The organism is Paenibacillus sp. OAE614, from assembly GCF_040546645.1.
Taxonomy (GTDB): domain Bacteria; phylum Bacillota; class Bacilli; order Paenibacillales; family Paenibacillaceae; genus Paenibacillus_AQ; species Paenibacillus_AQ favisporus.
The window spans coordinates 5,922,375-5,977,500 of the sequence record NZ_JBEPOD010000001.1 but is presented as its reverse complement, the minus strand read 5'-3'; the positions used below and the strand labels follow the sequence as shown (position 1 = coordinate 5,977,500).

Sequence of the window (55,126 nt, the reverse complement as noted above, 5' to 3'; positions counted from 1 at the left end):
GGGCTTAGTGATCCGGTGGTACCGCATGGAAGGGCCATCGCTCAACGGATAAAAGCTACCCTGGGGATAACAGGCTTATCTCCCCCAAGAGTCCACATCGACGGGGAGGTTTGGCACCTCGATGTCGGCTCATCGCATCCTGGGGCTGAAGTAGGTCCCAAGGGTTGGGCTGTTCGCCCATTAAAGCGGTACGCGAGCTGGGTTCAGAACGTCGTGAGACAGTTCGGTCCCTATCTGTCGTGGGCGTAGGAAATTTGAGAGGAGCTGTCCTTAGTACGAGAGGACCGGGATGGACGTACCGCTGGTGCACCAGTTGTTCCGCCAGGAGCATGGCTGGGTAGCTACGTACGGACGGGATAAGCGCTGAAAGCATCTAAGCGTGAAGCCCCCCTCAAGATGAGATTTCCCAATTCGTAAGACCCCTTGTAGACGACGAGGTAGATAGGTTGGAGGTGGAAGTGCAGCAATGCATGGAGCTGACCAATACTAATCGGTCGAGGGCTTATCCAATAAAATAATTCGCAGATTCGTTTCGTATCTAGTTTTCAAGTGATCAAACACTTGAACGTTTGGTGGCGATAGCGGAGGGGTTCCACGCGTACCCATCCCGAACACGACCGTTAAGCCCTCCAGCGCCGATGGTACTTGGACCGAAGGGTCCTGGGAGAGTAGGACGTTGCCAAGCGAAGGACCACTGTTGATGAATATCAACGGTGGTTTTTTATTTCTTATCCCCAATGTGGACAACACATCCGTTTTGTCCGTTCATCCACAAATACATATTCCCTGGTCGATTTTCCAAAGGTTATGCACAAAAAAGAGAACCATCCCCGCCCAATTTGGATTATAATCATAAATTATATTCCCATAATTCACAGTTTCATCCCCAGTACTCACAATTGAAGTGTGCTTTATGGCATAAATGATTCATGTGGTGATGTTAAGTTGACTTTTGTCTAAATGTTATTCACATGTACATAAGTTTGTAAGTTCATGCCAAGGGCTCTTCGTATGATTGCCCCGGGATCGATAAAGGAGGAGTAAGTTTGACCGAAGCACAAGCTCGAGCTGTACAGTATGTACGTACGGATGCTTTGGATGTGCAGTGCCTTTCCCGCAGCGTAATTGACCGGATTTTGGCTGCAGAAGGACTTAGCGCGATTGATGTTGACTTGCTTATTGATCATATCCGCCGTTTTGCTCGGGTTACGCTCAATTTTCATCCCGATCGTCTGCTCGCTACCGGCCGTTCGGTGGTTGAGGGACTGCTTCAGGATGGGGTGTACCGGGGACAGTTTGAGACCTCGATCTCCAACGGGAGCCGAACGGCATTTGCCGGTGGTGATCGTGACCGCTGGGAAGAGCATTTATTTGGGAAAGCATACCAGGCGCCCGAAGTAACCAACGAAGAACGGCCGAAGTATGGTGGGCTTAACCTGATGAATTATGCGGACGGTGCGTCACCGCGGTTTGGCTCGTGCCACCTGGTCCTTCGCCCGCATGTTTCAGAGCGCTGCACCTTTACGTTTGGGGATAGCTTTACGGGTCCGGAGCGAAAAGGAACGATCGACGTTTTTTCTCCGCTGTTAGCCCCCTTGTTTGAGGCGGCTGTCAGCACACAGGAGGTGCTCGGTTCGGATCACATCAACGTACGGCTGTTGGTGGAGCTGCTTCAATCGCTAAACTCCAGATCCAGCGAGTTTATACCCGAAGCCTTAGGAAGGTCACTCGATGACTACATTGAAGCCCAGGTTCATGCTGTGGTGGATTTGGCGGATGACGCGGAGGCCCTGATTGCTGATCCCTCGTTCAAAGGCACTCCAACGGGGAACCTATTGGAAGAGACCTGCTATAAATATGATTTGCGGCTTGGCTGGCATGCAGGTTTTCAGTTAGAGGTTGGATCGGTACCAAGTGACTTTCGGGGGCCTGCGATGCAGCCGCTTGCAATCAGGATCGATCAAAGGTTCGGGAACGAAATGGGGCGGATTGACGCGGCAGTATTAGGCTTGGCAGCGGCATCGCTGCACAATCACCCCGAAGAGTGGCAGGACTGGGGATCATACGATGAAACGTTACAGCACATTAAGCAATTATGGCATGTCCTTGTCCGATTTGGTTCTCCTCTTCATTGTGTTACGTAATGTTACGAAGTACCGAATGGGTGAACATATAAAAGGATCAGACTTATATTGCTTTTTATATAATTGATGACTTTCTTTGTCTTCCAGACTTTTAATACTCGAAAAAACTCCCAGGCTTGGAAAAACTCCTAAGAACGAAAGGACGGTGACGGGTTGAGCATTCAAAAGCAGGAATCCAAGCGACATAAAAAAATGGGTTCAACCGAACCTCTGGATTCTTATAAAACCGTTGCCCGTGGTGAATCAGAAGCTTTGAATGAGATACAGCGACCTCAAATAAAGGACGACTCCTTCTCCAGGAGACAGGTCGTGCTGTTTATCTCTGTTGTTTTCCTGTACTGGTTCTCGTCTTATATTTATGTTCCGATTTTGTCGCCTTATATCGAGCATTTGGGGGCATCCTATACCTATCTGGGTATCGTTCTCGGTTCCTACGGTTTGATGCAAATTTTGTTCAGGCTGCCGCTCGGTATTTTATCGGACTTTATGGAAAAGCGCCGTCCATTTATTTGGCTGGGGCTGGCCGCCAGTGCGGTAAGTGGGCTGATGTTTGCTGCGTTCGGACAGTTGGGTTGGGCGCTGGCTGCAAGAGCCATGGCAGGGATCGCCGCGTCGACCTGGGTTGTGTTCACCGTCGCGTTCTCAGGCTTTTTCCCGAAACATGAAGTAACCCGGGCAATGAGCATGATGCAGTTCACCACCGTGGCCGCCCAATTGACAAGCATGCTCGTCAGCGGGTATTTGGTGGAGCGTTGGAGCTGGCAGCTGCCGTTTTGGCTTGGAGGCATCGTCGCGGTGATAGCCCTTGTACTTGCTTTATTTTTGCGGGAAAAAGAGCCGGATCCCGGGCGTACCCCCATGTCGCTTCAGGATTTGGCACCCGTTATGCGTGATCGGACGCTGTTTCGGGTTTCTTTTCTGTCGATCCTGGCGCACTGTGTTCTGTTCATCACGATGTTTGGGTATACGCCGAATCAGGCGCTGGACCTGGGTGCAAGCAAAAATGACCTTGCCTGGCTGACGCTGTCTTTCATGCTGCCGCATGCAGCGGCTACGCTGTTTGCCGGACGGACCCTCGTTAACCGTTTCGGGGCAAGGGCCGTGCTAACCGTGGGGTATGTGGGAACGGCCGTTTTTACGTTTTGTATCCCGGCGGCATCGAGTTTTGGCTGGCTGTGCGTAACGCAAATATTTAATGGACTGGCACAAGGACTGGTCTTTCCGCTTCTTTTGGGCAAATCGGTGGCCCACATCGAGCCATCCAAAAGGGCAACGGCAATGGGTTTTTATCAGGCAGTCTATGCGATCGGCATGTTCATGGGCCCGTTTATCGCAGGCTGGATCAGTTCGGCATGGGGCCTCGCAGGCGGGTTCCGCTTGGCGGCATATGCAGCGTTAGCTGCGGGAGTGCTCGCTTTTTGGTGGATTCGGACGGATACAAAAGCTGGGGTGAGCGCAGCTTCAGGCGGACCGCCGAATACGGGAAGTGTCCAGAAAAATGTGTAATGTGCGGCTAGAGCTGCGGTTTGATCCGCCAAAAAGACCCGCAAAGCGCTCAAACGCTTTGCGGGTCTTCTTTATTTTTTCGATATCGGGAGAAACAGCAGGGAAAACGGCAGGTTGCTGCCGGCAGCCGGGGATAACCAGAGTTCCACCTTCTCCTCCCGGTCCTGCGTCCGGTACAGCACGGTGGCGCTGTCCTGGGAGCCGTCGCCGTGCTTGATCTCGACAACCCGGTCGTTCACCCTCGCCGAGCCAAAGTACCTACCGCCACGCGGGTTGAAGGCGATGAGCGTGTCCGGCGCAACATGGTTCAGAATGATTTTATACAGGACACCGTAATTGCCGGAATTGATGGCAACGCTGTCCTGCATCCCGTCCATCCCCCGCTGAAAAGGATCGGTGGTGTTGTCGGTGAGCGGCAGGCGCTCCGCTTCCGTTCCGACCGTGCCGTCGTATTTGAACACGCGCGTCGAATCGGCAAAGGTGCCGCGGACGATGGACTCGATCGGATTTAAATCAGGCAGAGACGGCATGACAGCAATCGGGTCATGATCGGCCTGGACCATCAGCATGGTATATTCGACGGGTGCATCGCTGGTGACATCGGCATTCATCGTGATGACATCGCCGGTAGCAGCCGCGGTAGCATTCAGCTTGGGAAAGAGGGCCACGCTCTCGCCGGGGCCGATCTGCACGCTTCGCTGCTCACTGCCGGTCAAGGTGGACTCCAAATACCGGACGCCAGCCAGTCTGCCGGATAGCTCAGGATACGGAGTGGGCCCCGCCACGCCCGCGTTCTCGATCTGGATCGATGCCGCGGTATCGTTCGGATTGGTGGCGACCAGGTAGAAGCGTGCCTTTGTGGCCAGGTTGTTTTTGTGATGGACCAGAAACCGGGCCGGTCCCGACAGGATGTCCTGGTACAGGATCCCTTCCGAGTTGACCGTCTCCGGACCGCTGGCCCGGAACAGCAAATACGGCTCGGTCGTGTAGGTGTAGGGCAGCGCTTTGTAGGACAGAATCGATTTGCCGCTGACCTGGAATGTGCCGCCTGCCGGAGTGAAGCGCTTGGCATATTCTTCTTGGCTGTACAACACCTCGGAGGTGATTTCGATTTTTTTGCTATATTCGGATGTCAGGCCGTGCTTGTCGGTGACTTTAAGCTTGATTTCCACCGTACCCGGCTCGAAAAAGGCCGGTTCGTTGTTTGTCCATTCGCGATTCGTGATCGCGTCTTCGTCGTCGGTGCTTTGATCGCTCAGGGTCACCGGCTCGCCGATCCGGTATTGATCTTTGTCCGTCGTGAAATAGGCCAGCGGCGGTTCGTTCGTTTGCGGACTTTCTGGCTTGTCCGTCCCCGAAGATCCGGAACCGCCAGGGTGTAGCGTAATTTGGTTTCCCTGGAGCACATAAGGGAGATGAAAAGCAGCCGTCAGCGAAGTAAGGGGAACCATCAACACGCCGCGGTCCTCGTACGCTTCGCCTTTCATCGTTTTCGTCTCACCGTTGACTTGATATGCCTTGGTATGTACGCGGTACCGGGCTTCGGTACCTTCTCGGGATACGGTGGTCTCTTTCGTAGAGGCTTGGTAAGTCACTTTACAGCCCAAAGAGACGGCAAGCGAGCGGAGGCTGACAAAGGTGACTCCTTTTTTGACGACAGTGGAACGGTTTAATGCGGACTCGGTGCCGCTATTTAGGATTCGGCTGCTGTTTAAATAGATGACCGTCGCTCCGGAAGGAGCTGCGGGTGCTTGAGCCGTAGTCACTTTCTGCAGGGGCATAGGCTCTTGCTCCAGATCGGATGAAGCAGATGCCGGAACCACACCGTAGGCGGCAAGCAGAACGGAAGTCAGAAGGGCGGTTTTTTGTATTTTCATGGGAATGATATGGAACTCCTTTTCTGAAATTTTAAAATAAAACAGGGGCCTTTATTTGGCGGCAATCATGACCGCTCCCAGTACGATGACCGCGGCCCCGATCCAGCGGTTCAGCGGAACGCTTTCCCCGAAGAAATACCACGCGGCGAAAATGCCGGCGGCGTAAGCCAGGCTTTGCAGCGGGTAGGCAAGGCTGAGCGGCAGCCGGGACAGCACGACGAACCACAATCCCGTGGCCACTGCATAAAGAACGATACCAAGCAGAATCAGCGGCGAAAATAATACCTGCAATAGGTTGCCAAGGTGGATGCCACCTTGCTGCTGCAGGCCGATTTTCCAGGAGATTTGACCGGCGACCAGGAGCACCATATTGAGAAACAGCATCAAGTAAGCCATACTAGCGGTTCACCTCCGTGCTCGAAGAAGACGGCACAATAATTTGCTCTTCGGAAGAAGCCGCCGCAGAAATTCGCTGACAGGGTTCCACGGAATGCAGTCCGGAGAATTCCCCAGACGGCATCCCGGATTGCTGCATGATACGCGCTTCTGGGGGCTGTTGAGAATGCGGTCTAGATGACTGCTCAGGATGCGGTCGAGATGTCTGCTCAGAATGAGGTGCGGATGACTGTCCCCACTGCGGGTCGGATGTCTGTCCCGGGCGCGATCCAAAGGCAGGACCGGAGGCAAGCCCTATGGAGCCCTCAGAGCCTCCCTCCGCCTGGGCTTCAAGCTTTTGAATGCGTTGTTCCTGCAAGCCCAGCGTTTGGGTAAGCAAGATGACCCGGTGCGTGAGCATGGAGACTGCCATCGTCAAATGCAGCAGGATGAACAGCACCGCGACTACACTCAGCAGGTAGAGCAGCGACGGGGCGTAATAAATGTGGATCCGCTGCGCCACCTCATCCAAAAGGGACGGAAACAGGGACAGCGCCATCATGATCACGCTCATCAAAAGCCAGAGCAGGGCGTACTGCTCGCGCAGCCTGCGCTTGCGGATCAAGTATAAAATCGTGCCGGCAAAAGCAAGGCTGATGCAAAAGCTGATGATATAAATATTAAGATTCATAGCGGTTTTCCCACGCTCTCTTTTTCTTGGTTTTCATGAGCAGAACCGACAGGATGACCTTGGACATGTAATACACGGATTTCATGGCCGAGATGCTGGAGACGCCTCCCTGACGCTCATTCATCACGACGGGAATTTCCGTAAAGGACAGCTCCCGGTTGTAGAGCAGCATCAGCGCCTCTACCTCGGGATAGTCGGTCGGGTACTCGCGTGCGAACAGGGAGATAGCCCGACGTCCGCACAGGCGGTAGCCGGAGGTCGGATCGGTCACGTTCTGCCCGGTGAGCCGGGTCACGAGGGCGGACAGCAGGCCGATGCCCATTTTGCGGGCGAATGTCGATTGGAAGCCCTCTTTGGTAATAAAGCGGGAGCCAATCACCATATCGGCGCCGGTATCGAACTGGGCGGACAGGAGGCGTCGCAGATCGCACGGATTGTGCTGACCGTCGCCGTCGATCTGTACGGCGTAGTCGTAATGATGCTCCGACGCGTAGCGGTAGCCGGTTTGTACCGCACCACCGATGCCTAAGTTGCAGGTCAGGTCGATGACATTGGCCCCGGCGTCCCGGGCGATCCGGCTGGTGGCGTCGCTCGACCCGTCGTTGATGACGAGCACGTCTGCGTAAGGCGCGTCTTCGCGGAGCCGGCGGATGACCTGCCCGATCCCTTCCGCCTCGTTATAGGCGGGCACGATCACGAGCACTCTGTGCGGCTTGTTATGACTTTCCGGTCGATTCAGCATAAGTAACGGCTCCTTTCCGTGAATTTGAAGAGCGGGTCCATTTCTGCCACGCCCAGCGGAGGATGGCGATCCCCGCGGCCGCATCCAGCATGATGATCAGCGGCATGGCGGTGTAGTTATAGCGGAACTCAGGGACGAAGGCCAGGCGGGTAACCGTCATGACCGCTATAATCAGCGTCATCAGCGTTAATGGCTGCTTCCATTTCCGAAGGGGAGCGGCCAGGGCCACGGGACAGAACCACACGAGCGCCACATGCAGCAGGCTGCCCAGCGGGCTCGGAAGCACGCGGTATAACGGGCTGTGGCCGCTGCCAAAATACATATTCGAATAAATGTACTTGAGCTTGCCGACGGTGTACCATTTGACGAACTGCCATGTGTGCTGCGTAAAACCGATCTTCAGCCGCTCTTTGGCGACTTCCATCTGGGTTTTGCCATGCCGGTCGACCAGGCCGTCGTTGTAATTTTTGTCCGGATAGGTGCCGGCGGCAAACGGATTGACCTGGGTAGAGGCGATCACGACCTCGTGCAGGGTCACCATGTTGCGGACCACCCAAGGAGCGAGGACGATCCCTGTCCCGATGCAGGTGAACAGCAGCAGCTTGAGCGTGAGGCGGAATTCCTTTTTCCAGAGCCAATACAACCCGTACACCGGCGCGATCAGAATTAAAAACTCCGGACGCGTCAGCACCAGCAGGCCCATCGCCGCCCCGCTCAGGAGAGCGAGGGTTCGTGTTCTGCGCTCGACGGCTTCAAGCTGCAGACGGATATACAGCATCAGGAAAAAGCAGGCCAGCGTCTCGGTCAGAACCGCACCGTTGCTCCAAATAAAAGGCGGATACACGCTGCTGATGAGCAGCACGATCATCGAAACGGTCCGGCCCGAGAGCTTTCGGGCGACCGAGTAAATGAGCCACAGGGTGACGAGGCTGATCACGACCTGAATGTAACGGATGTAGGGGAACGGATCATGATGCTGGTAATCGACCAGCTTGTAGATGGCCGCCATAAACAGCGGATACCCCGGCGTGACCTGGGCGTTCGGCTGGGTATCCTTGTAAGCGTAGATACCTTTTTCGAGCAGCTGCCGGACCATGATGTCGTAGTTCAGCGTGTCATGCGAAACCTTATGGTTGACCGAAAGCAGAAAGTCCAGCCGCACATAGGCAGCCAGCGCGAAGATCAGCACGAAAATCGTGATGAGCAGCGTTTTTTTATGGGCAAACAATTTTGAAGTGATGGTATACATACGGATTTCGTGCTCCTTCCTTGACAGACATGGGAGACAAACAGCTCTCCTCACGGACGATGCCTGCTGTCCTCTTAACTTGAATCTAAGATTACAGGAGAGTTCTTAACGGGAGCCTACCCAAATGCTTAACAAACGCTTAAGTTTTTCTGTTAAAAAATGCTGTGGGGAGCAGAATAGCACCAAAAAAGCAGATAGCCGCACTCCCCAAATGGGATGAGGTTATCTGCTTTTTGTATGGTGAAAGGAAAGTGGTTATGCCGGCACAGCCGGATCGGGGAGCCGGGTCTCAAAAACGGTCTGGTTCGTCGAGCTCTCCACGGAGATGTCGCCGCCGTGCACGTCAATGATGCTCTTGGTGATGGCCAGCCCAAGCCCGGTACCGCCGGTCGCTTTGGAACGCGATTGCTCTACGCGGTAGAACCGTTCGAAGATATACGGTAGATCCCGCTTGGGGATGGGCTCCCCGTAATTGCAGACGCGTATGCGGACAAAGGCTTCTTCCTTTTCGATATAAACGTCGATGTATTTGCCGCTGCTTCCATATTTAATGGCATTGGAAATGAGATTTTCGTAAGCCCGGACGAGGTGGTCGCCGTCGGCTTGAATGATGACGGGCTGCTCCGGCGCGTGAATCTGCAGAATCATGTTCGCCTGCTCCAGGCTCGGCACAAACTCCTCGGCCAGCTGCCGGATCAATCCGGTTACATCCAGCTTGCGCAGGTGCAGCGGCATGCCGTTGTTGATGCGCGTATACTCAAACAGGTCGTCGATCAGCTTCTTGAGGCTGAGCGATTTTTCGTAAGCGATATTCATATAATAGCGGAGCTCCACCTCGTCGGCATAACGGTCCTTATCGATGATTTCCAAAAATCCGAGGATGGAGGTCAGCGGGGTCCGCAGGTCGTGAGATACGCCGGTGATCAGGTCGTTTTTCGTCTTCTCGGCGTTACGCTCCTCCTGAATGGAGCGGTTCAGCTGGGCGCTCATCTGGTTGATGCTGTCGGCAATCCGGCCGAGCTCATGGTTTTCCCGAACCGGAATTTCATAATCGAAATGTCCCTTGGCGATCTCCGCCAGCCCGTAACTGATTTCCTCCAGGTACGTATGAATTTGCCCGGACAGGCTGTTCATGTTTTCTGCGATCGTTCCGAGCTCATCGGCAGCTTTCACACTGACGGAAGCTTGGAGCCGCCCGCCGGCCATGTCCTCCAGGACTCCGGCCAGCTCTTTGGCATAACGAACGAGGGGCCGGGTGGAAGCCACGTAGAGGGACAGGAAAAAGACGACACCGAACACCCCGATTGTCGGCCTTGAGCCGATATGGTTGATCACCCAAATCAGGGGCACATTATAAGGCGGGCGCACAATGATATAAGAGGCGAGCAGACGGCCGAGCAGCACGAACAGCAGCGTCAGCCCGGTGCAGCCGAGAAACACGGCAAGGAACTTCCAGCGGATGCCGATGTATACCTTGGTGGTCATGGTGCTCTACACCTCCTTCGCCGATTTCATTTTGTAGCCGATGCCCCAGACGGTCTTGATGTAGGCCGGATGCTGAGTATCCTTTTCGATTTTTTCGCGGAGCTTGCGGATATGGACCATCACCGTGTTTTTGGATTCCATGAACGGTTCGTTCCAGACCTCTTCGTAAATTTTGTCCATGCTGAGCACGATGCCCTGATTGACGGCCAGCAGCTTCAAAATGTCGAACTCGCGGGGCGTCAGCTTCACTTCCTGCTCCCCGACGGTCACCGTATGGGTGGCGGTATTGATGACCAAATCGTCGATTACGATTTCGTCCTCGGCTGTGGTATCGCGGTAATTTAACAGCTTGTACCGGCGCAGCTGCGATTTGACGCGGGCGACCAGCTCCAGCGGATTGAACGGCTTGGTGACGTAATCGTCTGCACCGATGCTCAGGCCGGAAATTTTATCGATATCCTGGCTTTTCGCGGACAGCATGATGATGGGGGTGTTGTTCTTTTCCCGGATTTTCATGCAGGCTTGAATCCCGTCCATTTGGGGCATCATCACATCAAGGATGATGAGGTCGATCGGATGGCTCTGCAGCGCTTCGAGTGCCTCCAGTCCATTGGATGCTTTATATAAGGTGTATCCTTCATTTTTTAAATAAATTTCAATCAGTTCGATAATTTCTTTCTCGTCATCGACGAGCAGGATTGCTTCTCTGGACATTACGGCATTCACACCTCTTTGAATATTGTGGAAACTAGGAGTATGCTTGATGTATAGCATTATAAACCGAAACCCTTAACATTATGGTCACGAATTTCTTAACATTCACTTAAATTCCGCCGATGTTGTGGCCTTAGGATGAACGTTCCGCTGCTTCTTATACATACAGGGAAAGGGCGCAGCCGTGAAAGATAGAGCTTTTTCACCAAATGGAGAGGCTGGCTAACAACGTACGAGTATAATTTTAACGTAAAAAGAGGAGAGAGCGCATAGCATGGGCAACAAGTGGACTGAAACCTACTTAATTCATTCCAACGATATCGATTTTAAATCCGAAGCACGGCTGTCGGTACTGCTGTCTTTGGCGCAGAGAACGGCCGACGCCGATCTGGAGCAGCTTGGGGCGACGAGGGACCAGATGATCGAAGCGGGCATGGGCTGGATGCTGATTACAATGGATCTGCGCATCAGCCGGATGCCGAAGGCGCTGGAGCAAATCAACGTCGAGACCTGGAACAAAGGCCCGAGAGGGGCCCTGTGGCAGCGGGACTTTGTGATTTATGGCAGCGGCGGGGAGATTCTCGGGGAAGCGTGCAGCATTTGGGCGCTCGTGGATATCCAGAAACGCAGAATGCTGCGGCCATCCAAGTTCCCTTTTGACGTCTACATTAATGAAGAGGACTCGGCCGGTGAAGCACCGGATAAAGTAACTATACCTGAGGATATGCCGCTGCATGAATCGTACCGCTCCGTGGTACGCTACAGCGGGATCGACGCCAATCTGCATCTGAACAATTCCCGTTATGCCGATTTGTGCATGGATACGCTGACCAAGGAGGAGCTTACGGGTTATTCTTGTGCGGGTTTTCGGATCACCTACCATCACGAGGCCCGATTGGGGGATGACATGGTGGTGAAACGGTCAGAGCTGTCCGGCGGCCGGGTGTACGTGAGCGGACAAGCCGAGGACGGGTCGCATTATTTTGATGCGTATCTTCTATTGAAAGAAACGAACTGAACGAACGAAGGCATCCCAAGGGCATCATGGATAATTCCGTCCCGATCGGGGGATTGTTAAAGGATAAGGGGGGATAAGCATGCCGCATCGTAAACCGGTTAAAGACAGTAACCTGCCAAACAGAGCGAGCCGGAAACAGGAATACACTACACTGCATCCGGATAAAGCTGCTAAATTTCCGCCGAGCCTGAACCAAATTCCGAAGCAGGAACAGGATTAGGCATTCACCGCACCACCCCAGGTCCTTCAGTGGCATCCTCGGCACCTGCCGAAGTTCCGCTGGAGGATTTTATTTTGCACAGGCGATAAGATAAAACAGGGTTACCTTCCTTTTGCATCCGCTGCCGGATTCAATGTTATAATAGGACGGAAAGAAAGGGTGGTACGTCATGAAATCATTGGTATTAGCCGAAAAGCCTTCCGTGGCCCGCGAAATTGCGCGCGTTATGGGAAGCCACGACAAGCATAAAGGATATATCGAAGGTCCGAAATATATCGTCACCTGGGCGCTGGGCCATTTGGTCGGACTCGCGGAGCCCGAGGATTACGACAATAAATACGCAACCTGGAACCTGGAGGATCTGCCGATTCTGCCGGAATCGATGAAGCTGAAGGTGCTGCGTGAATCCGCCCAGCAGTTCAAGGTTGTGCAGCAGCAGCTCCGCCGCCAGGACGTCGGCGAGTTGATCGTGGCGACGGACGCCGCGCGGGAGGGGGAGCTCCTCGCCCGGTGGATCATGAAGATGGGAAAATGGAACAAGCCGTTCAAGCGGCTCTGGATATCTTCACAGACAGACAAGGCGATCAAGGAAGGTTTTGCTTCGCTGAAGCCGGGGAACCAGTTCGACCGGCTGTACGAATCTGCGCGCTGCCGGGCTGAAGCCGACTGGATGATCGGCCTGAACGTGACGCGGGCGCTCACGGTCAAATTCGGTGCGCAGCTCTCCGCGGGACGGGTGCAGACCCCGACGCTGGGCATGATCATGGACCGGGAAAATGAAATCGTAAATTTCCGGTCGGAGGAGTACGACACGATCAAGGCCGACTTCGGCGGATTTGCCGCGGTGTGGCGGGGGAACAATGGTGACGCCCGCATCTTCGACAAGAGTGCGGCCGAAGCCTTGAATCGCAAGCTGGCCGGATCGTCCGGCCGGATCGTCAAGGTGAAGAAGACGGAGAAGGTCGAGCCTCATCCGCTCGCTTACGACCTGACCGAGCTGCAGCGGGATGCGAACCGCCGGTTCGGCTTCTCCGCGAAGCAGACGTCGGGCGTGCTTCAGCGCTTGTATGAGCAGCACAAGCTCGTCACCTATCCCCGGACCGACAGCCGCTATCTGACGTCGGATATGACCGGCACGCTGAAGGAACGCCTGGAGAGCGTGGCCATTGGACCATATGCTTCCCTCGCGCGTCCGCTGCTGCGGAAAAATTTGAATATCACCAAACGCGTCGTGGACGATTCGAAAGTCAGCGATCACCACGCGATCATCCCGACGGAAGAGACGGTGCTTTTGAATCAGCTGAACACTGAAGAACGCAAGCTGTACGACCTGATCGTCCGGCGCTTCATCAGCCTGTTCTACCCGCCGGCACGGTACGACGCGGTCGCGGTAACGATCGACGTGGAAGGCGAGTCCCTTCATGTGAAAGGGACGACGATCAAGGAGAGCGGCTGGCGCGAGGTATACGGCGGAGATGTCTCCGACGAATCGGATGAAGATTCGTCGGCTGATACCGATGGCGAAGAGAGCGGAGCCCAGCTTCCAGTGCTGAACGAGGGCGAAGCCGTCAAGGTGCAGCGGGTCATCATGCAAGGCGGCCGGACTTTGCCGCCGAAGCGGTATACCGAGGCTACGCTTCTGTCACAGATGGAGAAGCACGGCCTCGGCACCCCGGCGACGCGCGCGGACATTATCGAGAAGCTGGTGAACTCCGATACGATCGAGCGTCAGGGGAACGCGCTGCATCCGACGGGCAAAGGCAAACAGCTGATCGGACTCGTTGCGCCGGAGCTGCGGACGCCGCAGCTGACGGCCAAGTGGGAAGCCGAGCTGGAGAAGATCGCCCGCGGCCAGGGGCAGCCGGAGCCGTTCCTGAAGGGAATCCGCGGCATGTCCAAGGATCTGGTGGCAGGCGTAAAGAACAGCAAGGCGGACTACAAGCCGCACAACGTCTCGAACAGCCACTGTCCGGACTGCGGTACCCGGCTGCTGGAGAAGAAGGGCAAGCGTGGCAAGATGCTCGTCTGCCCGAGCGAGGACTGCGGCTACCGCCGTTCGGACGAGAAGCGCCTGTCCAACCGCCGCTGCCCGCAGTGCCACAAGAAGATGGAGATGAAGGAAGGCAAAGCCGGCCTGTATGTGCAGTGCCTATCCTGCGGCATCACGGAGACAGTCAACAAGGACAGCAAGCACGTCAACAAGCGCGAGGAGCGCAAGCTGGTGCAGCAGTATGCCAAGAAGCTGGAGCCGATCGGCTCGAACCTCGGCGAGCTGCTGAAAGCGGCGATGGAGAAAAAGAACGGTTAATAGCCTGAAAGACCCGGGCTGCATGCTCTGGCTGATCGGCCTAAGTATGCATGCATTAAACCTATCTGGCCTATCGCCGGCACAGCTAGAATCTAGCTAGCAGACAGAGGAATCTCTCATACTCGAGAGGAAACTTGCTCCATCATTATTTAGGAAAACTCAGCCAGGAAGGCGTTTTTGCTGGGAAAACTGGCAGACGGATGCCTGGCGGTTTGTCTCTTGGCTAGTAAAGTTTTATAATAGAAGCAAGCAGTAGAACGGGGGTGGTAGCGTAAGTGAGGACGGCGCTCTTGATCTGGTTTATTTTTATCAACGCGGTAGGTTACCTGATCATGTCCGAGGATAAAAGAAGGGCAAGAAACAGGCGTGACCGTGTGCCGGAAAGAACGCTCTTTCTGCTTGCCGCCATCGGCGGTGCGCTGGGCGTACTGATCGCCATGTACCGCAAACGCCATAAGACCAGGCATCTGAGCTTTCGGGTCGGGATACCGCTGCTGCTGTTCGTCAACGCAGTTCTGTACGCATTTTTCATGAGTTGATTTATCGCTTGATGGTACAACATGGTTTCATTTCTTGCTAATTCGGTTTAATAACATCTCAATTCACACTTCATACAGAGAAAGCGCAGGTGGGTCCACATGTTATTTTCCAAAATTCTTTTAGCTTATGATGGTTCCAAAGCTTCCAATAAGGCTCTTGAACGTGCAATCGAACTGGCGAAAGCGGCGCCTGACGCGGTCATCGACGTCGTACATGTCTTTGATTTCCCGCGCGTATTCATTGGCGAAGGCATGGCTCCGATTCCGGCGTCCGTCAATCAGGACTTCTATGAACTCGCTGAGCAGACGGTCGCGGAAGTGAAGAAACGTCTCGACGGTGAAGGCGTCGCCTACAATGCGGAGATGATCCAGGGTGGACCTGCGGAAGTCATTCTGGAATATGCCAAGGAAAAAGGCAATGATCTGATCGTGATCGGCAGCCGCGGCTTGGGCGGAATCCGGGAGTTCGTGCTCGGCAGCGTCAGCCACAACGTCGTGCAGCATGCGACCATTCCGGTGCTTGTCGTTAAATAAATGATGGAATTGTAAGCCAGTGTGCCCCGAATATGGGGTGCACTGGTTTTGTTTTAGGAATGATCAGCGGCAAAATCCGAACATTCGATTTTACACTGTTTTAATTGTTCGTGTTTTAGTTGACATGTTGTGTAGGGGATTGTTAAACTGTTAGGTGTAAAGCCTTAAGGGATTTGGAAGAGGCAGAGAACCATCACTGGATGGTTAAGGGAATGAACAAATAATCGAATGAATTGATCTCGTATAATGCCGGGGATATGGCCCGGAAGTTTCTACCCGGATACCGTAAATGTCCGGACTACGAGGGAATACTGCCGAGGAGTCGCCGGTTCCGATGGACGGAAAGGCTTCCCTCCTTGCTGCGTTTGCGGCAGCGGTATTCCTTACCCGGTCCGGTATCCTGAAAGTCAACGTATTTCTCGGGCACCGGGCCTTTTTGGGTCTCTCCCGAATGAATAAAAAACTTTTGGAAAGTGGGTTGAAACATGTCAGCAGCGGTCGCTGTCATTATGGGCAGCAAATCGGATTGGGAAACGATGCAGCATGCATGTCTCGTCCTGGACGAACTGCAAATTCCGTATGAGAAAAAGGTCGTGTCCGCGCACCGGACGCCGGACCTGATGTTCGCCTTTGCGGAGCAGGCGGCGGAGCGCGGCCTCAAAGTCATCATCGCCGGAGCCGGCGGTGCCGCGCATTTGCCGGGCATGGTAGCGTCCAAGACGACGCTGCCGGTCATCGGCGTGCCTGTGCAGTCCAAGGCGCTGAACGGTCTGGATTCGCTTCTGTCGATCGTTCAGATGCCGGGCGGCATTCCGGTCGCGACGGTGGCGATCGGCAAGGCGGGCGCTACGAATGCGGGCCTCCTTGCCGCGCAAATCATCGGGGCCTATGACAGCGAGGTTCAAGCGCGGGTGCAAGCTCGAAGAGATGCCATCCGCGACGAAGTGCTGGAAAGCAGTGATTCGCTATGAGCAGCAATCAGGCATCGCAGCAGACATGGCTCCCTGGTTCCACCATCGGCATTCTGGGCGGCGGCCAGCTGGGACGAATGATGGCGCTGGCCGGAACCGCTATGGGGTACCGCTTCATCACGCTCGATCCGACGCAGGATTCGCCCTGCGGGCAGGTCGCAGGACAGATTGAAGCGGCTTACGACGACGTTGATGCAGCCCGCCGGCTGGCGGCGGCGTCGGATGTCATTACGTACGAATTCGAAAACGTCGACGCAGAAGTCGCCGCGCTGCTGGAGAAGGAATCCAGCGTGCCGCAAGGAAGCGCGCTGCTCTACACGACGCAGCACCGCCTCCGGGAGAAACGGGCGATCGAAGCTGCGGGCGTGCCCGTGGCGCCGTACCGCGAAATTACGAGCTTGGAGAGCCTCAGAGAGGCGGCTGCCGAGCTCGGACTTCCCGGCGTGCTAAAGACCGCCACCGGCGGATACGACGGCAAAGGCCAGGTCGTTCTCCGCTCGGAGGATCAGCTCGAGGCGGCATACGAGGAACTGGCAGCCACCGGCCGCGAGCTGGTACTGGAGAAATTCGTTGATTTTCAATGCGAAATTTCAGTTATTGCCGCCCGCAGCCCAAAAGGGGAAGTAAAAAGCTTCCCGGTAGCAGAAAATATTCATGTGAACAACATTTTGCACCTGTCGATCGTCCCGGCGAGAGTCGAGGAGCAGGTTCAGCGGGAAGCCCGCAAGCTGGCGGAGCAGCTCGTGGAACACTTGGGCGCGGTCGGCCTGCTGGCCGTGGAGATGTTCGTGACGAGGGATGGGCAGCTGTACGTGAACGAGCTGGCGCCGCGTCCGCACAACTCCGGCCATTACACGATGGAGGCCTGTGCCACCTCGCAGTTCGAGCAGCATGTCCGCGCCGTGTGCAACATGCCGCTCGGCGATACGACGCTGCTGACCCCGGTCGTTATGGTCAACGTGCTCGGCCAGCATCTGGAACAGGTGATCCGCGCCAGCGGCAGACCGAGCATCGCCGTCACCGAATACGGCGTGGTGCCGAAGCTTCATTTATACGGCAAGGGCGACGTGAAGAAAGACCGTAAAATGGGACATATCAACCTGCTGTGCAAAGACGTGCAGGACGGACTCGACTGGGTTGAACAAACTAACATCTGGAGGCAAGGATAATTTATGATCGAACGTTACAGCAGACCGGAAATGCGGGCCATCTGGACCGAAGAAAATAAATTCAAGGCATGGCTGGAAGTAGAACTGTGCGCATGCGAGGCTTGGGCCGAGCTGGGCGTCATTCCGAAGGAGGACACGAAGCTGCTTCGCGAGAACGCCAAATTCGACATCGACCGGATTTACGAAATCGAGCAGGAAACGCGCCATGATGTCATCGCCTTTACCCGCGCGGTATCGGAGAGTCTTGGACAGGAGCGCAAATGGGTGCATTACGGACTCACTTCCACCGACGTGGTGGATACAGCGCTCGGATATCTTCTCCGTCAAGCAAACGAAATTTTGGAGAAGGATATTTTGAACTTCATCGAGATCCTGAAAGACAAGGCTATAGCTTACAAAGACACGCCGATGATGGGACGTACGCACGGTGTTCATGCCGAGCCGACGACCTTCGGCCTGAAGATGGCCCTCTGGTACGAGGAAATGAAGCGCAACCTGGAGCGTTTCCGCCACGCGGCGAACGGCGTCCAGTTCGGGAAAATTTCCGGCGCGGTGGGCACCTATGCCAACATCGACCCGTTCGTGGAAGAGTTCGTCTGCAAGAAGCTCGGCACGAGCCCGGCTCCGATCTCCACGCAGACGCTGCAGCGTGACCGCCATGCCGAATACATGGCAACGCTGGCATTGATCGCGACGTCGCTCGACAAGTTCGCGACGGAAATCCGCGCGCTCCAAAAGAGCGAAGTGCGCGAGGTTGAAGAAGCCTTCGCCAAAGGCCAGAAGGGCTCCTCGGCGATGCCGCACAAGCGCAACCCGATCGGCTGCGAGAACATCTCGGGCCTCTCGCGCGTCATTCGCGGCCACATGGTGACCGCCTATGAAGACGTGGCGCTTTGGCACGAGCGCGATATTTCGCACTCCTCCGTGGAGCGGATCATCCTGCCGGATGCGACCATGCTGCTGAACTACATGCTGAACCGCTTCGGCAACATCGTGAAGAACCTGACCGTGTTCCCGGAAAACATGAAGCGCAACATGGCGCGTACCTACGGCGTGCCGTTCTCCGGCCGCGTCATGACGAAGCTGATCGACAAAGGCTTCAGCCGCGAGCAGGCGTACGATACTGTGCAGCCGCGGGCAATGCAGGCGTGGGAAGAGCAGCGCCAGTTCCGCGACATCGTGGAAGCGACGCCGGAAATTACGGAGGCGCTCAGCCCGGAAGAGATCGAAGATGCGTTTAATCCGTCGTGGCATCTGAAGCACGTGGATACGATTTTCAAAAAGCTTGGCTTGATATAAGAGCGTTCGGTTTGAAGTTAATCGTGAGTAACCCGTATTAGAGGCTTGGAGAATGATGGACTCAACATCATGGCACACATCTTCAGCGAATGCAGCGAAAGGGACGGAATCGATCCGCAAGAAGCGACAGCGTTCGCCTTTGTCTCCGAATTTCAACCGCTATTTAAGAGCGACCTATCAAGAAATTTGGAGACAACAGCGATCGGCGGAACGATCCGTAACTGCAGCGGCTGCCTCGCTGGCGACGAGGGGATTTTCGAGTGTTGAGCCGAGAAATGGGGAGGATTCGCATGACATCACCGGCTGTATCGACTGCGGTGGAACTGGTAGACGCGCCGCTGCTGTACAAAGGCAAGGTGCGCGAGCTTTACGATTTGGGAGAGCATGTGCTGATCGTGGTCACCGACCGCATATCCGCTTTTGACTATGTGCTGGAGCCGCCGGTGCCCGAGAAGGGCAACGTGCTGAACAAGCTGAGCGCGTTCTGGTTCGAAATGACGAAGGACTTTATGGACAACCATGTTGTCCATACGGACGTCGAGCGACTGGGCGCCGTGGCGAAGAACAAGGAGCTCTTGAAGGACCGGATCATGGTGGTCCGCAAAGCCGAGCGGATCGACATGGAATGCGTCGTGCGCGGTTATATTACCGGCGGCGGCTGGAGGCAGTACCAGGCGGGCGGTGAAGTGAACGGCATCAAGCTGCCGGAGGGCATCCGCAAGAACGAGGCGTTTCCGGAGCCGATCTTCACGCCAGCGGCCAAAAACGATGTCGGCCATGACGAGGACATCTCCATGGAGCGCATGAAGGAGCTGATCGGCGCAGAGCTGGCGCTGGAGCTGCAGGAGAAGAGCCTGAAGCTGTACGACTTCGCGCGGCGGTACTGCGATGAGCGCGGCATCATTTTGGCGGACTGCAAGTTCGAATTCGGCGTACTGGACGGCAAGGTAATCCTGATCGACGAGATTTTTACGCCGGACTCCTCGCGCTTCTGGGCGAAGGAAAACTACGCGCTGGACATCGAGATCGACAGCATGGATAAGGAGCCGGTGCGATCCTACCTTGCCTCAACACCATGGGACAAGAACAGCCAGCCGGACCCGCTGCCGCAGCCGGTGGTAGACGAAACGACCCGCAGATACGTGGATATTTACGAACGCCTGACGAAGCGCGTTTAAGATAGAAACCGCTATAGTAACGAACTTAGGTTTTAGACGATTTTTTAGCTAATGCAGGCCTGAAAAAGATTCAGTCACTCATTCACTCATTCCTAGAGGAGGAACTAGAAGAACATGATGAAAGCTACGGTCTATGTCACTATTAAGCAGGGCGTACTCGATCCGCAGGGGGTTGCGGTGCAGGGAGCGCTTCATTCGATGGGATTCGAGGAAGTGTCGAGCCTCCGCATCGGGAAATACATGGAGCTTCAGCTGGACACGAATGACCGTGCTGAGGCGGAACAACGCGTCAAAGCCATGTGTGAGAAGCTTCTGGCGAATACGGTGGTCGAGGATTACCGATACGAATTGGAGGGCTAACATCCATGAAATTTGCAGTTCTCGTCTTTCCCGGCTCCAACTGTGATATCGACTGCTACAAAGCGGTAGAGGAAACACTCGGGGAGCCTGTCGATTACGTCTGGCATACCGCAACAGACCTGTCCGCTTACGACTGCATTCTGGTTCCTGGCGGTTTCTCTTACGGCGACTACCTTCGCTGCGGGGCGATCTCACGGTTTGCTCCAGTCATGAGTGAAGTGGCCAAGGCTGCAGAGCAAGGCAAATACATTCTGGGCATTTGCAACGGATTCCAAATCCTGACGGAAGCGGGTCTGCTGCCGGGCGCGCTGCTGCGCAACACGTCCATGAAGTTCCGCTGCAATGATACCGTGCTGAAGGTGGCGAACAACCGCACGCCGTTCACGACCGACTTTAGCGAAAATGAAGAAATCGTCATTCCGATCGCCCACGGCGAAGGGAATTACTATTGTGATGAAGAGACGCTCGCGCGTCTTCAGGAAAATAACCAAATCGTCTTTACCTACAGCAGCAATCCGAACGGCTCTGTCCTGGATATCGCCGGCATCTGCAATGAGCGCGGCAACGTCGTCGGCATGATGCCGCACCCGGAACGCGCAGTGAACTCCCTGCTCGGCTCCGAGGACGGCAAGCGTATGTTTACATCCATTTTGAAGGCTTGGAGGGATACCCATGGCGCAGCAAGTGTCCGCTAAGGAACCGACCGCAGCACAGATTGCGGAACAGAAAATCTATCAGCAGTTTGGGGTATCGGACAGTGAATACGAGCTGATCTGCTCCTTTATGGGACGTCAGCCGAATTATACCGAAATCGGCGTGTTCAGCGTCATGTGGTCTGAGCACTGTGCCTACAAAAATTCGAAGCCGCTCCTGCGCCGCTTCCCGACCAGCGGCCCGCGGGTCCTGATGGGACCGGGCGAAGGCGCGGGGATCGTCGACATCGGCGACAACCAGGCGGTCGTGTTCAAAATCGAAAGCCATAACCACCCTTCCGCGGTAGAGCCTTATCAAGGCGCCGCGACCGGCGTGGGCGGCATCATCCGCGACATTTTCTCGATGGGTGCAAGACCGGTAGCGCTGCTCAACTCGCTGCGTTTCGGCAAGCTCGAAAGCGACCGCGTGAAGTATCTGTTTGAGCATGTTGTGGCCGGCATCGCCGGATACGGCAACTGTATCGGCATTCCGACGGTTGCCGGTGAAGTGATGTTCGACAACAGCTACGACGGCAATCCGCTGGTCAACGCCATGTGCGTCGGTCTGATCGACCACGACAAAATTCAGCGCGGCGTGGCTAAAGGCGTGGGCAACCCGGTCTTCTACGTAGGTCCTCCTACCGGCCGCGACGGCATTCACGGTGCGACGTTTGCTTCGGTTGAACTCAGCGAAGAGTCGGAAGCGAAAAAGACGGCCGTTCAGGTCGGCGACCCGTTCATGGAGAAGCTGGTGATGGAGTCGACCCTGGAGCTGATCGATTCCGGGATCGTGCTCGGCATTCAGGACATGGGCGCAGCCGGCTTGACCTGCTCCAGTGCGGAGATGGCGAGCAAGGCGGGCAACGGCCTGGAGCTGTACCTCGACCAGGTGCCGCAGCGTGAAGAAGGCATGACGCCGTACGAGATGATGCTCTCCGAATCCCAGGAGCGCATGCTGTTCGTCGTTGAGCCGAAGGACGAAGCGCAGGCGATGGAAATTTTCGAGCGCTGGGGCGTCATCTGCGCCAAGGTCGGCAAGGTTACCGACGACGGCCGCCTGAAGCTGTTCCACCACGGCGAGGTCGTTGGCGACATGCCGGTCAAGGCACTTGTTGACGAGTGCCCGGTTTACAACAAGCCGTCGAGCGTGCCAGCTTATTATGAAGCAAACGCCGGCGTCGATACGCTGCGCTACGAAGAAGTGAAAGACCTGGGCGGCGCCCTGAAGCAGGTTTTGGCTTCCCCGACGGTCGCCAGCAAAGCCTGGGTATACAATCAGTACGATTACATGGTCCGCACGAGCACGGCGGTCCGTCCGGGTTCCGACGCGGCAGTGGTTACGATCCAAGGCACGCGTAAAGGCCTCGCGATGACGACCGACTGCAACGGGCGGTACGTATATCTCGATCCGGAAGTCGGCGGCCGCATCGCGGTCAGCGAAGCCGCGCGCAACATCGTCTGCTCCGGCGCCGAGCCGCTGGCGATCACGGACAACCTGAACTTCGGCAGTCCGGAGAAGCCGGATATTTTCTGGCAGATGGAGCGTGCGGTAGACGGCATGGCCGAAGCCTGTCGCGTGCTGGATACGCCGGTCATCGGCGGTAACGTCAGCCTGTACAATGAGAACGCCAGCGGAGCGATCTACCCGACGCCAGTCGTCGGCATGGTCGGTCTGGTGCATGATACGGATCATATTACGACACAAGGCTTCAAACAAGAAGGCGACGTCATCTTCCTGCTCGGCGACACGAAAGCGGAGCTGGGCGGCAGCGAGTTCCAATACGTCGTGCATGGGGCAACGGAAGGACGTCCTCCGGCGCTCGACTTGGATACGGAGAAAAAACTGCTGTCCTCCGTGCTTGGTGCGATCCAGCAAGGACTCGTACAGTCGGCGCATGACTTGTCCGAGGGCGGTCTTGCAGTAGCGCTGGCCGAGTCCTGCATCAGCGGTTCGCTGGGTGCCCAGGTACATGTCGAAACCGGCCTGCGTCCGGACGTAGCCCTGTTCAGCGAATCCCAATCCCGTATCCTGCTCTCAGCATCCCGGAACAAGGCAGAGCAGCTGAAAGCTTATATTGAAGGTCAAGGCGTGCCGGTTGCCGAAATCGGCATCGTGGAAGGTGACAGTCTGGTGGTTGACATCAACGGTGCTTCGGCCGTGAACGAAAGTGTAGGAGGCTTGAAGCAGGTCTGGGAGGATGCGATTCCATGTCTCATGAAGTAACACCGCAAACGCTGTGGACGGGAGACTACTATAACGAGGGCTCGGGCAAAGACGGGCTGTTCGACAAATTAAAAGAAGAATGCGGCGTGTTCGGGGTCTATGGACACCCGGACGCCGCTTCTTTGTCCTACTATGGGCTGCATGCCCTGCAGCACCGCGGGGAAGAAAGCGCGGGGATGTGCGTCAGCGACCGCGAGGAATTTCATTACCACCGCGGGATGGGGCTCGTCAAAGAGGTATTCGACAAAGACATGATGGCTTCCCTGACCGGGGACATCTCCATCGGGCACGTGCGCTATTCGACGAGCGGCGACAGCAAGCTGACGAACGCGCAGCCGCTGGTGTTCAAGTACCGTGACGGCGACCTGGCCGTGGCGACCAACGGCAACATCGTGAACGCCCCGCAAATCCGGCGCGAGCTGGAGGAAGGCGGGTCGATATTCCAGACGACGAGCGACACGGAGGTCATCGCGCATCTGATCGCGCGTTCGCCGAAGGATCTCGTCTCCGCGGCCAAAGACGCGTTCAACCGCATCGTCGGCGGCTATGCGTTCCTGATCATGACGAACGACCGGCTGCTGGTCGCGTCGGATCCGCACGGGCTGCGGCCATTGACGATGGGCAAGCTCGGTGAGGCGTATATTTTCGCCTCGGAGACCTGCGCACTCGAGACGATCGGCGCGGAGCTGATCCGCGACATCGAGCCGGGCGAGCTGCTTATTCTCGACAAAGACGGCCTGCATGAAGACCGGTTTGAGGAGAAAAAGCACCGCAAATCGCTGTGTGCGATGGAATACATCTATTTTGCCCGTCCCGACAGCGACATGAACGGCTCGAACCAGCACGCCGCCCGCAAGCGGATGGGCAGCCGGATGGCGATCGAATCGTTTGTCGACGCCGATATCGTGACCGGGGTGCCGGATTCCAGTATTTCCGCAGCGATTGGTTACGCGGAGCAGACGGGGATCCCGTACGAGATGGGGCTCATCAAAAACAAATACACGGGCCGCACCTTTATCCAGCCAAGCCAGGAGCTGCGCGAGCAGGGCGTCAAGATGAAGCTCAGCGCCGTGCGCCGCGTGGTCGAAGGCCAGCGTGTCGTCATGATCGACGATTCGATCGTCCGCGGCACGACCTCCCGCCGGATTGTGAACCTGCTTCGCGACGCCGGGGCGGTGGAAGTGCATGTGCGGATTACGTCGCCGCCTTTTAAAAATCCGTGCTTTTACGGCATCGACACGCCGGACCGGCGCGAGCTGATTGCCTCAAGCAAGTCGGTGGAAGAAATCTGCCGGGAAATTAACGCCGATTCGCTGGCGTTCCTTAGCCCGGAGGGTCTGATCACTGCGATTGCAGGCAACAATGCGGATGATTACAAGGGCGGGCTGTGCCTGGCTTGTTTCGACAACGATTATCCGACGCATCTGGATTTTAACGGTGAAGAGAAGTTTGGCTGCAGCTGCTGATGGGCTTGGAATGCAGGGCGATTACTGATCGCGATGGCATTGCCGGGCTGAAGGTTTGGGCTGTGTCTGTGGATCGATTCAGGATATGAATACTTTACCCGCTTAAAAAGTGGCGGAGCATTTGACAAAGGAGTGTCGTGGGAGTGTCTGAGGCTTATAAAAATGCCGGTGTGGATATCGCGGCCGGAAATGAAGCGGTAGAACGGATGAAGAAGCACGTGAAACGGACGTTTCGTCCGGAAGTGATGACAGATCTTGGCGGCTTTGGGGCGCTGTTCGGCCTGAATAAGGACAAATATGAGGAGCCTGTGCTCGTTTCCGGAACGGACGGGGTCGGCACCAAGCTGAAAATCGCCTTCGCCATGGACCGTCATGACACGATCGGGATCGACGCGGTGGCCATGTGCGTCAACGACATCGTGGTGCAGGGGGCAGAGCCGCTGTTTTTCCTTGACTACTTGGCATGCGACAAGGTCGTGCCGGAGAAGATCGAAGCGATCGTGGCCGGCATCGCCGAGGGCTGCCATCAGTCCGGCTGCGCGCTGATCGGCGGCGAAACCGCCGAGATGCCCGGCATGTATGCCGAAGGCGAATACGATATCGCGGGCTTTACGGTCGGCGTTGTCGATAAAAGCAAAATTATCAACGGCGCGTCCATCGCCCCTGGAGATACGGTCATCGGCATCGCATCGAGCGGCGTGCACAGCAACGGCTTCTCCCTGGTGCGCAAGCTCCTGCTTGAGCAGTCCGGCTACAGCCTGCACGATGAAATCCCTGAACTGGGCGGCAAGCTGGGCGACGTCCTGCTGACACCGACCAAAATCTATGTGAAGCCTCTGCTGGCTCTGCTGGAAAAGGTCAACGTGAAAGGCATGGCGCACATCACCGGCGGCGGCTTCATCGAGAACATTCCGCGCATGCTGCCTGCGAACGTCAACGTGGACATCCGCTACGGTTCCTGGCCGATCCTGCCGATTTTTGAGCTGATGCAGAGCAAGGGCAGTATTGCCAATCGTGACATGTTCACCACATTCAATATGGGCATCGGGCTTGTCCTTGTCGTCAGCGAAGGCGATGCGCAGCAGGCGCTGGAGCTGCTCAAGGCGAGCGGCGAGGAAGCGTACATCATCGGGTCGGTAACGCCGGGTGAGTCGGTTGTGACCTTTACGGGAGCCGATGTCTAATGAGCGGCTACCGGATTGCTGTGTTTGCTTCCGGAACGGGAAGCAACTTTCAGGCATTAGCCGAAGCGGCCGCTGAGGGAAGGCTCGGCGGCGCGACGGTGGAGCTGCTCGTCTGCGACAAACCGGCGGCCCCTGTCGTCGGCCGGGCGGAGCGCCTCGGCATTCCTAAGCATCTGTTCGTTCCCAAACAGTACGGATCGCGCGAGGAATATGAAGCGGAAATCGTCGCCAAGCTCGAGGAGCTGGACATCGACCTGGTCGTGCTGGCAGGGTACATGCGTCTGTTGACTTCCGTGATCGTCGACAAATATGCGGGACGCCTGATCAACATTCATCCGTCGCTGCTCCCGGCATTTCCCGGGACAAACGCGATCGGGCAAGCGCTGGACTATGGCGTCAAGCTGAGCGGCGTAACCGTGCATTTTGTGGACGGCGGCATGGATACAGGACCGATTATCGCCCAGCGGGCGATCGAGGTGGCCGAGCATGAGACGGAGGAGTCTTTTGCGCAGGCGGTGCATGCTGTGGAACAGGAGCTGTACCCGCAGGTCGTTGCTCTTTTTGCCCAGGGTAGAGTGAAGCTGGAGGGCCGGAAAGTTACGCTGCTTAAGGGATGATGCCTTGATGTGGTTGGAATGGTAACAACACAAAGATATAGAGATAGGGTAAGGGGATAAGGGACAACTGCCGCGGTTCCGACACGAATGGCGGCGGCTGTCAGCGGCTTTTTCGTATAATATAAGTTGAATTAAAAGAATAGGATGCAGGGCAAGGGAGTAAAACGATTCTGAAGAAGCGAAGCGTTCGCATTTGGCTTTCGGATTTCTCCATTAGGTTGGATCCATTAATCAAGAAATACGAAAACAAGAGCGATCGTAGGAACTTTTTACGTACTTGCCCCTATCATCCATTTCAGTAGTTCAACTTATAAGAAATGATAAATTTCGGTGTTTCCGCAAAGACTTCGGCCGATATCGAGCAAAATGTGCGCTTTGTGGAGGGATTTGACGGTTTTGTCGGCTCGGCCCGCTTACGGCGGATGCCGGGGAATCTTTTCGATATTTCTCGGGAAATAAATGAGCTTCGAGCGAAAGTTATCGTTTTTACACATAAAGGAGGAGCATATCGTGAGTATTAAAAGAGCGCTGGTCAGCGTATCGGATAAGAAGGGCATCGTGGATTTTTGCCGCGAGCTGTCTGCATTGGGCGTGGAGATCATTTCGACAGGGGGCACGAAAAGCCTGCTGGCACAGGAAGGCGTGCCGGTCATCGGCATTTCCGAAGTGACCGGGTTTCCGGAAATTTTGGATGGACGCGTTAAGACGCTGCATCCGGCGGTACACAGCGGCCTTCTGGCTGTCCGTGACAGCGAAGAGCATCAGCAGCAGATGAAAGAGCTGGGCCTGGACTACATCGATCTGGTGGTCGTAAACCTGTATCCGTTCCAGGAGACGATTGCTAAACCGGACGTTACGTATGAAGATGCGATCGAAAATATCGACATCGGCGGTCCGACCATGCTTCGTTCGGCAGCCAAAAATCATGCGTTTGTCAGCGTAGTTGTCGATTCGGCCGACTACGGCACCGTACTTGCGGAAATCCGCGAGAACGGAGATACGACGCTGGAAACGCGCAAACGGCTTGCAGCCAAAGTTTTCCGCCACACCGGCGCATACGATGCCCTCATTTCCGATTATTTGTCGAACGTCACAGGCGATCCTCTTCCTGAGCGTTTGACGGTCACTTACGAGAAGATCCAAGACCTTCGTTACGGCGAGAATCCGCACCAGAAAGCGGCGTTCTACCGCAAACCGCTCGCTCCATCCGGCACTATCACAACCGCCGAGCAGCTGCACGGCAAGGAATTGTCGTACAACAACATCAACGACGCCAACGCGGCGCTGCAGATCGTCAAAGAATTCGACGAACCGGCTGTCGTGGCGGTCAAGCATATGAACCCTTGCGGTGTAGGCACAGGCGAAAGCATTTTGGAAGCCTATAAAAAAGCCTACAGCGCGGACCCGACCTCCATTTTTGGCGGCATTGTCGCGGCTAACCGCATTATCGACAGCGACACCGCGGCGCTGCTCAGCGAAATTTTCCTGGAAATCGTGCTGGCACCGGGCTTCACCGATGAGGCACTCGAAATTTTGACGAAGAAGAAGAACATCCGTCTGCTGAAAATGGGCGAATTCGGTTCCGCCAAGGAACGGGCCAGCCAATTTGTCGTGACGTCGATCGACGGTGGCATGATCGTACAGGAAAGCGACGTGCATTCGCTGGACGAAGCCGATCTGAAAGTCGTAACCGATCGTGCGCCTAGCGAAGAGGAGCTGAAGCAGCTGCTGTTCGGCTGGAAGGTCGTCAAGCATGTGAAGTCCAACGCGATCGTGCTGGCGGCGGACAACATGACCGTTGGTGTGGGTGCGGGTCAGATGAACCGCGTCGGCTCCGCCAAAATCGCCATCGAGCAGGCGGGTGACAAAGCCAAGGGATCGGTGCTCGCTTCCGATGCATTTTTCCCGATGGGCGATACGCTGGAGCTGGCGGCCAAAGCCGGGATTACCGCGGTCATTCAGCCTGGCGGCTCCATCAAGGACGAGGAGTCCATTAAAGTCGCCAACGAATACGGCATTGCGATGGTATTTACGGGCGTAAGACATTTTAAACACTAAGACGGGAACTCGCCGATATGGCTGGGGGAAACTCAATACCGTCATATGTATAGTCATTGCCGCTATGCATTGAAAAGTGAAAAAGGCTGAGATAGCCGCGTTTAAGAGGTTTGGGATAAAGTTTGGGAAGGGTGATTGCAGCCGGGCTGTTATCGGAAAGGTCACCCCCAGCAGCTGCTCCCGTCATCAAAATCTCCGCTGAACGCGGCTGTCTGCTATAAAGGGTGTCGACACCGTAATCTTGGCGGTAGGATGACGCGAATGTTTAGGTTCTGATGAAAAATTAACGTGCATAAACGAAGAAACGGGAGGCGGACATGAATATTTTGGTGATTGGCGGCGGGGGCCGCGAGCATGCCATTGTATGGGCGCTGCATAAGAGCCCGAAGGCGGGACGGATCTTCTGTGCCCCGGGAAATGCGGGGATCGGGCAGATCGCCGAATGCGTGCCGATTCAGGTCAATGAATTCGACAAGCTGACGGACTTTGCTTTGACGAAAGAAGTGGGATTGGTCGTCGTCGGACCGGACGATCCGCTGGCGGACGGCATCGTGGATGCCTTTGAGGCGAAAAATATTCCGGTATTCGGGCCTAACCGCAAGGCGGCTGAAATCGAGGGCAGCAAAACGTTCATGAAGGACCTGCTGCATAAGTACAACATTCCTACGGCAGCTTACCGCAAATTCGACAATTTCGAAGAAGCATCCGCATATCTGCAGTCACAGCAGGCACCGATCGTCATTAAGGCGGACGGACTTGCCGCAGGAAAAGGCGTCACCGTGGCATTTACGATGGAGGAAGCGGAAAAAGCGCTCCACGACATCATGGTCGCCAAAGTATTCGGCGAATCCGGCGCTCAGGTCGTCATCGAGCAGTTCCTGCAGGGGCAGGAAATGTCGATTTTGTCCTTTGTCGACGGCGAGACAGTGCGGCCGATGGCAGCTGCGCAGGACCATAAGCAGGTGTTTGACGGGGACAAGGGTCCGAACACGGGCGGCATGGGCACCTATTCGCCGCTGCCGCATGTGGATCCGGCGATTGTTGAGGCCGCTGTCGAAAATATCATCAAGCCGACCGCCAAAGCGATGGTCGCCGAAGGCCGGCCGTTCCGGGGCGTGCTCTTCGCCGGGCTGATGATCCAGCCGGACGGTACGCCGACCACGATCGAGTTCAACGCCCGCTTCGGCGACCCGGAGACCCAGGTCGTGCTGCCGCGGCTGAAGACGGATCTGCTCGACATTTTCCTGGCGGTCGTGAACGGCACACTGGCGGATATCGACATCGAATGGAGCGATGAGGCCGCCGTGTGCGTCGTGCTCGCATCGGGCGGCTATCCCGCTTCGTATCCGAAGGGGCTGCCAATCCAGGGGCTGGATCAAGTCGACGCGGCAGACGCCCTCGTGTTCCATGCGGGAACCGCAAAGAACGAGCAGGGCGAGTTCGTCACCAGCGGCGGCCGTGTACTGGGCGTTGTCGGCCTGGGTGCCGACATCGCCGAAGCCCGCGCGAAGGCATACGCGCAGGCCGAGAAGATTACCTTCGAGGGCAAGCAGAACCGCACGGACATCGCCGCCAAGGCATTGGTGAAGAGCGGGAAATAAAGATGTTTCGCTAGAGATGCTTCCTTAGGGATGTCCCTAGGGATGTTGCCCGGTAATTTTGCCGGGTATGAGATAGAAGGCGTTCCGAAGTCGATTCACGACCGAAGGGGCGCCTTTTGTTGTTCAGCAGATCACTCTTCAAATACCCCTTGCCAAAAGTCTTTAAATCATATATTATGTATTTATAAATCTTAATGTTAAAATAAATTCAGATCAGGCTTGGTAAGTCGTAAACGCAATGAGAGGTTTAAAATTCAGAGAGCACAGAGGAGGTTTCAAACCATGCTGCAGACGACAGGAATCCACCACATTACCGCATTCGTGAACAACGCCCAGGACAACGTTGATTTTTACGCAGGGGTGCTCGGGCTTCGACTGGTGAAAAAGACGATCAACTTCGATGCACCGAACGTGTACCATCTGTACTTTGGTAACGAGCACGGCAGTCCGGGGACGATTATTACGTTTTTTCCGAGGGACCATAGCCGGGCAGGCACTATTGGCGGCGGACAGGTAAAAACGACGGTGTATGCCGTTCCTTCGGGAAGCCTGGATTTCTGGATGCAGCGTCTGAGCTCTCTGGATTTGGCGTACGGCACGACGGAAAGATTCGGAGAAACGTACATTCAATTCAAAGATCCTTCCGGTCTGCAAATTGAATTGGTGGAGCGGGCCGAAGGGGCGCCAAGCCGCTGGTCCTTCAGCGGGATTCCAGTGGACCATGCCATTAAGGGATTTGGCGGCGCCGTTTTGGGAAGCAATAACCCTAAGCAGACCATGCTGGTCCTTGAAGAAATCCTCGGACTGGCCAAAATCGGCGAAGACCAAGGCCAGGTCCGTTACCGCAGCACCGGCGACATCGGCAACATCATCGACGTGAATATCGATCAGGAAGAGCGGGGGACCGCCGGTGCTGGTACGGTGCATCATATCGCCTGGCGTGCCAAGGATTTTGCCGAGCATGAGGCATGGAGAAGTCTGGTGGAGGAAGCCGGTCTTCGTCCGACGCAGATCGTCGACCGTCAGTATTTTAACGCGGTGTATTTCCGCGAGCCGGGCGGGATTTTGTTTGAGATCGCCACAGATCCGCCAGGGTTTGCACGAGATGAGCCGGAAACGGAAATGGGGACACATCTCATGCTGCCCGAGTGGTATGAGCCGCAGCGTGAAGTGATAGAACAACTTTTGCCGGACATTCAGGTCCGTGCGTTGGGAGGCGTACAATGATGAGTATGAAGCATATTTTTGTTCAAGGAAGTCGGCCGGAGGCACCCGTATTGGTTCTTCTTCACGGAACGGGTGGGAATGAGCGGGATTTGCTCCCGATCGCAGACATGATAGCACCAGGAGCATCCGTGCTTGGCGTGCGGGGAAACGTTCTGGAGCACGGCATGCCGCGTTTCTTCCGGAGACTGGCCGAAGGGGTGTTCGACGAAGAAGATTTGGTTGCGCGGACGCATGAGCTGAAGGCCTTTTTGGATGAGGCGGCAGCGCAGTATTCCATCGACCGGAACCGGATGGTGGCTGTCGGCTTCTCCAACGGCGCCAACATTGCCGCGAGCCTGCTGTTCCATTACAGCGACGCCCTGCAGGGCGCGGTTCTGCTGCATCCGATGGTTCCGCTGCGCGGGAAGGAGCTGCCTGATCTAACCGGCGTTCCGGTATTTATCGGGGCAGGGACGAATGACCCAATCTGCTCCATCAGTGAGACCGAGGAGCTCCATTCCCTGCTGTCTGACGCCGGTGCGGATTCCGAGCTGCATTGGGCAAATTACGGACACCAGCTGAGCAAGCTGGAGATTGATGCGGCGACCGCCTGGTTTGAGCGTCATTTTAACAGTAAAGTATAATGGTTTGATCGAACATAAGGAAAAGGCTGCTTGGGACTCATCCCGGCAACCTTTTTTTGTTGCGTTGGAATTCCGTTCTTTACTCCTCCGGAAACTCCCAAGCGGGATTCCAGACGATTTCCCACAAGTGCCCGTCGGGGTCCTGAAAATAACCGGAGTACCCTCCCCAGAACGTGTCGTGCGCGGGTGAGGTGATGGTAGCTCCCGCCTGACGCGCCTGTTCCATCACTTGATCGACCTCTTCCTTGCTGGTAACGTTGTGGCCGATCGTAAACTCCGCACTGCTGGGGGCCGTGCGCTCGATGTTGGCGTCGTGGACGAGGTCGTCTCTTTTCCAGACAGCCAGCTTCACCCCGGCCTGAAGGTCGAAGAACGCGACCGCGCCGTGCTCAAACTCTGTTCCAATAATGCCTTCCGTAGGCAGCCCCAGTCCATCCCGGTAAAAGGCCAGCGCCCTTTCCAAGTCGTCTACCCCCAGGGTCAAAACGGATATACTTGGCTTCATCGTGTTACATCCTCCTTCTTGGATTAAAGTGTGTGCTATGTCTTCTGCTTGTACTTTTGATTATAGCAATGTATTGGTGACAGCTTGATTGTCATCATTAAGGAATAATTTGACTTCATTTCTGGCATGATATGAGAACCGATCATCGTACACAAGAGGTGAGAAACTATGAAGGGAACCGCACTGGATATCCTCAAACAGCAGCTGAAGGATTCCCCGGATCTGGTTTGCCAGCCATTTCTCATTGACGGTAGAACTTGTACGTTATTCTATATACCTTCCATTGTAGACCAAGCGATGATTCAAAAGAACATCGCCCGTTTTTTGCTGGCCGAAAGCCGGACGGGGAGTTGGGATGCTTTTCGCCGTAACCTGCAGCAAGGAACCGCGTTTCCGGTCGTCTATCATTCCATTTCCGACCCAGAAGAGGCCCCCGTCCTGGTCGTACAAGGGAAGGCCGTCCTGCATGTGGATCAAACGGACGATTTTTATTATTTTGACACCGTACAGTACCAGAAAAGATCGATTGCGGAATCGCAAAATGAGTTGGTCGTTACGGGTCCGCAAGAAGCTTTTATCGAGGATATCCAAAGCAACCTGTCTTTACTGCGCCATAAGATCCGGCATCCGAAGCTGAAGTTGAAGGAATATATCGTCGGCGACTATACCAACACGTTGGTTTATGTGGTTTATATCGAGGGAATGCCCAAAAACGAAGTGTTAGCCGAAATCGACAGTAAGCTGCAAAGCCTATCCATCGATGGGATTTTCGGCATTGGTTATGTAGTGGAACATTTCAAGGAAAGCTCCACGCCGTTTCCGATATTTCAATATACGGAGCGGCCTGATGCCGTTGCAGCCTCTTTGCTCGAGGGGCGCGTCTGCATTTTGATGGACGGGGCACCCAATGCTGTGATCGCTCCGGTCACCTTGTTTTCGTTATTGCAGGCCTCGGAGGATTATTTTCAGAGTCCCTTTGCAGCCAGCTGGATTCGCACGGTCCGATTCGCTTTTTCGCTGTTGTCGATCTTATTGCCTTCATTGTACGTAGCGATTACGACGTTCCACCCTCAAGTCCTGCCGGCTCATCTGCTGATTACGATCGCATCCGCCCGTGAACGCATCCCGTTCTCGGCATTAACGGAAGCGCTGCTTATGGAGCTGACCTTTGAAGCGCTGCGGGAGGCGGGCATGAGAATTCCGAAGCCTGTCGGCCAGACGGTCTCGATCATCGGGGGGATCGTCATTGGCCAAGCCGCCGTTCAAGCAGGCATCGTCTCCGCTCCCATGGTCATCGTCGTTTCGATCACAGGGGTGGCATCTTATATCATTCCCCATCTGGAGCTGGGGCTTATCTTTCGGATGCTCCGTTTCCCGTTTCTCATTTTGGGCGGTTCGATGGGGCTGATCGGAATATTTGCAGGTACTTTTGTTCTGTACGCGCATCTGGTGCACTTAAGGTCCTTCGGGGCCCCATATTTGCAGCCGGTTGCACCGCTCGTCCTGTCCGATTGGAAAGACACGCTGTTGCGGCTGTCATCACCTTTGATGAACAAACGCAGCAGCGCCTTTTCGAGAATCCGGCATCGGAGGAGATAATCCATTTCTATGAAAACGACACTTCTGAAAGTTGGGCTGATGGTCATCATATTGTGCAGCATCACTGGATGCTGGTCCAAAGTCGAGCTGGATCAGCGTATTTTCGTGAACGGGGTGTTTGTCGATGTCGGCGAAGAACCCGGTACGGTGAAGGTCTCGATCAGCACACCTCTGACCAACCGCCTGGATTCGGACCAGTTAAGCGGCGGGGGAGGCGGCAAGGATAAACCCTACTCCTTGATCACCAAGCAATCCACGAGCATCGGCAAGGCGCTGGAATATATCCACAAAGATTTGTCGCGCCAGCTCAGCCTGTCCGAAATCAAAGTCGTGATGATCAGCGAGCAATACGGCGAGCAGGGCATCGGCGATCTTCTGGAATGGATCAAGAGGGAACCCGATGTCCCGATCGGGGCATACTTGTTAGTTGCTTCCGGTAAGCTGGATGATGCCGCACACCTGACGCCGATTTTTGAACAGCTGCCCACGACGGTACTGCTAAGCTTCGCCACCCAAGGTTATATGCTGAATACGACCATCAGGGACTGTCTCGTTGCAGACGCGGCAGGCTTGGGATACGCCGCCACCTTATTGCAGAACGACAAGATCCATTCCGCCGCCGATGCTCATAAAAGCGAAACGTGGACGGGAATTAAAGGGGCGGCTTTGTTTCAGCAAGGCCGATTGAAAGGCACGCTCCCCTATGAAGAAGCCAAAACGATCGCCTGGGCCCATGGGCATCTCAAATTTCCGATTTATTCCGTTCAATGGGATCACGGCAAGAGCAAAGCGGATCTTAAATTCACTTATACGAACGGCAAAACTTCGGTCAAAATGACCCCAAACGGCCCGGTTTTTACGGTTCATCTCAAAGGCAGGGCCAGCATCATAGCCAAAAAGGACGCTTCTCACCGCTTCGTGAAGGACGTCAGCGGGACCATCATGAACCAAATGAGAGAAACCGTCTCCGAAGACTTCAGGAAGAGCATTGCCTACTCTCAACAAATCGGAGCCGATGTGCTTCAGCTCGGGTTTCTCCTGGAGTGGAACGCCCCGCAGTACTGGCAGCAGGTGAAAGGCAAATGGCCGGACTACTATAAGAAGAATGCCGAGGTGCGCGTAGTCACCAAGCTGAGCCTGGACGATTACGGGAAAGAATATTGAGAAGGGGAGCGAGGCGAAATGACTTCGAACAACAACTGGAGGCTGGCCCGATTTGCCTTTGTTTATTTTAACTCCCAGGCGTCCATCTTCCTTATTCCAGAGCTGGTATCCACGTCAAGCTATCAAGGAATTGCGGGCATCGTGTTCGGGTCCCTCCTGGGCTTAATCATTTTGTTCTATGTGGTCTATGTCGGCAAGCTTCAGCCGGCTTCCTCCTGGGTCACCTTCGGAAACCGAATCATGGGTAAAGGGATACATGGAGCCTTCGTTGTTATGCTGCTTGCATGGACGGTATACTACGCCTCCTACGATATCCAAAGCTTCGTCTTGTTTTTCGGGACCAATTACTTGAAAGGAACCCCGCCCTGGTTCATCCAGCTCATCATCAGCCTCGTGATCCTCTACGTCGTCCGGTTGGGGGCAAGAACGCTTGTCTACATGTCGGAGGGCCTTTTTTTGCTGATCTTTGCAACCACGCTGCTGATCACCTATTTTTATGCTGAAAACGCCAGTGTGCAGATGCTTCCGGCTTTTTTTCATTACTTTGACCTGCCTACTTTTTTCAGCAACACAATGGCTACGTTTTCGGTCGTGAGCGAGTGGGTGGTCTTCCTGTTTCTTGCTCCGGAATTTACATTGGGCAAAGGGACGTTCGCCAAGCTGGCGGTTGCATCGGTTGGAAATTCCTTAGTCTTGTTGTCAGGATGGATGTTTACGCTGCTTAATTTCAGTCCGCATTATGCCAAGCAGATCCAATATCCATTCCTCGAAATTATCCGAGGTAAAATAGACGATGGCCTGTTGGAAAACTCCGCCCCATTTATGATCGGGGTATGGACGGCTTCAATGTTGATCCATTGCTCCTTTTTGATATATACCGGAACCAAGTGCATGTCCTATTTTACGAAAGGAAAAGGAGAGGGAATCATCGTCCCTTCGCTGACGCTCGTTTCGGCGGGGATTGCGTTTTATTACGCCTACCACTTGTCTGTCTACCAGAAGCATTATTTCTCCTTTATTACGGTGCTGGTGTGGATATTTATCGAGCTGATTCCGCTGTATTATGGGATCGTGGCCATGTTAAGATTACGGTCAAAAAAATGGTGGAGTGAGCAGACCTGAATGTGGACAGCTCCATTTTAAACGCCAAAGGAGTGAAATACGATGAGCATCACTGTCATTTATGGGGGTACGCGTTCAGACGGGAATACGGAGCTTCTGACCGAGCGGGTCGTCCGGGGATTTGCCGGCGTGGACCGGATTGTGCTGAAAGAGTATACCGTTCAACCGATTGAGGATCTTCGACATACCGAGCAGGGGTTTCAGGACGTGGGCGACGATTACAACGCGCTGATTGACCGCGTGCTGGCCGCGGATACTGTGATTTTTGCCACGCCGGTGTATTGGTACGGCATGTCGGGCCATATGAAAAACTTTATCGATCGCTGGTCCCAAACGCTCAGGGACGATCAGCGCCCGCATTTCCGGGAATCGATGAAGTCCAAAACCGCTTATGTGATTGCGGTCGGCGGCGACGATCCTCAGCTGAAAGGACTGCCGCTGATCCAGCAGTTTCAGCATATTTTTGCCTTTTTCGGAACGAAGTTTGGGGGCTATATCCTGGGTGAGGGGAATCGGCCGGGGGCAGTTATCCATGATACCGCGTCGATCAAGCTGGCGGATGAGCTCCGGGACCGTCTGATCCGGCAGGTGCAAGAATAGCCGCGTGTCCGGGTGATATGACTGAAACGAATGAACAACTATGAGGAGTCGCCGTCTCGGCGGCTTTTTTGCTGCTCCCTGATGTTCTCCTTGCTCTTAGGGAGAAAGAAGAGGCGTTAAATTCATGACAACAGTACGGTCCATGCTGCATCAACCGTTTGGATATTGACAGCTTAGTACACCCGTACTAAACTAATTAGTACAGTCGTACGATTTGTTAGAATCTACGAAGCAGCTGAACTCCAATAGGGGGCGGGGGAGTCAATGGAACAATCGAAGAGAAGGCAGCAAATCGTGGAGGTCGCAATCCATACGATTGCCGAGCTTGGTTACGCCCAGGCCTCGGTGGGACAAATCGTCAAGCGTGCCAGTGTAAGCAAAGGCGTGTTCACCTACCACTTCGCCAGCAAGGATGAGTTAATGGAGCAAATCGTCCATGAGGTCTTTGATGCCGGAGCACGCTTCATGTCTTCACGAGTCGAGGGACAGACGACACCAGGCGGGATGCTGAAGGCCTATATCGAGTCGAACCTGGAATTTATGGGCGGGCACCGTGACTATATCGTAGCTTTAACGGAAGTCGTCACAAATGCGCGTACGGCGGACGGAAAGCTCCGATTCGGAGGAGCCGCCGATGACTTGATCCTGGAGCCTCTTATTGAAATATTGCGATGGGGGCAGGAGGCCGGAGAGTTCAAGCCGTTTACCGAACGCTCCGCTCGTGTGACTGCAGCGGCCATCCGCAGCGCCATTGACGGCGTCGCAAGCCAGCTGCTCGTCAATCCCGGCCTGGACCTTTCGGGATACGCGGCGGAACTTGCCGACCTGTTTCTATCGGCAGTCCACCGTCCATCTCATCCAGCGGATTCGTCTGCGGAAGGAGGAGAGCAGTCATGAAACGGATCGATCCGAGGGCGGTGAAAGCGCGAAGAATGGAAGGGTGGATCGCCAGCGCGATCAGTGTCGTGCTGATTATCGCACTTCTATGGCTGACAATGGCTTACAGCTGGCCCGTCTGGATTGCGGGATGGAGTGCGGCCGCCGTCCTGCTGTTTATCGTGCTTGAGCTGGCGGTGCTGCCCGGTTTGCTGTACCGGTTCTGGCGATATGAGATTACGGAAAAGAACGTAGAGCTGAATCACGGCGTCTGGGTGCGCAGGAAAACGTTGATCCCGATGGTGCGTATTCAGCATGTGGATTCCAAGCAAGGGCCGATCCAGAAGATTTATGGACTGTCCACCGTCACGTTCTCCACCGCAGCCGGCAGCCATCGCATTCCTGCATTGTCAGAGCACGAAGCTGAGAATATTCGCAAGCAGATTTCGGAGTGGGCAGGGGGGACGGACGGTGAACTCTAATCCAGGATCCTTGCCGGCCAACCGGCGGCTGCATCCCGTATCCATTCTGTACTTTCTGATTCATTCCGGGAAGGAACTGGCGGGTTTGCTGCCTTTGATTCCATTCTGTATTTTTCTGATCCATCGCGTATTTGGAAAAGAGATCGACCGCATCGTGCTGACCGTTTGCGTGATTGCGGCGGCTGCGGTCATGCTGATCGTGTTCGCTTGGCTGCGCTGGCGCCGTTTTGTGTACCGGGTGGAGGATGGCGTCCTTTATATGGAACACGGGTTGTGGGTCCGCCGAAAACTATGGATCACCAAGGAACGCATTCAGTCTCTGAATATCACAGTCAGCCTGTATGATCGAATGTTCGGGCTCGTTCGCCTGGAAATGGAGACGTCCGGGGGTGAAGAAGAGCCGGAGGCCGTGCTCAGTTCCATTTCTGCCGCGGAGGCCGCCCGGATTCAGCGAGAGATCGGCATGGCAGACCCGGAGAAGGCGGTATCTGACACGTCCGAAGATTCCCCCGTTCAGGCTGGACGGCCGAGCGCCGCTCCCCTGAACAGCATGCGGCTGTCACTAGGCCAAACGCTGATTCTAAGCACAACAAGCGGCAAATTCTCGATCCTCTGGATGGTGATCGTAGGGGGAGGCTTGAAGCTGTGGGATGAATGGGTGAGGGATACGCCGGTATGGGATCAGCTGTCCCCGCGGCTGATGGTCCTCGGAATCCCGGGACTCGTCGTCATCCTTGCGATCCTTTCCTGGCTGCTCGCGTTTGCAGGCGCCTTCTTACTGGAGTACGGCTTTCGGGTTGAGGCCGAGGGCCGTACGTTAACTATCGAGCGGGGCTTATTGGAAAAGAAAAGAACCGTCATCAAGCCGCACCGGATTCAGGCGATCCGCATCACCCAGAACCCGCTGCACAAGCTGCTTCGCCGGGCTTCGGTTCGAATGGTCATCGCAGGCAGCTCGGATGAGGAGAAAAAGGCCGTCGATTTGTTTCCGCTTGTCCGTTATGACGAGCTTCCTATACGTATGGCAGCGTTTCTGCCGGGCTTCCGCCTGCCGCAGACCTGGAACCAGGTCAGCCGTAAATCTTACCGTTCTTACACCGTGCTGCCTGTTCTCATCTGTATCATCCTGGCGGCAGCCGCCTGGTTGCTCGCGCCCGGCGTGTGGCGGTGGCTTGCATGGGTTCTTCCCCTCTTTGCCTGGGCAGCGTCATCATTGGAATACCGGAGGGCGGCATGGAGCCGGGAGGAGAACCAGCTTCACATCCGCTATGGGAGCTTTTCCGAGAAAACAGTGCTGATCCCGATTTCCAAGGTACAGTGGCACAAAACCTCGCAGACTCCATTCCAGGCGGGAAAAGAGCTGGCCACGCTGAAAGTGGCAGTAGCGTCCGGTAAATCCGGAGACAAAGTTTCACTGCGGCATGCCTCGGCCTCCGATGTCGACATGCTCACCGATTGGCTTTCCGGAAAACAGTAGCTGATGGCCTTTTCACCGCGAAGCGAGTGGGAGGGCTTTTTTTGTTATCAAACTGACGGTTGGCGCAATTAGGGAAAAACGCCATAAGAAAAACGTCTATCGACGTACTTTCAAAGAAGACAGACCGCGTTTAGCTGAAGTTTTTCTTGCGATTATAGAATGGTTCAGCTTCGCTGAATTTTATAAATTCTATAATCTTCAAAAATAGGCGCCCGCCGGGAGAGAGCCTCTTGAAAAAAAACCGCAAAAGCGTTAAGTTACTGAGTAATATAAAAACGTCCGTTTAAAAAGAGGGTTAGCGGAGTGAGGAGAGAACAAGAGATGAAAGATACCGGTAAGGAAACGCAGGCCCAGCCTTCAGCTGGCGCCGAAGGAGTCACTGTTGTGAACGCTGAAAGAGAAAGCGCGGCAGACAAGCCCCGCACCGTCAGCATGGAAGATATCGTCCGGGCACACCACGTGCTGCGGGAGGTTATCGTACGGACGCCGCTGCAGCGGGACTCGGTTCTGTCGGCGAGATACGAATGCAACGTGTTTTTGAAAAGGGAGGATCTGCAGGTCGTGCGTTCCTTCAAGATCCGCGGGGCCTACAATATGATCCGCAGCCTGTCGCCGGAGGAGATGGCGAAGGGGATCGTGTGCGCGAGTGCAGGCAACCATGCGCAGGGTGTGGCCTTTTCCTGCCATGCGCTGAATATTCACGGGAAAATTTACATGCCGAGCACGACCCCGAACCAGAAGGTGAAGCAGGTCAAGCGCTTTGGCGGAAGCAACGTGGAAGTCATTCTGACCGGAGACACGTTCGACGACGCATACGCAGAGGCGATCAAGGCCTGCGACCGCGAGGGCATGACGTTTATCCATCCTTTTGACGAGCCTAAGATCATTGCAGGGAACGGCACGATTGCGATGGAAGTGATGGAAAGCCTGGATTCGGCTGCAGACCATGTGTTTGTCACCATCGGCGGCGGCGGACTGGCGGCAGGCGTGGCGACGTACATCAAGACGGTCAGCCCGGCGACCAAAGTGATCGGCGTCGAGCCGGAAGGCGCGGCATCGATGAGCGAGGCGCTGGCTCAGCAGGGCGTTGTCACCTTGGACGAGATCGACAAGTTCGTCGACGGAGCAGCCGTGAAAAGGGTGGGCGACACCCCGTACGACATCTGCTCGCGCCTGCTGGACGACGTCGTCAAAGTGCCGGAAGGCAAAGCCTGCACGGCCATCCTGGAGCTGTACAACGAAAATGCAATCGTCGTTGAGCCCGCAGGCTCGCTGCCGGTCGCGGCGCTGGACCTGTACCGGGATGAAATCCGCGGCAAGACGATCGTCTGCATCATCAGCGGCGGTAACAACGACATCGACCGGATGCAGGAGATCAAGGAGCGCTCGCTCATGTACGAAGGCATTAAGCACTATTTTATGATCAATTTCCCGCAGCGCTCCGGGGCGCTCCGCGAATTTCTGGAAGACGTGCTCGGGCCGGGAGACGATATCACCAACTTCGAGTATACGAAAAAGCACAACAAAGAGAACGGACCGGCGCTCGTCGGCATCGAGCTGAACAGCCGCGAGGATTATGAGCCACTCATCGAGCGCATGAACCGGAAAGGTCTAAAATATACTGAGCTGAACAAGGATTCCAGCCTGTATAACATGCTGATTTAATAGAGCGGCCGATTGCCGGCGGCGGATGCTGATATTCTCGCCCCTTGGTGCACCGTGCCAACATGGGAGCAATCCGCTTCCGCCCGCCCAAACTACAAAAAGGGAGACCCTGCAACCATCGCAGCGGTCTCCCTTTTCTATTTTTAAATATGACAAAGGATCAGCTTCGGAGAATGTACGTCGATAGACGATTTTTTATCCGGTTGATGATTCAGCCGATAAAAGTTTCGTCTGATGAACGAACGGCATTATTTCAGCGCGGAATTGATGTAGTTCCGGACTTCCGGCGTCAGGGTGTCGTTGTTTTTGTTCACGATATCAAGGAATCCCTTGATGCGCTTCAGGTAACCGCTCGTGGCCGGGTTTCCTTTGCTGACGGCAGCTTCCAGCGCGGCTTTGGCCTCTGGATCGATTTTCTTGCTGACATAGTCGAACATCGGCGTGTTGTTGAGGCCGTTCATGCTGATGGACAGATACAGCTGGTACAGCGCTTTGACCTGGGTTACCCGGTTGGATTTCGGATACGACTTCACGAAAGCTTCCTGGGTCTGGGCACGCTTGATGACTTCCTGCCAGCTGATCGACAGCGCTGCGTCGTTGGCAAAGCGGTTTTTCGTCTCCGCCGTCATGATATCGATATAGCTCTTGATATCGTTGGTCACGTAAGGGCGAACCTTCTGGAACCGCGGGTAGTCCAGCACCAGGTAGAACATACCTTCAGCCGTTTCGAGACGATATCCGCTGTCGCGGGCGCCTTTGAAGAGGGCTTTCAGGTTTTTGTCGCTCGTCTTATTGATCAGGGAAGTCAGGTCGTCGCCTTGCTTCATCAGCTTCATGAGGCTGCGCTGAACGTTGTCTTTGTAAAATTTCTGGTTCCACGCTTCCAGATTGGCGTTTTCGGCGTTCTCCATCTTGAGGGCCATCAGCATCGCCTGATATGGCGTCACTTGATAAATGTTTTTTTCCATGTAGGCCAATGCCTCCGACTGCTTCGCCGGTTTCTTCAGCAGCTCCATCATGTGGTTGTAAATGGCGTTAGCGTGCTTCGTTTTGGCCGAGACGGCGGCAGAAACTGCCGATTTGGTAGCGGCAGGCTGCGCGGTGGCTGCATGAACCGCTCCGGCTCCGGTTTGCAAGGTAAGGGCAATCATAAGGGCAGCGGCTGTGGCCGCGGTAACTGTTTTTTTCATAGGTGTGTTCAACCTCCTGTTTGGTATATGAACATATTACCCGAAGGTTGTTTCGCTTTGATCTCAACTTGTTTCCGACTTGTAAACTTTTAGCGATGGATTTTGGTGACAGGGGAATTTCACAGTATTCCATAGAACTAATATCAGGGATTCGTATTGTTTCTCACTTGTTTTGAGTCTTTTGATACTCCATTAATCTACATACAACATATAACGTGTATGATGGATTTGATTTGCCGGCAGCAAGCACCGTAAAAATAACGTTAGGGAGCGATTGGCTTGAACCCTGAACCACAACAAACCTTAGAAGCTACCAATGCAAAATCAGGCTCACTCTGGGAGGTGCTTCGCGTCTCCACCAAATTAGGCCTGACCTCCTTTGGCGGTCCGATTGCCCACCTGGGCTACTTCCATGACGAATACGTTCGGCGCAGGAAGTGGATGGACGAAAAAGCCTATGCGGATCTTGTGGCCCTCTGCCAGTTCTTGCCCGGTCCGGCAAGCAGCCAGGTCGGCATCGGGATTGGCATCCTCCGGGCGGGCCTGTGGGGCGGTGTGATGGCCTGGCTGGGCTTTACGCTGCCTTCCGTGATCCTCCTGGTTCTGTTCGCCTTATTGCTTCAAGGCTTCGATATCGCGAATGCAGGCTGGATACATGGGCTGAAAATCGTGGCTGTCGCTATTGTCGCCCAGGCTGTGCTGGGCATGGGCCAAAAGCTGACCCCGGACCGGTCCCGGGTCACGATCGCGGTCGGCGCTGCCGCGCTTGTGTTACTATGGCCGACAGCCTATACACAAGTGCTCATCATTGCCGCCGCGGGTATAATCGGGCTGTGGCTGTACAAGAAGCGTTCGGATCCTGGCAGCCAGAGCCTGCGGATGCCGGTGAGTAAACCTTTCGCGATCGGCTGCCTTGTTCTGTTTTTCGGCCTGCTCGCTGCGCTGCCGCTCCTAAGACAAATGTTTGATATCCAATGGCTGGCCCTGTTCGACAGCTTCTACCGCTCGGGGTCATTGGTGTTTGGCGGCGGACATGTCGTATTGCCTTTGCTGGAGCGCGAGGTCGTGCCGACGGGCTGGGTAAGTCCGGAAGACTTCCTTGCCGGTTATGGGGCGGCGCAGGCCGTTCCCGGGCCGCTGTTTACTTTTGCAGGATACCTCGGGGCGATGTCCGGCGGAATCACAGGTGCTATTGTTGCGACAGTGGCGATTTTCCTGCCTGCTTTTTTGCTGGTTGCCGGAGCGCTGCCGTTCTGGAACGGCCTCCGTAACAGCCCCAGGGTGCAAGGTGCGCTAATTGGGATTAACGCTGCCGTGGTCGGCATCTTGTTAGCGGCATTCTATGTTCCGATCTGGACGACAGCTGTTACGGCACCGGTTGATTTTGCCTTGGCTCTATTGTTATTTATCCTGCTTGTCTTCTGGAAGCTCCCGCCTTGGATTGTTGTTCTTGCCGGCGCGTTAGCCGGAATGATTATCGGATGGATATGAGTGGATCTTAGAGGCTGGCGTATATATAGCCAAAAACGAAAAATCCCCTTCGAGCAAGCGCAGCGCTGCCATTCAGCACCTGCCTGCTTAAAGGGGATTTTCGCTATGTTCGGGCTATCCGTAAACGTTGGGCCAAAGCGCCTTTGTCCAGCCACCCTCGTTCACTGAATCAGCCTCTTCTTAGAAAGATAAACCGCAGCCCGGCCAGCCCAACCAATCCGATCACCAGGCTTACCCATGGGTTGACAGTGAAGACCGGCAGCATGGTCCGCATCGAGAACCCGATGATCATGACGATGATGAGGATGATCAAGTACACTCCGATCGCCTTTAAATCGATCTTGGGCTTGCCGGAGCCCTCATCGCTGCCTGGTTTATTCAGGGTCTTGGTGACGAGCTCGGTCAGCAGAATCGAGCCTGCGGCCAATACGATCAGCGCCAGCAGGCTGATCCGATTGATCGGTTCCCCTGCATAGCCGCTCCATTCGGCGACCAGTCCGAACACCGCCTCGACCAAAAACAGAAATGTGAACGCCGCCCAAGGAATCATGATGTAATAGGCGGCTCCCTTGATGGCTTTACGCTTCGGCAGCCCATCCGCGATGCTGCGGGCACAGGCCGCCGGATCTTCGCCATACAGCTGGGATGCCGTGCGGCCGGCTTCCTGGGCCTTCAGCACGTCCGAAGCCACTTCGAGCAGCTTCTTCTCGGCCTGCTGCCGATCGGCCCGGGTGCTGCGCACCGCGATGATGACATCCTCCACGTAATCCCGGTTCGCCGTGGTCATGCGTTCGCGCAGCCTGTTATTTTCTTGAATCATTTGCTTGATCGTCATTCTGTACGCTCCTCCATATACCCCAAGTATAGGAACAGCCCCGGCCGTTTGCAAGGCAGCCTTCAAGGGATACCGCCCCTCTATTCCTTGAAAAAGAGCATTTCATAGTGCACCGCCACATAAATGATGGCGATAATGACGCAGACGATCAGAACGATCGACAGCGGTTTTTCCTGGGCAAACGTCATGACATGGTCCCACATGGATGATCCATCCCCTCACAAAAATGATAAGTAGACCTAGTTTCTGCCGCACATTTGTTTTCCATGCAGGCAAGGGGGATATGAGGCGCAGCGATGGTCCATAGCTAACGCTCCACAGCCCAGCAGTAGTCTCCCGTCTCCCTCAATTTTGTGAACATTTAACGACACCCGAATAATCCGCCCGGCTGCGCGTGACAATAGGTCAATATGCATCAAATATTTAATCTGACCAGGGGGTGACCTTGTCGTGAGCGACAACTTTAAGCAGAAATATGTGTGGGACAGCAAGAGCAGAGGATGGATCGTGGAAATGGCCGCGCTGGGGTCACTGAACGGGTCCGAAGCAGCGGCCGAACAGGCACGGACAAAGGGAGAAGAAGGCGGTCAGCCGTCTGTATCCGGGCAGCAGGCAGGGCAAGCGAATCGCATCAGCGATCACGAGCTTCGGGGCGTTGGCCCGGTCGATGTCGGCAACGGCATGCGGGGCGTAGGTCCGGCTGCCGAAGATAACGGGATCGGGCCTCGGACGGCGGGCGAATTCACAAGTGAAATGGCCGAGGAGCCGATCGAAGCTTACGGCTGGCTTAATGAGCCCGAGTCCAGGGAGGAGCGCGGCAGCTGGCATCCGCAGAACGTGCTGGAAGTAAGTCCGGAGAACAGCCTGCTGACCGATTGGGAAGGCCGGGAGGAAACCCATTCGATGTTCCGCCGCAGTTACGAATAGAGGCATAAGCCGCTTTTTCAATTGACACTCTCCACCCCGTGGTGATAAGATAAATTCTGATATCACATTAAACTTATCGGAATTATCAATATATAAATTTTACGGGGACGGAGGAGTTATGATGGAGCGGAATATTACGATCCGGCACGAACAGGAGGAGCTGGCGGCGAGCCTGCACTATCCGGTGAAACAGGAAGGCAAGGAAGGCCGGTCCAAGGACCGCGTCCCGCTGGTGATCATCTGCCACGGGTTCGTCGGGAGCCGGATCGGCGTGGACCGGCTGTTCGTGAAGACCGCGCGTGAGCTGGCGCGGGAAGGATACATGGTGCTGCGCTTCGACTATGCCGGATGCGGCGAGAGCAGCGGGAGCTACGGGATGGAAGGGCTGGAGTCGATGATCGCCCAGACCCGGACGGTGCTCGACTACGGTATGAGCTGCGTGGATGTCGATCCGACGCGCGTCACCTTGATCGGGCACAGCCTGGGAGGCGTGGTGGCCATCCTGACGGCTGTCCGCGACCGCCGCGTGAAGAGCCTGGTGCTGTGGTCGTCGGTCGGATATCCGCTCAGCGATATTTTGAAAATCACCGGCAGAGACGTTTACGACACCGCGGTGAAATCCGGGTACTCGGATTACCTAGGCTATGACTTCACCCCGGGATTCTTCGACTCGCTCGGCCAGTATCAGCCGCTGCAGGAAGCGGTAAAGTTCGGCGGCGACGTGCTCATCATCCATGGAACGTCGGACGACACCATCCCGGTGGACTATGCATTCCTGTATCAAAAGGTGTTCTGGATGCGCAACGAGGGGCGCTGCGACAAGGAGATTATTTTCCAGGCGGACCATACGTATTCCTCGGGACCTCACCGCAGACAGGTGATCCATTGCACGAAGGAGTGGCTGAACGACCAGGAAGCCGTTCAACAGGAATGGCAGCACTGGATGATCTAGAACGTTACGAGGTTCGGTTATCTCAGGCAGACACCAGGCATGGTAGGCGTGGATAACGAGGCGGGGCGGCGATCCAAGGCAGGCGGGCTGGCGGACCGTATGTTCGGGCGGAAATTGGAAATCTCTCTGCATACACGGTACAATAGAAACAGCAACGTATACTGGCGTGTGGAGGTTGACATCGATGACATTACCAGCACTATTTGTAGCCCACGGTTCACCCATGCTCGCTTTGGAGGATCACGAGTATTCGCGGTTTTTGGAGTCACTGGGACGGGAGCTGCCTGCCCCGGAAGCCATCGTCGTCTTCTCAGCACATTGGGACAGTCCAGAGCAATCGATGACAGTGGACGAATCTCACGATACGATGCATGACTTTTACGGATTTCCTGAAGTGATGTACGAGCTCCGCTACCCGGCTAAAGGGTCGGCAGCTGTCACCCAAAGAATCGCCAGCCTGTTCGAAGCGGGCAACCTGCATTACGAGCCTGTTCTGGGACGCGGTCTGGACCATGGCGCCTGGGTCATCCTGAGCAAAATGTACCCGAACGCGGACATCCCGGTCATTGAGCTGTCCGTGGATTCACGGCGGTCACCTGAGGAGCAGTACGCCATTGGTGCGATGCTGAAGGAGCTGCGGCAGGACAACGTCCTGATCATCGGCAGCGGCGGCCTCGTTCATAACTTGCGGCTGATCAGCCAGACTGATGAACCGGAAGCCTGGGCGGTCGAATTCGACGAATGGATTGCCCGGAATCTGGAGACCTGGAACCTGAAAGAGCTGTTTAACTACGACAAAAAAGCACCGCATGCGCGCGAAGCCGTTCCATCATACGGGACCGAGCATTTCGCTCCGCTGTTCTACGCGATGGGCGCAGCGAGCGACGAGGCGAAGGCCAAACGGCTGATCCAGACGTACCAATATGGAAGCCTCAGCCTGAACTGCTGGATGTTCGGCGGGTCTTGAACCGATCGGAAGGCTGGCAGCAAGATTGCATTTTGAAGATGGACCGGCGAAGCGCCGAAAGTCCTGTAAAATATAAACGAGCCGGCATCTTTGCCGGCTCGTTTCTTGTTTGAACGGGGGAACGTTCAAAAGCAGTATATGGGGAAAGCGGCGGTCCGCATCCGTCCAACCGGCTGTCCGCGGGATTCGCGCTTCAGCCGAGTGGACGGTGCTGGTTGCGGGCCGTCCGCTTGCTCCTGAAGTTAAGCGGCGCCCTTGCTCTTGCCATTCATGCCTGGTGCGGGTGCCGGCGTGGGATCCATGCCGTCATGATGCCGGTGGAACAAGCCGCGGAGGTAAGGCAGTACCCAGCGGTCCAGACCGATACGGCCGGCGTTGGCGGCAGCGACGACGATGAACATTTCAAGCAGCAGCATTTGCGCGTTGGTGCTTACGGTGCCCGAGAAGAGGAACGCCGCGTTCATCACCATACCCATCAGGGCGGCGAAGGTGGTGAAGGTGCCGAGGATCAGCCCCAGGCCGACCAGCGTTTCGCCGAGCGGGATCAGGACGTTGAAGAATTTGACGCCCGGCAGGGCCGCGTGCTCCAGGAAGGCTGCCCACCAGCCTTGAACGGCCGGGTGATCACCGGTACTTTTGGCAATCGCCCCCTGCAGGAATCCGCCGGCATCGAAGCCTCCGGTCAGTTTCTCGATACCGCCTTTGATCCAGCTGTACCCCAGGTAGATCCGGACGATGGTCAGCAGCCAGCTTGCTACTTTGTGATTTCTAAGCCAATGGTTGAACATGATTTGTTCCACTCCTTTATTTTCTTTGGGATGTGTTGCTTGTGGAAGATGATCATCTTTGATGTCTTTATTATAAGTGAAAAATTTCACAACAACTGTGATATATATCACACATCCAACAAAATACGAAAAAAGATTTCAGTTATGTTTAAGCTTCGGACGCTAAGCTGGATTTATCCGAAAAACGGGATGTTTTGGGAGTCGAAAAAATAAATATCCTTCAGTGTAGCCGTACCCGGAGTTCAATCCCTCGCGTGTCTCTCAAGTTATGCCTGTAGTCCACCGCAGTGTGGTCCGTCAATCTGCTTGGGATCAGGATCAAACGCCCGCTAGTGCGAGTCCGTCGGCCCGCCAATCTGCCTGAAAACACAGACAGATGCCGCCCTTTTGTGATTAAATGGAAGGAAAGCATGTGTGGACGAGCCACACAAAGACAGCAGGGGATGACCGGGAGTTTACGATGAAGGGATGAATCCAAGCGAATGAACGATACGTGGAGTACAGGCTGGAGGAAGCTGGCAGGCACACTGCTGTGCCTGACGCTGAGCGGCGCGCTCTTGGCTGCCTGCACCGAGAAAGCGGCGGAGGCGCCGCAGCCGCCAGCCGCCGGGGAGCAGCAGCCGGCGCAGGACGAGCCGGCGCCGGAGGAGACCGCGCCGCCGGAAGGGGCGGAGCAGGAGCCGGCGGCCTATACGGCGCCGCTGACGGGGCTGCCGGTGGAGCAGCCGGCAGACAAGAGGCCGCTGGCGGTGATGATCAACAACGCGCCGGCGGCACGGCCGCAGTCGGGCCTGAGCCAGGCCGACATCGTCTATGAAGTGCTGGCTGAGGGCGGGATCACGCGGCTGATCGGCATCTTCCAGAGCCGGGGCGCCGAGGAGACCATCGGGCCGATCCGCAGCATCCGCCCGTATCTGATCGATCTGGGCGAGAGCTACGGCGGCGTGCTGGTGCATGCCGGGGGCAGCAACGACGCTTACGCGATCATCCAGCGCCAGCACAAGGAGGACCTGGACGAGATCAGCAACGCCGGGCCGTACTTCTGGCGCGACAAGAGCCGCAAGGCGCCGCACAATCTGTATTCGAGCGCGGACAAGCTGCGCGAGGGAGCGGACAAGCGCGGATACGCGGAGCATGTGGAGCTGAAGTCGTATCTTTTTCACGATCCGGCGGACGACAGCGTTCCCGAGGGCGAGGACGCTGCGGGCGTCGACGTCACCTTTTTGCTCCAGAGCTATAAAGTTTCCTATAAATATGATACCGCCACTAAGCTCTATCAGCGCTTCATTAACGGCAAGCCGCATATCGACCTGAACAACAACGAGCAGCTGACCGCAGCGAACGTCATCGTGCTGGGTGCCGACCAGAAGGTGCTGGACGATGTGGGCCGGCTGGACATCGATGTATCTTCCGGCGGGAAGGCCGTGCTGCTGCAGCGGGGCAAGGTGCTGGAGGGCAAGTGGGTGCGCGCCAAAGGGGATGTCATCCGCTTTGTAAAAGACGGCCAGGAGGTGCCGCTCTACCCGGGAACCACGTATTTTAACATCGTGCCGAATGCGCCATCTTTCGACAGCCATCTTCAGCTTCTCAAATGACGGAAAAATAGGGGAAGGATGGCGAATCCTTGCGGGAATTGTCACTTCACCGGATATTTTGGCAGGGAATGGGTAAGTTTAATATATAAATTCGGCAGCGAGTTTACATTGCATTAAAATTGAAAGCCGCTTATCTTTACAAACCGTAGGACGGATTGATAAGATAACAAGGGTTGTCATTCTCATGTTTTTGCGGTGTTTATGCAAACTTATGTAAAGGGGTTATCGTATGAGATTGAAGAAAAAGGACATATTTTTCCAAACCCTGGAGAATATGGCCGATACGATTGTGCAGGCTGCCGATTATTTCGCCCAGCATGTGGACAATCTGCAAGATGTGCTTGTTTTTGCCAACGAAATGAAGAGATTCGAGTCGCAATGTGACGATTACACGCACACGATTATTACAGAACTCAACAAGACATTCATTACGCCCATCGAACGTGACGACATCATGGACCTGACAACCACCATGGATGATGTGATGGACGGGCTGGAGGCCTGCGCTTCCCGTTTCGACATGTACCATCTCCCGGATCCGGATGAGTATATCGTGCAATTCGCGGAAATTCTCCGTCAGTCGGCTTATGAAATTCAGAAAGCGATCCACCTGCTGTCCCAGAAGAAGCTGCTGGCCATGCGTGAATATACGATCCGCCTGAACGACCTGGAGAACCAGGGCGACGAGCTGCTTCGTATTTGTATTAAAGAGCTGTTTGCGAAAGTGACCGATCCGATCGAGCTGATCAAGCGCAAGGAAATTTACGAACGCCTTGAGACGACCACCGACGCTTGCGAAGACGTGGCCAACATGCTGGAATCGATCATTATGAGCAACTCGTAAGGGGTTTTGGAGACACATGGAGACATCATTATTTGTACTTACCATAGTCATCATTCTGGCGCTGGCGTTTGACTTTATCAACGGTTTCCACGATACGGCGAACGCGATTGCCACGTCCGTGTCGACACGGGCGCTGAAGCCGCGGACGGCTATCCTTCTGGCGGCGGTCATGAACTTTGTCGGCGCGATTATGTTTACGGGCGTCGCGAAGAAAATCGGCGGCAGTGTCACCGACCCCTCGACGCTGAATAACGGGCTCGAAGTCGTCATAGCCACGCTGCTGGCGGCGATCATTTGGAACCTCGTCACCTGGTGGCTCGGCATCCCGTCCTCCTCGTCACACGCACTCATCGGTGCGCTGGCCGGAGCGGTGTACGTCGGAGCAGGCTCAAGCCATATCAAGTGGAGCGGCTTTACGGAAATTGTGGAAGGCTTGCTGTTATCCCCTCTAATCGCATTTGTGATCGGCTATATCGTCATGACGATTCTGAAGTGGATCTTTGCCAAACGCAGTCCGCATACGGTCAATAAAGGCTTCCGGTTTATGCAGATCATTACGGCGGCGCTGCAGTCGTTCACGCACGGCACAAACGATGCACAGAAGGCGATGGGGATCATCACCTTGGCGCTGGTAACATCGGGCCGGCTGGAGACGCTCGAAGTTCCGCTCTGGGTTAAAATCGCTGCGGCGACCTCCATGGCGCTCGGCACGTCCATCGGCGGCTGGAAAATCATCAAGACGATGGGTACGAAAATTTTCAAAATCGAGCCGATCAACGGCTTTGCGGCAGACTTCTCGTCCGCTTCCGTCATTTTCTCGGCAACGCTCCTGCACCTGCCAGTCAGTACGACGCACGCAATTACGTCCGCTATTCTCGGCGTGGGCAGCGCGAAGCGCTTTTCCGAAGTAAAATGGTCGCTGGCCGGAAGAATCGTCATCACCTGGTTCATTACCATTCCGATTTCAGCGGTGCTGGCGGGCATTATCTTTAAAATCTTTTTCTAACCTTGGTTAATCTCATATATATAGATGTACACATTTGGAGTAGAGTGGGGGCCAATCGTCAAAGGGTTGGCTTTTTTGTTGCGCAAAAACGTCGCCGGCGTGACTTCATTCGAACGGATGCTGTACAATACTAAGATAGATCAGAACATACATATAAAGTGCTCCGCTTCTGCCGGAGCCGCAACATAAGCCGCTAGAGGGGAGCTTCGCTGAACGCCGATGATACGCACGCTTGCCATTACCCATACCCATGAGGTGCTGACGGGAATTTCGCTGGAAGAAGCCCGGATGGAGGACTATGCCTGGATGTGGGTGGATTTCAACGGTCCGACCGAAGAAGAATCCGCCCTTTTACATACGTATTTTCATTTTCACCCGCTGGCGGTCGAGGACTGCATGCATGTGCTGCAGCGGCCGAAGCTGGATATGTACGAGGATCTGCAGTTCTTCGTTCTGCATGCACTCGATCCCGATACGCTAGGGGTGGATGAGGTGGACCTCTTCCTCGGGCACGATCTGCTCGTGTCCTTTCATCTCAAAGAGCTGCCGGTCGTCGACGACGCCTGGGAGCAGATCCTCCAGCATGCCCATGACCGCAAAATCTGGGCGCGCGGCCCGGTATCCTGCGCCTATACGATCATGGACCACCTGGTGGACCGCTATTTTCCGAGTTTGTACAAAATCGAGGATGAGCTGGCCGACCTGGAGAACCGCGGCGGCAAAGAATCGGTCGAGGAGCTGATGAACCAGGTGTTCGACCTGCGCGGCCGGCTGCTGAAGCTGCGGCGGACGATCGTGCCGATGCGCGATCTGCTGTACCGGGTCGTCAACTCCCAGCATGTCCAGAACAACAGCGAGCACAAAGTGTATTTTGCCGATATTTACGACCATCTGCTCAAGCTGACCGACATGATCGAGGCCGACCGCGAAATGACCGCCGACCTGCGCGACAGCTACATCTCGCTCAACTCCAACCGGGCAAACGCCATCATGAAGACGCTGACGGTCATTACCGTCATCTTCATGCCGCTGACGCTCATCGCCGGCATCTATGGCATGAACTTCGTCAATATGCCCGAGCTTAACTGGAAGTACGGCTACCCCGCCGTCATGCTGCTCATGTTCTTGCTGGGGGCGGGCATGGTGCTGTGGTTCACGAAGCGCGGATGGTTCAAATAGGGGTAAGGACTATCTAGGATTGCTTCAGGCCAAGAGTGTGGCAGGGTAGAACGGGGGCAATCGGCCAAGAGCAGGATAAAGTAGAACGGGGCGGCAGGACAAGACAACGTATGGTAGAACGGAATGCGCCAGGCCAAGCACGGAAGTGGAGAGACTTCTGCGCTTGGACCTGGCGCTTGTATGTTCTTTGGGCATGATATGGTGGCGAAGAGGGATTCATCGTTATTCTTTCGGTAAAATGGGCGACATGAGGGTATCGATACTGTGAATGGTGAGTACGATAGGGCATGAGGTACGATATGCCATGAGGTATGATATGGCACCGGTTCATGACACCGGCTCATCGCACCAACGAAGGCTTTGTTCGACTCTTAAACGGCAATGGTAGTGGATTTTTTGGCGTCAGCTGCGCTTCTTCTTGGATGTTTTTTTCGACGAGCTCTTCTTCGACGACGATTTTTTCTTGGAAGTCGACTTTTTGGACTTCTTCTTCCGGCGCGGTCTGTACTCGCCATCATTGCTGCTGTTGGTTTTGCCTTTACCGAGACCCGCGAACAGCTTAAACATCGGGGCGATCTGCTGCATACCGGTCATCACCTTCTGGAATTTGCCGACGGAGTTCACGATGCCGTCGATGCCGCCCACTCGGTCGATCAGTCCCTTGAGGTCGCCGAGCTGGGCGAGGGAAAAGCCGGTTTTGGCGGTTTCGGCTGCGGCAGCGACCGGTGCGGCGGCTGCGGCTGCCGCGGGAGCAGCAGAGGCGGCTGCGGATACTGGCGGGATGATCTCCGCCGTACCTGCCAACCCTTCAGGTCCGTAATAAGGCGCAAACCCGGGAGCGCCTCCGGGTAATCCGCCGGGTGCTCCAAAGTCCGGATAGCCTTGAATGCCGGGATACGGGGACTGTGGATATGGGGAGGCAAATTCGTTCAGCGAGCGGTGGTCAGCTTTGGGCTTTGCCTTTGACTTATGGTAGTAATGCTCAGGCATGATATCACTTTCCTTTTTGGAATGATTTACTATACTGTATGTGCTGGGCAAACATAATGTATGGACGTTAGCCCGGTAGACAGGGATAGGAGCGGAAACGGGCGGATGCCCAGGCGGCGCGGAAGCAGCGGATGAAACGGTAGGCAACGTTGGAATGCGGCTTATTTTTGCTTGACCCTGACACTAATGTCACGGTTTATAATGAGCTCATCCCAAACAGAAAAGGAAGATGCCGTGATGGATATTTCGTCCCAAGAAGAACATATGATTCAGGCGCTGCGTGAGGTGGCATTACCTCCACTATTTGTGCTCATCCGGATTCGGAACGATATTTTAAATGACACGGTCAATATCGAAGAAGGCCGGAGAAATGAGATCGTAAACTCGTTGGAACGATACATCGCCCCACTTTGGGAGGATTATCATAAGGAGAAGAACGCACAAGCCAATGAAGGAGCTTCGGATCCGGAGTGAATGGGCACGACATAGAGAAGGAGCTTCGGATCTGGAATGAATGGACACGACATAGAGAAGGAGCTTCGGATCTGGAATGAATGGGCACGACATAGAGAAGGACCATCCAGTTCGGAATGAGTAGACACCAACATCAGAGCGACGTGCCATGCCGCCATATCGGGCGGTTTTTCTTTTGCACAAAAGTCGGCATTCAAGGATCCCAGACCTCTTACCCTACAAGATTCAGCGGAGGCCCGGTTGGTGCGTGTGCGGAAGATCGGGAGAAGGAATATCGCAAACTTGTGAGCACAACCCGGAGTCCAATGCCGGGAATTGGAAATGATC

At 55.2% G+C, this 55,126-nt stretch carries 52 protein-coding genes, 2 rRNA genes and 1 riboswitch (1 of these 55 running past the window's edge); of the genes, 41 read left to right on the top strand and 13 right to left on the bottom strand.

What is annotated here, in order from left to right:
* The 4 genes from ABIE48_RS27495 to ABIE48_RS27480 form a co-directional block, all read left to right on the top strand.
* Nucleotides 1-510: ribosomal RNA gene (locus ABIE48_RS27495) — 23S ribosomal RNA — on the top strand (it extends 2,419 nt beyond the left edge of the window).
* Between the two features lie 58 nt (nt 511-568).
* Nucleotides 569-685, top strand: a 5S ribosomal RNA gene (gene rrf, locus ABIE48_RS27490).
* 361 nt (nt 686-1,046) lie between these two features.
* Nucleotides 1,047-2,144, top strand: coding sequence for a DUF3626 domain-containing protein (locus ABIE48_RS27485; protein ID WP_145028284.1), 1,098 nt, complete (start codon nt 1,047-1,049; stop codon nt 2,142-2,144).
* Nucleotides 2,145-2,453: 309 nt separating this feature from the next.
* Complete coding sequence (locus tag ABIE48_RS27480; protein ID WP_260845802.1) at nt 2,454-3,650, top strand: MFS transporter; 1,197 nt, start codon at nt 2,454-2,456, stop codon at nt 3,648-3,650.
* A gap of 71 nt (nt 3,651-3,721) precedes the next feature.
* Here the strand turns inward: ABIE48_RS27480 and ABIE48_RS27475 are convergent, their stop codons facing one another.
* From ABIE48_RS27475 to ABIE48_RS27445, 7 genes are all read right to left on the bottom strand, one after another.
* The gene (locus ABIE48_RS27475) at nt 3,722-5,527 is read right to left on the bottom strand and encodes a copper amine oxidase N-terminal domain-containing protein (RefSeq protein ID WP_192717210.1); all 1,806 of its coding nucleotides are present in this window, start codon (nt 5,525-5,527) and stop codon (nt 3,722-3,724) included.
* 51 nt (nt 5,528-5,578) lie between these two features.
* Entirely contained in the window at nt 5,579-5,923 is a 345-nt protein-coding gene (locus ABIE48_RS27470) for an EamA family transporter (protein WP_192717209.1), read from the bottom strand.
* Nucleotide 5,924: 1 nt separating this feature from the next.
* On the bottom strand, nt 5,925-6,593 hold the full coding sequence (locus ABIE48_RS27465; protein WP_354520041.1) for a DUF2304 family protein: 669 nt from the start codon (nt 6,591-6,593) through the stop codon (nt 5,925-5,927).
* Nucleotides 6,583-7,335, bottom strand: coding sequence for a glycosyltransferase family 2 protein (locus ABIE48_RS27460; RefSeq protein WP_192717208.1), 753 nt, complete (start codon nt 7,333-7,335; stop codon nt 6,583-6,585). Before ABIE48_RS27460 ends, ABIE48_RS27465 begins: the two co-directional genes overlap by 11 nt.
* Nucleotides 7,310-8,584: an ArnT family glycosyltransferase gene (locus ABIE48_RS27455; RefSeq protein ID WP_192717207.1), complete on the bottom strand. Its 1,275-nt coding sequence runs from the start codon at nt 8,582-8,584 to the stop codon at nt 7,310-7,312. Before ABIE48_RS27455 ends, ABIE48_RS27460 begins: the two co-directional genes overlap by 26 nt.
* A gap of 255 nt (nt 8,585-8,839) precedes the next feature.
* Nucleotides 8,840-10,069, bottom strand: a complete 1,230-nt coding sequence (locus tag ABIE48_RS27450) for a sensor histidine kinase (RefSeq protein WP_076176822.1) — start codon at nt 10,067-10,069, stop codon at nt 8,840-8,842.
* A 6-nt stretch (nt 10,070-10,075) separates the two neighbouring features.
* Nucleotides 10,076-10,783 (bottom strand): response regulator transcription factor, encoded by a 708-nt coding sequence (locus tag ABIE48_RS27445; protein ID WP_105442458.1) that lies wholly within the window; start codon nt 10,781-10,783, stop codon nt 10,076-10,078.
* Nucleotides 10,784-11,057: 274 nt separating this feature from the next.
* On the opposite strand from ABIE48_RS27445, the gene ABIE48_RS27440 reads away from it, so the two are divergent.
* The 20 genes from ABIE48_RS27440 (at nt 11,058) to ABIE48_RS27345 (ending at nt 32,071) form a co-directional block, all read left to right on the top strand.
* A complete protein-coding gene (locus ABIE48_RS27440; protein ID WP_145028296.1) occupies nt 11,058-11,801 on the top strand; it encodes an acyl-[acyl-carrier-protein] thioesterase in 744 nt (247 codons plus the stop codon).
* 79 nt (nt 11,802-11,880) lie between these two features.
* Nucleotides 11,881-12,021 (top strand): hypothetical protein, encoded by a 141-nt coding sequence (locus ABIE48_RS27435; RefSeq protein ID WP_163880674.1) that lies wholly within the window; start codon nt 11,881-11,883, stop codon nt 12,019-12,021.
* Nucleotides 12,022-12,190: 169 nt separating this feature from the next.
* Entirely contained in the window at nt 12,191-14,329 is a 2,139-nt protein-coding gene (locus tag ABIE48_RS27430; RefSeq protein ID WP_192717206.1) for a DNA topoisomerase III, read from the top strand.
* A gap of 275 nt (nt 14,330-14,604) precedes the next feature.
* Nucleotides 14,605-14,868 (top strand): DUF1294 domain-containing protein, encoded by a 264-nt coding sequence (locus tag ABIE48_RS27425; protein ID WP_076176818.1) that lies wholly within the window; start codon nt 14,605-14,607, stop codon nt 14,866-14,868.
* A 99-nt stretch (nt 14,869-14,967) separates the two neighbouring features.
* Nucleotides 14,968-15,402, top strand: coding sequence for a universal stress protein (locus ABIE48_RS27420; protein WP_076176817.1), 435 nt, complete (start codon nt 14,968-14,970; stop codon nt 15,400-15,402).
* A 219-nt stretch (nt 15,403-15,621) separates the two neighbouring features.
* Nucleotides 15,622-15,723: riboswitch (purine riboswitch) on the top strand.
* A gap of 164 nt (nt 15,724-15,887) precedes the next feature.
* Nucleotides 15,888-16,373, top strand: coding sequence for a 5-(carboxyamino)imidazole ribonucleotide mutase (gene purE / locus ABIE48_RS27415; protein ID WP_076176816.1), 486 nt, complete (start codon nt 15,888-15,890; stop codon nt 16,371-16,373).
* A complete protein-coding gene (gene purK, locus ABIE48_RS27410) occupies nt 16,370-17,542 on the top strand; it encodes a 5-(carboxyamino)imidazole ribonucleotide synthase (RefSeq protein ID WP_192717205.1) in 1,173 nt (390 codons plus the stop codon). Before purE ends, purK begins: the two co-directional genes overlap by 4 nt.
* 3 nt (nt 17,543-17,545) lie before the next feature.
* Nucleotides 17,546-18,841: an adenylosuccinate lyase gene (gene purB, locus ABIE48_RS27405; RefSeq protein ID WP_076176814.1), complete on the top strand. Its 1,296-nt coding sequence runs from the start codon at nt 17,546-17,548 to the stop codon at nt 18,839-18,841.
* 69 nt (nt 18,842-18,910) lie between these two features.
* Entirely contained in the window at nt 18,911-19,108 is a 198-nt protein-coding gene (locus tag ABIE48_RS27400) for a hypothetical protein (protein ID WP_192717204.1), read from the top strand.
* Between the two features lie 23 nt (nt 19,109-19,131).
* Nucleotides 19,132-20,019, top strand: a complete 888-nt coding sequence (locus ABIE48_RS27395) for a phosphoribosylaminoimidazolesuccinocarboxamide synthase (RefSeq protein WP_089548982.1) — start codon at nt 19,132-19,134, stop codon at nt 20,017-20,019.
* Between the two features lie 114 nt (nt 20,020-20,133).
* On the top strand, nt 20,134-20,379 hold the full coding sequence (gene purS / locus ABIE48_RS27390; RefSeq protein WP_076176812.1) for a phosphoribosylformylglycinamidine synthase subunit PurS: 246 nt from the start codon (nt 20,134-20,136) through the stop codon (nt 20,377-20,379).
* A gap of 5 nt (nt 20,380-20,384) precedes the next feature.
* Nucleotides 20,385-21,074 carry a phosphoribosylformylglycinamidine synthase subunit PurQ gene (gene purQ / locus ABIE48_RS27385; RefSeq protein WP_192717203.1) on the top strand — a complete coding sequence of 230 codons (690 nt, stop codon included), beginning with the start codon at nt 20,385-20,387 and terminating at the stop codon, nt 21,072-21,074.
* Nucleotides 21,052-23,295 carry a phosphoribosylformylglycinamidine synthase subunit PurL gene (gene purL, locus ABIE48_RS27380; RefSeq protein WP_192717202.1) on the top strand — a complete coding sequence of 748 codons (2,244 nt, stop codon included), beginning with the start codon at nt 21,052-21,054 and terminating at the stop codon, nt 23,293-23,295. Before purQ ends, purL begins: the two co-directional genes overlap by 23 nt.
* Entirely contained in the window at nt 23,280-24,761 is a 1,482-nt protein-coding gene (purF, locus tag ABIE48_RS27375) for an amidophosphoribosyltransferase (RefSeq protein ID WP_089548980.1), read from the top strand. Before purL ends, purF begins: the two co-directional genes overlap by 16 nt.
* Before the next feature lie 143 nt (nt 24,762-24,904).
* Complete coding sequence (gene purM / locus ABIE48_RS27370; RefSeq protein WP_192717201.1) at nt 24,905-25,945, top strand: phosphoribosylformylglycinamidine cyclo-ligase; 1,041 nt, start codon at nt 24,905-24,907, stop codon at nt 25,943-25,945.
* Nucleotides 25,945-26,562 carry a phosphoribosylglycinamide formyltransferase gene (gene purN, locus ABIE48_RS27365; RefSeq protein ID WP_076176807.1) on the top strand — a complete coding sequence of 206 codons (618 nt, stop codon included), beginning with the start codon at nt 25,945-25,947 and terminating at the stop codon, nt 26,560-26,562. Before purM ends, purN begins: the two co-directional genes overlap by 1 nt.
* A gap of 510 nt (nt 26,563-27,072) precedes the next feature.
* On the top strand, nt 27,073-28,620 hold the full coding sequence (purH, locus tag ABIE48_RS27360) for a bifunctional phosphoribosylaminoimidazolecarboxamide formyltransferase/IMP cyclohydrolase (RefSeq protein WP_192717200.1): 1,548 nt from the start codon (nt 27,073-27,075) through the stop codon (nt 28,618-28,620).
* A 317-nt stretch (nt 28,621-28,937) separates the two neighbouring features.
* Complete coding sequence (purD, locus tag ABIE48_RS27355) at nt 28,938-30,221, top strand: phosphoribosylamine--glycine ligase (protein ID WP_192717199.1); 1,284 nt, start codon at nt 28,938-28,940, stop codon at nt 30,219-30,221.
* Between the two features lie 282 nt (nt 30,222-30,503).
* Complete coding sequence (locus tag ABIE48_RS27350) at nt 30,504-31,448, top strand: ring-cleaving dioxygenase (protein ID WP_192717198.1); 945 nt, start codon at nt 30,504-30,506, stop codon at nt 31,446-31,448.
* Entirely contained in the window at nt 31,448-32,071 is a 624-nt protein-coding gene (locus ABIE48_RS27345) for an alpha/beta hydrolase (RefSeq protein ID WP_192717197.1), read from the top strand. The genes ABIE48_RS27350 and ABIE48_RS27345 overlap by 1 nt, the downstream gene beginning before the upstream one ends.
* Nucleotides 32,072-32,150: 79 nt before the next feature.
* Here ABIE48_RS27345 and ABIE48_RS27340 read toward each other — a convergent pair whose 3' ends face one another.
* Nucleotides 32,151-32,576, bottom strand: coding sequence for a VOC family protein (locus ABIE48_RS27340; RefSeq protein ID WP_105442477.1), 426 nt, complete (start codon nt 32,574-32,576; stop codon nt 32,151-32,153).
* Between the two features lie 168 nt (nt 32,577-32,744).
* On the opposite strand from ABIE48_RS27340, the gene ABIE48_RS27335 reads away from it, so the two are divergent.
* The 8 genes from ABIE48_RS27335 (at nt 32,745) to ilvA (ending at nt 41,561) form a co-directional block, all read left to right on the top strand.
* The gene (locus ABIE48_RS27335; RefSeq protein WP_145028318.1) at nt 32,745-34,175 is read left to right on the top strand and encodes a spore germination protein; all 1,431 of its coding nucleotides are present in this window, start codon (nt 32,745-32,747) and stop codon (nt 34,173-34,175) included.
* Nucleotides 34,176-34,184: 9 nt separating this feature from the next.
* Nucleotides 34,185-35,339: a Ger(x)C family spore germination protein gene (locus ABIE48_RS27330; protein WP_145028320.1), complete on the top strand. Its 1,155-nt coding sequence runs from the start codon at nt 34,185-34,187 to the stop codon at nt 35,337-35,339.
* Nucleotides 35,340-35,357: 18 nt separating this feature from the next.
* Nucleotides 35,358-36,461, top strand: a complete 1,104-nt coding sequence (locus ABIE48_RS27325; protein WP_145028323.1) for a GerAB/ArcD/ProY family transporter — start codon at nt 35,358-35,360, stop codon at nt 36,459-36,461.
* A gap of 42 nt (nt 36,462-36,503) precedes the next feature.
* On the top strand, nt 36,504-37,061 hold the full coding sequence (locus ABIE48_RS27320) for a flavodoxin family protein (RefSeq protein ID WP_192717196.1): 558 nt from the start codon (nt 36,504-36,506) through the stop codon (nt 37,059-37,061).
* A gap of 264 nt (nt 37,062-37,325) precedes the next feature.
* On the top strand, nt 37,326-37,958 hold the full coding sequence (locus ABIE48_RS27315; RefSeq protein ID WP_192717195.1) for a TetR/AcrR family transcriptional regulator: 633 nt from the start codon (nt 37,326-37,328) through the stop codon (nt 37,956-37,958).
* Entirely contained in the window at nt 37,955-38,419 is a 465-nt protein-coding gene (locus tag ABIE48_RS27310) for a PH domain-containing protein (RefSeq protein ID WP_192717194.1), read from the top strand. The genes ABIE48_RS27315 and ABIE48_RS27310 overlap by 4 nt, the downstream gene beginning before the upstream one ends.
* Nucleotides 38,409-39,896 carry a PH domain-containing protein gene (locus ABIE48_RS27305; protein WP_192717193.1) on the top strand — a complete coding sequence of 496 codons (1,488 nt, stop codon included), beginning with the start codon at nt 38,409-38,411 and terminating at the stop codon, nt 39,894-39,896. Before ABIE48_RS27310 ends, ABIE48_RS27305 begins: the two co-directional genes overlap by 11 nt.
* 432 nt (nt 39,897-40,328) lie before the next feature.
* Entirely contained in the window at nt 40,329-41,561 is a 1,233-nt protein-coding gene (ilvA, locus tag ABIE48_RS27300) for a threonine ammonia-lyase IlvA (RefSeq protein WP_354520722.1), read from the top strand.
* Nucleotides 41,562-41,809: 248 nt separating this feature from the next.
* Here the strand turns inward: ilvA and ABIE48_RS27295 are convergent, their stop codons facing one another.
* Nucleotides 41,810-42,751 carry a hypothetical protein gene (locus ABIE48_RS27295; RefSeq protein WP_192717191.1) on the bottom strand — a complete coding sequence of 314 codons (942 nt, stop codon included), beginning with the start codon at nt 42,749-42,751 and terminating at the stop codon, nt 41,810-41,812.
* A gap of 279 nt (nt 42,752-43,030) precedes the next feature.
* On the opposite strand from ABIE48_RS27295, the gene ABIE48_RS27290 reads away from it, so the two are divergent.
* Entirely contained in the window at nt 43,031-44,242 is a 1,212-nt protein-coding gene (locus tag ABIE48_RS27290; RefSeq protein WP_192717190.1) for a chromate transporter, read from the top strand.
* Between the two features lie 169 nt (nt 44,243-44,411).
* On the opposite strand, the gene ABIE48_RS27285 is transcribed toward ABIE48_RS27290, so the two are convergent.
* The gene (locus ABIE48_RS27285) at nt 44,412-45,077 is read right to left on the bottom strand and encodes a DUF1129 family protein (protein WP_192717189.1); all 666 of its coding nucleotides are present in this window, start codon (nt 45,075-45,077) and stop codon (nt 44,412-44,414) included.
* 80 nt (nt 45,078-45,157) lie between these two features.
* A complete protein-coding gene (locus ABIE48_RS27280; RefSeq protein WP_256992987.1) occupies nt 45,158-45,280 on the bottom strand; it encodes a hypothetical protein in 123 nt (40 codons plus the stop codon).
* A 247-nt stretch (nt 45,281-45,527) separates the two neighbouring features.
* On the opposite strand from ABIE48_RS27280, the gene ABIE48_RS27275 reads away from it, so the two are divergent.
* The 3 genes from ABIE48_RS27275 (at nt 45,528) to ABIE48_RS27265 (ending at nt 47,923) form a co-directional block, all read left to right on the top strand.
* Complete coding sequence (locus tag ABIE48_RS27275) at nt 45,528-46,004, top strand: hypothetical protein (RefSeq protein WP_145028341.1); 477 nt, start codon at nt 45,528-45,530, stop codon at nt 46,002-46,004.
* 121 nt (nt 46,005-46,125) lie between these two features.
* Nucleotides 46,126-46,956, top strand: a complete 831-nt coding sequence (locus ABIE48_RS27270) for an alpha/beta hydrolase (RefSeq protein WP_076176789.1) — start codon at nt 46,126-46,128, stop codon at nt 46,954-46,956.
* A 184-nt stretch (nt 46,957-47,140) separates the two neighbouring features.
* Nucleotides 47,141-47,923: a DODA-type extradiol aromatic ring-opening family dioxygenase gene (locus tag ABIE48_RS27265; RefSeq protein WP_192717188.1), complete on the top strand. Its 783-nt coding sequence runs from the start codon at nt 47,141-47,143 to the stop codon at nt 47,921-47,923.
* Between the two features lie 242 nt (nt 47,924-48,165).
* Here the strand turns inward: ABIE48_RS27265 and ABIE48_RS27260 are convergent, their stop codons facing one another.
* Nucleotides 48,166-48,711, bottom strand: coding sequence for a DoxX family protein (locus tag ABIE48_RS27260; RefSeq protein WP_105442486.1), 546 nt, complete (start codon nt 48,709-48,711; stop codon nt 48,166-48,168).
* Nucleotides 48,712-49,193: 482 nt separating this feature from the next.
* Between ABIE48_RS27260 and ABIE48_RS27255 the strand changes: the two genes are divergently transcribed.
* From ABIE48_RS27255 to corA, 4 genes are all read left to right on the top strand, one after another.
* Nucleotides 49,194-50,306 (top strand): DUF3048 domain-containing protein, encoded by a 1,113-nt coding sequence (locus ABIE48_RS27255; protein ID WP_192717187.1) that lies wholly within the window; start codon nt 49,194-49,196, stop codon nt 50,304-50,306.
* A 229-nt stretch (nt 50,307-50,535) separates the two neighbouring features.
* A complete protein-coding gene (locus ABIE48_RS27250) occupies nt 50,536-51,150 on the top strand; it encodes a DUF47 domain-containing protein (RefSeq protein WP_076176785.1) in 615 nt (204 codons plus the stop codon).
* 16 nt (nt 51,151-51,166) lie between these two features.
* Complete coding sequence (locus ABIE48_RS27245) at nt 51,167-52,156, top strand: inorganic phosphate transporter (RefSeq protein WP_145028345.1); 990 nt, start codon at nt 51,167-51,169, stop codon at nt 52,154-52,156.
* A gap of 219 nt (nt 52,157-52,375) precedes the next feature.
* Nucleotides 52,376-53,335 (top strand): magnesium/cobalt transporter CorA, encoded by a 960-nt coding sequence (gene corA, locus ABIE48_RS27240; protein WP_076176783.1) that lies wholly within the window; start codon nt 52,376-52,378, stop codon nt 53,333-53,335.
* Between the two features lie 402 nt (nt 53,336-53,737).
* Here corA and ABIE48_RS27235 read toward each other — a convergent pair whose 3' ends face one another.
* The gene (locus tag ABIE48_RS27235) at nt 53,738-54,325 is read right to left on the bottom strand and encodes a hypothetical protein (protein ID WP_145028347.1); all 588 of its coding nucleotides are present in this window, start codon (nt 54,323-54,325) and stop codon (nt 53,738-53,740) included.
* A 237-nt stretch (nt 54,326-54,562) separates the two neighbouring features.
* On the opposite strand from ABIE48_RS27235, the gene ABIE48_RS27230 reads away from it, so the two are divergent.
* Nucleotides 54,563-54,799, top strand: coding sequence for a hypothetical protein (locus ABIE48_RS27230; RefSeq protein ID WP_192717186.1), 237 nt, complete (start codon nt 54,563-54,565; stop codon nt 54,797-54,799).
* Nucleotides 54,800-55,126: the final 327 nt, after the last annotated feature.

Coding starts and splice junctions, on each gene's coding strand:
- ABIE48_RS27475 (WP_192717210.1), bottom strand. CDS start 5,527: ATGAAAATACAAAAAACCGCCCTTCTGACTTCCGTTCTGCTTGCCGCC.
- ABIE48_RS27470 (WP_192717209.1), bottom strand. CDS start 5,923: ATGGCTTACTTGATGCTGTTTCTCAATATGGTGCTCCTGGTCGCCGGT.
- ABIE48_RS27465 (WP_354520041.1), bottom strand. CDS start 6,593: ATGAATCTTAATATTTATATCATCAGCTTTTGCATCAGCCTTGCTTTT.
- ABIE48_RS27460 (WP_192717208.1), bottom strand. CDS start 7,335: ATGCTGAATCGACCGGAAAGTCATAACAAGCCGCACAGAGTGCTCGTG.
- ABIE48_RS27455 (WP_192717207.1), bottom strand. CDS start 8,584: ATGTATACCATCACTTCAAAATTGTTTGCCCATAAAAAAACGCTGCTC.
- ABIE48_RS27450 (WP_076176822.1), bottom strand. CDS start 10,069: ATGACCACCAAGGTATACATCGGCATCCGCTGGAAGTTCCTTGCCGTG.
- ABIE48_RS27445 (WP_105442458.1), bottom strand. CDS start 10,783: ATGTCCAGAGAAGCAATCCTGCTCGTCGATGACGAGAAAGAAATTATC.
- ABIE48_RS27440 (WP_145028296.1), top strand. CDS start 11,058: ATGGGCAACAAGTGGACTGAAACCTACTTAATTCATTCCAACGATATC.
- ABIE48_RS27435 (WP_163880674.1), top strand. CDS start 11,881: ATGCCGCATCGTAAACCGGTTAAAGACAGTAACCTGCCAAACAGAGCG.
- ABIE48_RS27430 (WP_192717206.1), top strand. CDS start 12,191: ATGAAATCATTGGTATTAGCCGAAAAGCCTTCCGTGGCCCGCGAAATT.
- ABIE48_RS27420 (WP_076176817.1), top strand. CDS start 14,968: ATGTTATTTTCCAAAATTCTTTTAGCTTATGATGGTTCCAAAGCTTCC.
- purE (WP_076176816.1), top strand. CDS start 15,888: ATGTCAGCAGCGGTCGCTGTCATTATGGGCAGCAAATCGGATTGGGAA.
- purK (WP_192717205.1), top strand. CDS start 16,370: ATGAGCAGCAATCAGGCATCGCAGCAGACATGGCTCCCTGGTTCCACC.
- purB (WP_076176814.1), top strand. CDS start 17,546: ATGATCGAACGTTACAGCAGACCGGAAATGCGGGCCATCTGGACCGAA.
- ABIE48_RS27400 (WP_192717204.1), top strand. CDS start 18,911: ATGGCACACATCTTCAGCGAATGCAGCGAAAGGGACGGAATCGATCCG.
- ABIE48_RS27395 (WP_089548982.1), top strand. CDS start 19,132: ATGACATCACCGGCTGTATCGACTGCGGTGGAACTGGTAGACGCGCCG.
- purS (WP_076176812.1), top strand. CDS start 20,134: ATGATGAAAGCTACGGTCTATGTCACTATTAAGCAGGGCGTACTCGAT.
- purQ (WP_192717203.1), top strand. CDS start 20,385: ATGAAATTTGCAGTTCTCGTCTTTCCCGGCTCCAACTGTGATATCGAC.
- purL (WP_192717202.1), top strand. CDS start 21,052: ATGGCGCAGCAAGTGTCCGCTAAGGAACCGACCGCAGCACAGATTGCG.
- purF (WP_089548980.1), top strand. CDS start 23,280: ATGTCTCATGAAGTAACACCGCAAACGCTGTGGACGGGAGACTACTAT.
- purN (WP_076176807.1), top strand. CDS start 25,945: ATGAGCGGCTACCGGATTGCTGTGTTTGCTTCCGGAACGGGAAGCAAC.
- purD (WP_192717199.1), top strand. CDS start 28,938: ATGAATATTTTGGTGATTGGCGGCGGGGGCCGCGAGCATGCCATTGTA.
- ABIE48_RS27350 (WP_192717198.1), top strand. CDS start 30,504: ATGCTGCAGACGACAGGAATCCACCACATTACCGCATTCGTGAACAAC.
- ABIE48_RS27345 (WP_192717197.1), top strand. CDS start 31,448: ATGAGTATGAAGCATATTTTTGTTCAAGGAAGTCGGCCGGAGGCACCC.
- ABIE48_RS27340 (WP_105442477.1), bottom strand. CDS start 32,576: ATGAAGCCAAGTATATCCGTTTTGACCCTGGGGGTAGACGACTTGGAA.
- ABIE48_RS27335 (WP_145028318.1), top strand. CDS start 32,745: ATGAAGGGAACCGCACTGGATATCCTCAAACAGCAGCTGAAGGATTCC.
- ABIE48_RS27330 (WP_145028320.1), top strand. CDS start 34,185: ATGAAAACGACACTTCTGAAAGTTGGGCTGATGGTCATCATATTGTGC.
- ABIE48_RS27325 (WP_145028323.1), top strand. CDS start 35,358: ATGACTTCGAACAACAACTGGAGGCTGGCCCGATTTGCCTTTGTTTAT.
- ABIE48_RS27320 (WP_192717196.1), top strand. CDS start 36,504: ATGAGCATCACTGTCATTTATGGGGGTACGCGTTCAGACGGGAATACG.
- ABIE48_RS27315 (WP_192717195.1), top strand. CDS start 37,326: ATGGAACAATCGAAGAGAAGGCAGCAAATCGTGGAGGTCGCAATCCAT.
- ABIE48_RS27310 (WP_192717194.1), top strand. CDS start 37,955: ATGAAACGGATCGATCCGAGGGCGGTGAAAGCGCGAAGAATGGAAGGG.
- ilvA (WP_354520722.1), top strand. CDS start 40,329: ATGGAAGATATCGTCCGGGCACACCACGTGCTGCGGGAGGTTATCGTA.
- ABIE48_RS27295 (WP_192717191.1), bottom strand. CDS start 42,751: ATGAAAAAAACAGTTACCGCGGCCACAGCCGCTGCCCTTATGATTGCC.
- ABIE48_RS27285 (WP_192717189.1), bottom strand. CDS start 45,077: ATGACGATCAAGCAAATGATTCAAGAAAATAACAGGCTGCGCGAACGC.
- ABIE48_RS27280 (WP_256992987.1), bottom strand. CDS start 45,280: ATGTGGGACCATGTCATGACGTTTGCCCAGGAAAAACCGCTGTCGATC.
- ABIE48_RS27270 (WP_076176789.1), top strand. CDS start 46,126: ATGGAGCGGAATATTACGATCCGGCACGAACAGGAGGAGCTGGCGGCG.
- ABIE48_RS27265 (WP_192717188.1), top strand. CDS start 47,141: ATGACATTACCAGCACTATTTGTAGCCCACGGTTCACCCATGCTCGCT.
- ABIE48_RS27260 (WP_105442486.1), bottom strand. CDS start 48,711: ATGTTCAACCATTGGCTTAGAAATCACAAAGTAGCAAGCTGGCTGCTG.
- ABIE48_RS27255 (WP_192717187.1), top strand. CDS start 49,194: ATGAACGATACGTGGAGTACAGGCTGGAGGAAGCTGGCAGGCACACTG.
- ABIE48_RS27250 (WP_076176785.1), top strand. CDS start 50,536: ATGAGATTGAAGAAAAAGGACATATTTTTCCAAACCCTGGAGAATATG.
- ABIE48_RS27245 (WP_145028345.1), top strand. CDS start 51,167: ATGGAGACATCATTATTTGTACTTACCATAGTCATCATTCTGGCGCTG.
- corA (WP_076176783.1), top strand. CDS start 52,376: ATGATACGCACGCTTGCCATTACCCATACCCATGAGGTGCTGACGGGA.
- ABIE48_RS27235 (WP_145028347.1), bottom strand. CDS start 54,325: ATGCCTGAGCATTACTACCATAAGTCAAAGGCAAAGCCCAAAGCTGAC.
- ABIE48_RS27230 (WP_192717186.1), top strand. CDS start 54,563: ATGGATATTTCGTCCCAAGAAGAACATATGATTCAGGCGCTGCGTGAG.